Origin of the sequence: Diaphorobacter sp. J5-51, from assembly GCF_001023515.1 — a bacterium.
In the GTDB taxonomy this organism is placed as follows: Bacteria; Pseudomonadota; Gammaproteobacteria; order Burkholderiales; family Burkholderiaceae_C; genus Diaphorobacter; species Diaphorobacter nitroreducens.
On the sequence record NZ_JSYI01000121.1, the window covers coordinates 1 to 57,671 of the forward strand.

Here is a 57,671-nt window from a genome sequence, read left to right on the forward strand (position 1 = left end):
GCGGCCAACGCGGGCGTCGGCGGGGGATTTTTCAACGGCCTGTTAACGATATCTGCGCCTTTCGTGCCCGCCGTTAGATTGATGCAGCATAATGATGCGACTTCTTAGCCGCATTTCAATATGAATCTGCACCAGTTTCGCTTCGTTCAAGAGGCGGCGCGCCGCAACCTCAACCTCACCGAGGCCGCCAAGGCACTGCACACCTCGCAGCCGGGGGTATCCAAGGCGATCATTGAGCTGGAGGACGAGTTGGGCGTGGACATCTTCGCGCGCCACGGCAAGCGGCTCAAGCGCGTGACCGAGCCCGGCCAGCACGTGCTCAAGAGCATCGAACTCATCATGCGCGAGGTGGGCAACCTCAAACGCATCGGCGAGCAATACAGCGCCCAGGACAGCGGCACCCTCGCCATTGCCACCACCCATACCCAGGCGCGTTATGTGCTGCCCGTACCGGTGGCCAAGCTACGCGAGGCGTATCCCAAGGTCAACATCAGCCTGCACCAGGCCACGCCGCACGAGGTGGCGCGCATGGTGATCGACGAAGTGGCCGAGATCGGCATGGCCACGGAGTCGCTGGCGGAGTATCCCGACCTCGTCACCCTGCCCTGCTACGAGTGGCAGCACGTCCTGGTGCTGCCACCCAGCCATCCGCTGGCGCAAAAGGAGCGCGTGGGGCTGGAGGACATCGCGCACGAGTCGCTCATCACCTACCACCCCTCATTCACCGGGCGCGGCAAGATCGACCAGGCCTTCGCCACCCGCAAGCTGCAGCCGCGCATCGTGCTGGAGGCCATCGACTCCGACGTGATCAAGACCTACGTGCGCCTGGGGCTGGGCATCGGCATCGTGGCGGAGATGGCGATGCGCGACGACCCGCTGGGCGACCTCGTCGTGCGCCCCGTCGGCCATCTGTTCGGTCAGAGCGTGGCGCGCGTGGCTTTCAAGCGCGGCGCCTACCTGCGCAACTTCGTCTACAAGTTCGCCGAGCTGCTGAGCGACCGCCTGAGCCGCGACCTGATCGCCCGCGCCATGACCGGGCACGTCAACGACTATGAGTTGTGATGCGCCCTGAGCCGCTTTAAGGCTTCCCGCATGGGGACGACGCCAGCGGCCTGGGCAAGCCCGCCCCAAGACCCGTGTTCGCAAGGCATGCGGCCGTCGGAACGCCACGCGTTGCGCCAGTTTTGAATGAGTGACACCCAATGACCACGCCCCACTTTCCCAGCCGCCTGCCCAACGTGGGCACCACTATCTTCACCGTGATGTCCGCGCTGGCGGCCGAACACCAGGCCGTGAACCTCGGCCAGGGCTTTCCTGACTTCCACTGCGACCCGCAGCTGGTCGACGCCGTCACGCGCGCCATGCAGGCCGGCCACAACCAGTACCCGCCCATGGCCGGCGTGCCCGCGCTGCGGCAGGCCGTTGCTTCAAAAATTGAAGCACTCCACGCTCGCCCGTATTGCCCCAACGCCGAAATCACCATCACAGCCGGGGCGACCCAAGCCATTCTCACCGCCATCCTCGCCTGCGTGCAGCCGGGCGACGAGGTGATCGTGCTGGAGCCCTGCTACGACAGTTACGTGCCCAACATCGCGCTGGCCGGCGGCGTCGTGGTCCGGGTGCCGCTCACGCCGGGCAGCTTCCGCCCTGACTTTGCCAAGATCGCGGCGGCCATCACGCCGCGCACGCGTCTGTTGATCATCAACACGCCGCACAACCCCAGCGCCACCGTGTGGACGGCCCACGACATGCGCACGCTGGAGGAACTGCTGGCCCCCACGGACGTGCTCCTGATCAGCGACGAGGTGTACGAGCACATGGTCTTCGACGGCGCCGAGCACCAGAGCGCCGCGCGCTTCGCGGGCCTCGCGGAACGCGCCTTCATCGTCTCCAGCTTCGGCAAGACCTTCCACGTCACGGGTTGGAAGGTGGGCACCGTGGCTGCCCCCGCCGCCATGACGGCGGAGTTCCGCAAGGTGCACCAGTTCAATGTGTTCACCGTGAACACACCCATGCAGTACGGCCTCGCGGACTATCTGCAGAACCCCGCGCCTTACCTGCAGCTGCCGGCCTTCTACCAGGCCAAGCGCGACCTGTTCCGCCAGGGGCTGGAGGGCTCGCGACTCAAGCTGCTGCCCAGCACCGGCAGCTACTTCCAGTGCGTGGACATCTCGGCCGTGAGCGACCTGAACGAAGCGGACTTCTGCCAGTGGCTCACGCGCGAGATCGGCGTGGCCGCCATTCCCCTGTCGGCCTTCTATGGCGACGGCTTCGACCAGCGCGTCGTGCGTTTTTGCTTCGCCAAGAAGGACGAAACGCTGCGTGCGGCCATCGAACGCCTGCGCACGCTTTAAGCCAAAACAGGCCCCCGCGCTTATCCAGCAAGCGCTAGCAGCTCATCATTCAATAGCACCCAGGAGCGTTGCCTCCTGGCGCACGCAATCGACGGCGAGCGACGTAGCGCATGGCGCGGGCCTGCATCTGTGACACCCCATGTGGCACACAGGTGCCGCGGAAAGTCGCGCCACTGCGCCGCGCAGCCCCGAGCAAGCCGTGGGGCAGTACGGCGGATGCCACCATTGCCCGCCCGCCAACGCCGGAAGACCTGAGGCGCACGAGAGGGGCCCGCATTCACCACGACCTTTCCGCCGTCGACCGGCACGGGCGATAGCCGCGGCGCACCCTGGCTCACGACGTTGGTATGTTTTTGATAGCTGCCAGCGCCCGTCCCACAAGCGCTAGAGGCCAATTTGACCTCAACTCACAACAGCACGATGTCGTACTGCGCCTGGCCCATGGCGCTTTCGGCCTGCAGGGAGATCGGCTTGCCAATGAAGTCCGACAGGCCCGCCAGGTGCTGGCTCTCCTCGTCCAGGAACAGCTCCACCACGCGCGGGGACGCCACCACGCGGAACTCGCGTGGATTGAACTGGCGCGCCTCGCGCAGCACCTCGCGCAGGATGTCGTAACACACACTGCGCGCGGTCTTCACCTGGCCCGCGCCCTGGCACGTGGGGCACGGCTCGCACAGCATGTGCGCCAGCGATTCGCGCGTGCGCTTGCGCGTCATCTCCACCAGGCCCAGTTGCGAAAAACCGCCCACCATGGTCTTGACCCGGTCGCGCGCGAGCTGCTTGCGGAACTCCGCCAACACCGCGGCCTGGTGGTCCTCGCGCAGCATGTCGATGAAGTCGGCAATGACGATGCCGCCCAGGTTGCGCAGGCGCAACTGCCGCGCGATGGCGCCCGCGGCCTCCAGGTTGGTCTTGAAGATGGTGTCGTCGAAGTTGCGCGCGCCCACGTAGCCGCCGGTGTTCACGTCGATGGTGGTCAGCGCCTCGGTCTGGTCCACGATGAGGTAGCCGCCCGACTTGAGCTGCACGCGCCGGCCCAGCGCCAGGGCGATCTCCTCGTCGATGGAATACAGATCGAATATGGGGCGCTCGCCCTTGTACAGCTGCAGCTTGGCGGCGGCCGCAGGCATGAATTCATTGCCGAACGCCTTCAGCGCCACGAACTGCTCGCGCGAATCGATGCGGATGCTCTGCGTTTGCTCGCCCGCCAGGTCGCGCAGCACACGCTGCAGCAGGCTCAGGTCCTGGTACAGCAGCGAGGTGGGCGGATGCGTCAGCGCTGCCTGCCGGATGCCTGCCCAGGTCTTGCGCAGGTAGGCGATGTCTTCGGCCAGCTCTTCGTCGCTGGCGTCCTCACCATTGGTGCGCAAAATGAAGCCGCCACCGTTGCCCGATGCCTGGTCATCCACCAGCTTCTGCAACCGCGTGCGCAAGGCGTCGCGCTCGGCCTGGGGAATCTTCTGCGACACGCCCACATGGTCGTCCTGCGGCAGGAAGACCAGCAGCCGCCCGGCGATGCTGATCTGCGTGGACAGGCGTGCGCCCTTGCTGCCGATGGGGTCCTTGATGACCTGCACCATGAGCGCCTGGCCCTCGAAGACCTGCTTCTCGATGGGCACGGGCGGTTCGTTCTTGCGCGCGAACATCGGCGCCTCGCCGCCTTCCTGGCGGTGCCACACGTCCGCCACGTGCAGAAAGGCCGCACGCTCCAGCCCGATGTCGATGAAGGCCGATTGCATGCCCGGCAGCACGCGCGAGACCTTGCCCAGGTACACGTTGCCGACCAGGCCCCGCTCCAGCGTGCGCTCCACGTGCAGTTCCTGCACGGCGCCGTTTTCGACCACGGCCACGCGCGTTTCCTGCGGCGACCAGTTGATGAGGATGTCTTGTTGCATGGGCTTTTGCCAGATGAGGCGCCCATGATGCCTCAGAACCAGCGCTACCCGCCGCCCTACCGGCGCCCGGCGCCCGTCACACCATCGTCGCCAGCATGCCCTGCATGAGTTGCGGCTGCAGCGCCACCACGTCGCCCACGATGATGAGCGCCGGCGGACGCACGCGGTGCTGCTGCGCCAGCGCGGGCAGGTCCTGCAGCGTGCCGGTGATGCAGCGCTGCCCGGGCAGAGAGGCTTGCTCCACCAGCGCTGCGGGCGTGCTGTCCGGCAGGCCGTGGCGCACCAGTTCGCGGCAGATGATCGGCAGCGTGCCCATTCCCATGTAGATCACCACGGTCTGGCGCGGGCGCGCCAGCGCCTCCCAGTCCAGCGCCACTTCGTTGTCGCCGCGCAGGTGGCCGGTGGCAAACACCAGGGTCGCGGAGTGGTCACGGTGCGTGAGCGGGATGCCGGCGCAGGCGCCCGCCCCCTGCGCGGCCGTGATGCCCGGCACCACGTCGAACGCGATACCGGCCTCGGCCAGCGCCTGCACCTCTTCGCCGCCACGGCCGAAGATGAAGCCATCGCCGCCCTTCAGGCGCACCAGGCTGCGCCCGCTGCGCGCCAGGCGCACCATGAGGTCGATGATCGATTCCTGCGGCAGCGTATGGTGCGAGGACTGCTTGCCCACGTAGATCAGGTCGGCATCCTCGGCCACGTAGCGCAGCACCTCCTTGCCGACCAGGTGGTCGTAGAGCACCAGGCGCGCGCCGCGCAGGGCCTTGACGGCGCGCAGCGTGAGCAACTCAGGGTCGCCCGGGCCTGCGCCCACCAGCGTCACGTGTCCAGGCTTCGGGGGCTGTCCGGACTCTCCTGCTGCGGGTGCCACGGTGAACCAGCGCGCATCTTCAATGAAGCTCATATGGGCCTCTCCTTTGCGGATCATGGGGTGGCTCCATTGTTCAAAGGCTGCACCGTTTGCGTCCTTGAACCAGTTCAAGGACAGCGGCAACACCCGCTGCGACGATGCTCCCACTCGCATGAAGAGGGGATGGACAGCGACCTCGCGAGAGTGGCCGTGGCAGCCGCCAGGGCCCACCCAAGCGCTGATCCGTGACGCAGAGGACCCACAATGACAGCAAAGAGGATTGCCAGGCTGGTCGCATTAGCGGCCGCCACCCTGGTGTCTGCCACCGCTATGGCGCAGGACGCCAAGCCAGTCTCGGAGGCCGAGAAAAACTACCAGGCAGGCGGATCGCCGCTGGCGGAAGTGCCCATGTACCAGAGCACGAACCCCAAGGCACCCAAGATGACGCAGGCCGAGTTCGACCGCGCGCGCCAGATTTACTTCGAGCGTTGCGCGGGCTGCCACGGCGTGCTGCGCAAGGGCGCCACCGGCAAGCCGCTCACCCCGGACATCACGCTGGGCAAGGGCACGGACTACCTGAAGGTCTTCATCGCCTACGGCTCGCCCGCCGGCATGCCCAACTGGCAGACGTCCGGCGAATTCGACGAGGCGACCGTGGACCTGATGGCCCGGTACATCCAGCAGGACCCTCCCACACCGCCCGAGTGGAGCCTGGCCGACGCCAAGAACACCTGGAAGGTCATCGTGCCGCCAGACCAGCGTCCCAAGAAGAAGATGAACAAGTACAACTTGGACAACATCTTCTCCACCACGCTGCGCGACACGGGCGAAGTGGCGCTGATCGACGGCGACACCAAGCAGATCATCAACATCGTCAAGACCGGCTACGCGGTGCACATCTCGCGCATGTCGGCTTCGGGGCGTTATCTGTTCGTGATCGGCCGCGATGCCAAGATCAACATGATCGACCTGTGGATGGAAAAGCCCGACAACGTGGCTGAAATCCGCGTGGGCCTGGAAGCACGCTCGGTGGACACCTCCAAGTTCAAGGGCTATGAGGACAAGCTGGCGATCGCCGGTGCATACTGGCCTCCCCAGTACACCATCATGGACGGCAACACCCTGGAGCCCCTGAAGATCGTGTCCACCCGCGGCATGGTCGTCGGCACGCAGGAATACCACCCCGAGCCGCGCGTGGCTTCCATCGTGGCATCGCACTACAAGCCCGAGTTCCTGGTGAACGTGAAGGAAACCGGCAAGACGATGATGGTGGACTACTCCAACCTGAATGCGCTGAAGACCACCGAGATCGGCTCGGCTCCCTTCCTGCATGACGGTGGCTGGGATGCATCCAAGCGCTACTTCATGGTGGCTGCCAACAACAGCAACAAGATTGCTGCGATCGACGCCAAGGACGGCAAGCTGGCCGGTCTGACCGAAGTGGGCAAGATCCCCCACCCCGGCCGCGGCGCCAACTTCACGCACCCCAAGTACGGTCCGGTGTGGGCCACGGGTCACCTGGGCGACGAGACCATCTCGCTGATCGGCACCGACCCGCAGAAGAACAAGCAATACGCCTTCAAGGAAGTGGCCAAGCTCAAGGGCCCGGGCGGCGGAGCGCTGTTCATCAAGACCCATCCCAAGTCCAAGCACCTGTGGTCCGACGCACCGCTGAATCCTGATCCCAAGGTTTCGCAAGCCGTGGTGGTGTTCGACATCAACAACCTGGACAAGGGCTACGTCACGCTGCCGATCGCCGAATGGGCAGGTCTGCCCGATGACGGCGGCGCCAAGCGCGTGACCCAGCCTGAATACAACAAGGCAGGTGACGAAGTGTGGTTCGCCGTGTGGTCGGCCAAGGACAAGCAAAGTGCGCTGGTCGTCGTGGACGACAAGACGCTCAAGCTGAAGTCCGTGATCAAGGACCCGCGCCTGATCACGCCGACCGGCCACTTCAACGTGTACAACACCCAGCACGACGTCTATTGACGCACTTCGAAGGCCAGCCATGTCACGCACCGCGTTCCTGTCCCTGGCCCTGGCATTGGCCGCTTCGGCGGCCGGCGCACAGGGCACGCCCGACCCTGACCGAGCCGCCCAGCTCGTGCGCATGGTGCGGCAGGACTGCGGTTCGTGCCATGGCATGCGCCTGACGGGCGGCCTGGGTCCCGCGCTCACCCGCGAGGCCCTGGCCGGCAAGCCGCCCGAGTATTTGGCTGCCGTCATCACCCACGGCATCCCCGGAACACCCATGCCGCCCTGGAGCGCCATGCTGCAGGGAAGCGAGGCCCTGTGGATCGCCGAACAGCTGGCCAATGGGTTCCCCGAAGAAAACAGGAGGTCCGCCCCATGAAACGGCGTGCCCTGCTCTCCCTTACCGCCAGTGCACCCCTGATTGCCACGGGCTGTGCGGCTCCCTCTTCCACCACCTCCACCTCCGCCGCTCCTGCAGCCACGCTGCAGGGCACGGGCGATCTGGGCGTGGTCATCGAGCGCGCCAAGGGCGCACTCACCCTGATCAACACCAGCCGGCGCGAAGCCGTGGGCCGCGTTACCGGCCTGGGCGACCTGTCGCACGCCTCGGTGGTGTTCTCGCGTGACGAGCGCTTTGCCTACGTCTTCGGCCGCGACGGCGGCCTGACCCAGGTAGACCTGCTCACCCAGCGCATCACGGGCCGTGTAATGCAGGCCGGCAACTCCATCGGTGGCGCCATCAGCGCCGACGGCAGCCTGGTCGTGGCGCAGAACTACACGCCCGGCGGCGTCAAGGTCTTCGACGCCGCCACCCTGGAGTTGCTGGCCGACCTTCCCGCCCACACGGCCAGTGGCGAACGCTCGCGCGTCGTCGGCCTGGCCGACCTGCCGCAGCGCCGGTTCATCTACAGCCTGTTCGACGCGAACGCCATCTGCATCGCCGACTGCTCCAACCCCCGAAAGCCGCAGGTCACCACCATCCCCAACATCGGCCGCCAGCCCTACGACGCGCTGGTCTCGCCCAACGGACGCCACTACATCGCCGGCCTGTTCGGTGAAGACGGCCTGGCCATGGTGGACCTCTGGGACAACCCGCCGCGCGTGCGCCGCATCCTCGCAGGCTACGGCCGCGGCCAGCAACCGCTGCCGGTGTACAAAATGCCCCATCTGCGCGGCTGGGCCATCGCGGGAGGCCATGCCTATCTGCCGGCCATTGGCCGCCATGAGGTGCTGGTGGTCGACACCGCCACCTGGGCCGAGGTCGGCCGCATTCCGGTCGCGGGCCAGCCGGTGTTCGTGATGGCGCGGCCCGACGGACGTCAGGTGTGGGTCAACTTCTCTGTGCCAGACTACAACCGCGTGCAGGTCATCGACACTCCGAGCCAGCGCGTGGTGCAGACGCTGGAGCCCGGCAAGGCCGTGCTGCACATGGAATTCACGCCGCGCGGCGAATCGGTCTGGATCAGCTGCCGTGACGACAACCGCGTTCAGGTCTACGACACGCACACCTTGCAGTCCCAAGCCAGGCTGGACGTGGACGCCCCCAGCGGCATCTTCTTCACTGCCCGCGCACAGCGCATGGGGTTCTAAGCCATGCCGAGCAGCCAGAACGCAACCCACCTCGCGCTGCTCAACCACTGGCAGCGCGGCTTCCCCCTGTGCGCCGAACCCTTCGCGGCCATCGGCCACAGCCTGGGGATGGATGCCGAGGCCGTGCTCAGCGGCTACGCACGGTTGTGGCAGGCGGGCGCGCTCAGCCGCATCGGCGCGGTGTTCGCGCCGGGCGCGGGGGGCGCCTCCCTGCTGGCGGCCATGGCCGTGCCGCCCGAACGGCTCGACGACGTGGCCGCCACGGTGTCGGCCCACCCTGGCGTCAACCACAACTACGAGCGCGAGCACACCACCAACCTCTGGTTCGTGGCCACCGGCCATGACGCGGACCAGGTGGAGCGCCTGCTCCAGTCCATCGAGCACACCACCGGCCTGCCCGTGCAGCGCCTGCCCATGCTGCGCCCCTACCGCATCGACACCGCCTTCGACCTGGAGAGGACGTCCGCAGGCGTGGGGGACGGCGTCGGCACCACGGGCCCCACGGGCCGCGCACGCACCCCCCTGGCACCCGAAGACTGGCCCCTGGCCGCGCTGGCCGAGCAGGGCCTGCCGCTGACCGAGCGGCCCTATGACGTATGGGCCGACCAGCTTCACAGCAGCACGCCCGCCGTGCTGGCCACCATTGCCCGCTGGCAGGACGAAGGGCTGCTCAGCCGCTTCGGCGTGGTGGTGCGTCACCATGAACTGGGCTACACAGCGAATGCCATGGCCGTGTTCGACGTGCCGGACGACCACGTGGACACCCACGGCATGGCCCTGGCCCATGCGCACGGCGTAACGCTGGCGTACCGCCGTGCGCGCACGCCGGACTGGCGCTACAACCTGTACTGCATGGTGCATGGGCGCGACCGCGCAGCGGTGCATACCCAGCTGGCGCAGGCCGTGACCCAGGCGGGCCTGGCCACTTGCCCCAGCGCCGTGCTGTTTTCGTTACGGCGCTTCAAACAGACGGGTGCGCGGCGGTTTGCCCACCATGCGCCCCATGCCATTCCCGAACCCATGCAGGAGGCCGTCGATGCTCTCCCCTGAAGACGCTCGGCTGATCGACCACCTGCACGGCGGCTTTCCGCTGGTGGACCACCCTTTCGCCGCCGTCGCCGCCGACATCGGCTGGACCGAAGAGCAGGTCATCGAACGCCTGCACCGCCTGCTCGCCCAGGGGGTGCTCACGCGCTTCGGCCCGCTCTTCCAGATCGAACGCGCAGGCGGCCAATTCGTCCTCGCGGCCATGGCTGTGCCCGAGGATCGTTTTGACGCCGTGTGCGCTGCCGTCAATGCCTTCACCGAGGTGGCGCACAACTACCGCCGCGAGCATGCGCTGAACATGTGGTTCGTGGTGGCGGCCGAGTCCCCCGCGCTGGCGCGCGAGACCCTGGCACGCATCGAAGCCGCGACTGGCCTGCCGGTCTACGCCTTTCCCAAGGAAGAAGAGTATTTCGTGGAGTTGCGCCTGCCGCCCCTGCCGGCGCAGTCCACCGGAGAACGCCATGGCGCTTGATGCCTTCGACCGTGCGCTCATCGCCGCCACGCAGGGCGGGCTGCCGCTGGTGGCGCGCCCCTACGAAGCCGTGGGCGCCATGCTGGGCGTGCCCGGTGAGCAGGTGCGCGAGCGCCTGGCCCGAATGATCGACGAGGGCCTGGTGCGCCGCATCGGCGCGGTGCCCAACCATTACCGCCTGGGCTACACGGCCAACGGCATGAGCGTGTGGGACGTGGACGATACCCAGGTCGCCGCGCTGGGCCGCCAAGTCGCCGCGCTGCCGGGCGTGAGCCACTGCTACCGCCGCCCGCGCCACCTGCCCCACTGGCCCTACAACCTGTTTGCCATGCTGCATGGCCCCAGCCGCGCGCATGTCGAGCAACAGGCCGAGCAGATTGCCGGCCTGCTGGGCGATGCCTGCCGCGCCCACGACATCCTGTACTCCACGGCCATCCTCAAGAAGACCGGCCTGCGCCTCAAGGAAGACTGACCATGTTTCGCATCAGCCAGTACCTGCGTGAACTCGCCCAGGCCCAAGCCATCGGAACCTACCCCACTTCGCGCGAACGGCACGCGCGCGGCCCCGTGGTCATCTGGAACCTGATCCGGCGCTGCAACCTCACCTGCAAGCACTGCTACGCGCTCTCGGCCGACCACGACTACGCTGGAGAGCTGTCGTTGCAAGAGGTATACACCGTCATGGACGACCTCAAGGCCTTCGGCGTGCCTGCGCTCATCCTCTCGGGCGGCGAGCCACTGCTGCGCCCCGACCTCTTCGAGATCGCGGCGCGCGCGCGTGACCTGGGCTTCTATACCGGCCTTTCGACCAACGGCACGCTGATCGACGCGCCCATGGCCGCGCGCATCGCGGGCGCAGGCTTCGACTACGTGGGCATCAGCCTGGATGGCCTGAAGCCCACGCACGACAAGTTCCGCCGTCTGGACGGTGCGTTCGACCGCAGCCTGGCCGCCATCCGCCACCTGGCCACGCACAACGTCAAGGTGGGCCTGCGCTTCACCATGACAGCGCTGAATGCACACGATCTGCCCGCGCTGCTGCAGCTCATGAAGGACGAGGGCGCCAACAAGTTCTACTTCTCGCACCTGAACTACGCGGGGCGGGGCAACATCCACCGCGACAAGGACGCGCACCACCAGGCCACACGCCAGGCCATGGACCTGCTGTTCAACCACGCATGGGCCGATGCCCAGGCCGGCAGCCTGGACGACTACGTGAGCGGCAACAACGATGCTGACGGTCCCTATTTGCTGCAATGGGCGCGCGAGCACCTGCCGCAATGGGAAGACGCCTTGCGCCAGCGCCTGGTGGCCTGGGGCGGCAATGCCAGCGGCCAGATGGTGGCCAATATCGACAACCTGGGCCATGTGCACCCCGACACCATGTGGTGGCACCACGACCTGGGCAGCGTGCGCGAACGGCCCTTTTCGCAGATCTGGAACGACACCAGCGACCCGCTCATGGCGGGGCTCAAGCAGCACCCGCGCCCTGTCCAGGGCCGCTGCGCCAGTTGCCAGTACCTCACGATCTGCAATGGCAACACCCGCGTGCGCGCACAGCAGCTCACTGGCAACCCCTGGTTCGAGGACCCCGGCTGCTACCTCACCGATGCCGAAGTGGGCGCCTCCAGCACGCCCTTCGAGTCCCCCGCCAAGCATGAGCGCCGTCGCACGATCGAGATTGCCCATGCGTAAACTAGAAACACCTTTCCCTGAGCGGCTACGCCGCTTCCCCCTTCTCTGCGCTATCGCGAAAAAGGTGGATACCGCCGCGGCGAAGCGGCCCTTGCGCGGCAGCCGCTGGTCTGGACCGAGCCGTTATCTGGCGGCCTTGGGTCTGTTCTGGCTCACGGGCCTGCACGCCCAAACCACCGAAGCCCTCCAGCCCAACGCCCCCGCTCTGTACCAGCAGCACTGCGCTGTATGCCACGGCGCGCAGCGCACCGGCATCATGGGCCCCGCACTGCTGCCCGAGAGCCTGGAGCGTGTGCGCCCCGCCGAGGTGTTGCGCGTCATCCAGCAAGGGCGCCCCGCCACCCAGATGCCCGGGTTCTCCGAGCAGTTGGGCGACGCGGAGATTCGCGCCCTGGCCGCGTGGGTACGTACCCCCGTGGTGCCCGCGCCGCGCTGGGGCGAGGACGATATCCGGGCGTCGCGCACGTTCACGCCCGTGCCCGACGATGAGCCCGCCAAGCCGAAGTGGAACGCAGACCCGATGAACCTCTTCCTCGTCGTGGAAGGAGGCGACCACCATGTCTCGCTGCTCGACGGCGACCGCTTCGAGGTCATCACGCGCTTTGCCAGCCGCTATGCGCTGCATGGCGGCCCCAAGTTCACGCCGGACGGGCGCTACGTGTTCTTCGGTTCGCGCGACGGCTGGATCACCAAATACGACCTGTGGCGCCTGCGCGTGGTGGCCGAGGTACGCGCTGGCCTGAACATGCGCAACGTGGCCGTGAGCGGCGACGGGCGCTGGGTGATGGCCGCCAACTACCTGCCCCACACGCTGGCGCTGTTCGATGCCGATCTGAACCTCGTGCAGACATACGCCGCAGCCACGCTCGACGGCAAGGCGAGTTCACGCGTTTCGGCCGTGTACGACGCCACGCCGCGCAAGAGCTTTGTGGTGGCGCTCAAGGACATCCCCGAGCTCTGGGAAATCTCGTACGACCGGAACGCGGCCCCCATCTACGATGGTCTGGTGCACGACTACAAGATGGGAGAGGCCATCGCCAAGCCCGGCTACCTGGGCGTGCGGCGCACCCCCCTGAGCGAGCCGCTGGACGACTTCTTCTTCGACCAGTCCTACCGCCACGTACTCGGCGCCACGCGCCCGCGCAGTGGCGCCGACGAACGCGCAAGCGCGCAGGTCGTAAACCTGGACATCCGGCGCAAGGTGGCCGATCTGCCCATCGCCGGCATGCCGCACCTGGGCTCGGGCATCACCTTCGCCTGGGGCGACACCACTGTGCTGGCCAGCCCCAATCTGGGCGGCGGGGCCGTGGACGTCATCGACATGCAGACCTGGAAGACGGTACGCACCATCGCCACGCCCGGCCCGGGTTTCTTCATGCGCAGCCATGAGGACACGCCCTACGCCTGGACCGACTCCATGATGAGCCCCACGGCCAAGGACACTCTGACCATCATCGACAAGCGCACGCTGCAGCCGGTGGCCCAGGTGCGCGAGCCCGGCAAGACGCTGGCGCACATCGAGTTCACCCGCGATGGCCGCTACGCCCTCGCCAGTGTCTGGGAAATGGACGGCGCACTGGTGGTCTACGACGCCGCCAGCTTCAAGGAAGTCAAGCGCCTGCCCATGAAAAAGCCCGTGGGGAAATACAACGTCTGGAACAAGATCACCCGCAGTGAGGGCACATCGCACTGAACGATTGGAGATAGATCAAGTCAAAACCTAGGGATCTCCCCTGTAATGCGCACATGGACATCGCGCACTTCGACATACCGCGCTACCTTGCGGCGCTGCCCCTGTTCCAGGAAATGGCACCCCAGGAACTGGAACGCCTGGGCACGGGCTGCCGGCTACGCCGCTATGCGCGCGGCGAGATGGTGTTCAGCGTTGGCATGCCCTGCGAGGAATTCCACGTCACCGTAATGGGGCAGGTGAAGCTGTTTGCACTGTCGCCAGCGGGGCAGGAGAAGGTGATCGAGCTTGCCGGCCCCGGCATCAGCTTCGCCGAGGCGCTGATGTTTACCGATCGTCCCTACATCGTGAACGCCCAGGCCCTGACCGATACCCTGCTGCTCTCCGTAGGCTAGGCGGCCGTGGTGCGCGAGATCGAGAACGAGCCGCGCTTTGCCATGCGCATGCTCGCCGGCATCTCGCGCCGCCTGCACGGCCTGGTGCATGACGTGCAGACCTATACGCTGCACAACGGCGCGCAGCGCGTGATCGGCTACCTGCTGCACGCCCTGCCCGAGGACGCGCCTCATCCCCCTACCGCGCCTGTGCCTCCGCAATGCCCGGCCCGCGCGGCACTGCAGTCCGTTGCTCCCGCACCGCCAGCCAGCGCGCGCAGCATCTCGCTGCCGGTGAGCAAGGCCACCATCGCTTCGCGGCTGTCGATCACGCCCGAGTATTTCTCTCGCGTACTGCACGACCTGGAGGCCGCCGGCCTGATCCACATCGACAAGCGCGACATCCACATCCCGGATACGGCGCGCCTGGCGAAATACCCGATGTAACCAGGCTCCGGGCCTGACAGGCTGCGCCTAGACGGCCAGCACGCCCGCCGCGCGCAACAGGCGCGCCGTCTCATACATGGGCAGGCCCATGATGCCGGAGTAACTGCCCGACAGGTGCTCCACATAGGCGGCGGCGCGCCCCTGGATCGCATAGGCGCCCGCCTTGCCCAGCGGCTCGCCCGTCGCCACGTAGTCCTCGATCTGCGCCGGCGACATGGGCGCAAAGCGCACGCGCGAGACTGACAGCGCCGTGAGGCGTCGGGGACCCACCTGCAGCGCGACGGCCGTCAATACGCGGTGTTCATGCCCCGCCAACTCCCCCAACATACGCACCGCGTCGTGCGCATCCTCGGGCTTGCCGTAGATGGTGCGGCCCAGGGCCACGGTGGTGTCGGAGCACAGAATGGGCGCTGGCGACAGCCCGCGCCGCGCATGGCGCGCCACGGCAGCGTCCAGCTTGAGCCCCGTCACCCGCTCGACATAGGTCGTGGGCGCCTCACCAGGCAGCACGGCTTCGATGGCCTCGGCATCCTCGGCCTCGTCCCCCGCCGCGTTGGGCAACAGCAGCTCATGGCGCACCCCCAACTGCTCCAGCAACTGGCGGCGCCGCGGGCTCTGGGAGGCCAGGTAGATGAAGCGGTGTTCTTGAGTCAAATGGGCCTCCAGCGCCCGACCAGAAAGCGCGAGCAGCTATCAAATCTGAAGTTATTCGCGATGGTAGGGGTGCCCGGCATTCACCGACCAGGCACGGTAGAGCTGCTCGATAAGCAACACGCGCACCATGGCATGCGGCAGGGTCAGGTCGGACAGGCGGATGCGCTCGTGCGCCGCCTGGCGGAAGGCCGGGTCTAGGCCGTCGGGGCCGCCGATGACCAGGGCCACGTCGTCCCCCCCGAGCTGCCAGTCCTTCAGCCGCTGGGCCAGGGCCTTGGTGGTGAGGCCCGTGCCGCGCTCGTCCAGCACCACCACACGGGTGCCACGCGGGATGGCCGCTTCGATACGCTCGCGCTCGGCAGCATAGAGCGTCTCCAGCGTCTTGGAGCCGCGCGGCTCGGTCTTGACGGCCTTGAGCTCGACCTTCAGCTCGGGCGGGAATCGCTTGGCATAGTCGTCATAGGCCGTCTGCGCCCAGTCGGGAACCCGCTGGCCCACGGCCACGATCAGCAGCTTCATGGGTCAGCGCAAGGCTCAGGCCTTCTTGCGTGCGGGGGCCTTCTTCGCGACAGCCTTGCCAGTGGATTTGGCGACCGGCTTGCGTGCCGTGGTGGTAGCGGCGGCCTTGGCGGGCGCCTTCTTGGCCACAGGCTTGTTCACCACGACGGTCTTCACCGCGTTCTTGATGGCTGGCTTCTTCTCCGCCACGGGCTTTGCCGTGCTCTTCTTCGCTGCGGGTTGGGATGCGGCCTTGACCGGTGCCTTCTGTGCCTTGCTCGCGAGCTTGCCAGCGGGCTTGGATGCGGTCTTCACTGCGGATTTCGCTGCCGGCTTGGCCGCTGCGGGAGCTGCCGCCTTGGCCGGCTTCTGGCCAGCTGCGGACTTCGTGGCGGGCTTGGCTGCTGCCTTCTTGGCAGCCGGCTTGCGCGCGGGCGCCTCGTCGTCGCCTTCCGAGGCCATGATCTTGCGCGGCTTGGCAGCGCCCAGCTTCAGGCGCACGGGCTTCTCGCCCCAGATCTCCTCCAGCCGGTAGTACTGGCGGATGGCGGGCTGCATGACATGCACCACGGCCTGGCCGCAGTCCACGATGATCCATTCTCCGTTGTCCTCGCCCTCGCTGCGCGGCTTGGGGAACCCGGCCTTGCGCACGGCGTCGCGCACGCTGGCGGCCAGCGCCTTGGTCTGGCGGTTGGAGCTGCCGGTGGCGACGACCACACGCTCGAACAGCGGCGAGAGATGCTCGGTGTTGAAGACCTGGATGTCTTGCGCCTTAACGTCTTCCAGGCCATCGACGATGGCGCGCTGGAGCTTGGTGACGTCTTTCTTGGCGGCGGTTTCCGATTTGCTGGAAGTGGTCATCAGGTGGTCTTCAGTGAAGGAATGGAATCAATATAGCCTGCAAGCACCGCCACGGCCAAGGGGGGCGCGGAGCGGTTGTCAGGGCATGTTTCAGATATCAAAAACGGGTCTGGCGCTTGATGGTCAAGCGCAGGCAGCTATTGAAATTATAGTTACCCGCGCTCACACACTCAGATCCAGTCGCGGCGCTGCAGAAAGCGCTCGGTCAACAGCGCCTCGGGCGAGCCCGGCTGCGGCTCGCGCTGGTAGGACCAGGCCGCCAGCGGCGGCATGGACAGCAGGATGGATTCCGTGCGCCCACCCGACTGCAGGCCGAAGTGCGTGCCGCGGTCCCACACCAGGTTGAACTCCACATAGCGGCCACGCCGGTAGAGCTGGAACTCGCGTTCGCGCTCGCCATGGTCCATGTGCATGCGCCGCTGCACGATGGGCAGGTAAGCGCCCAGGAAGGCATCGCCCACGCTCTGCGTCATGGCCAGGCTCTGCTCGAAGCCCAGCTCCGCGAAGTCGTCAAAGAAGATGCCGCCCACGCCGCGCTGCTCATTGCGGTGCTTAAGGTAGAAGTACTCGTCGCACCAGGTCTTGAAGCGCGGGTACAGGCCTTCGCCGAAGGGTGCGAGCGCATCGCGGCAGGCACGGTGAAAGTGCACCGCATCCTCGTCGAAACCGTAGTACGGCGTGAGGTCCATGCCGCCGCCGAACCAGCAGATGGGACCCTGGCCTGCCTGACCTGCCGCACCTGTGCCAGCCGCACCTGTGCCCGCCGCACCTGTGCCGGCTGCGATCATGCGCACGTTCATGTGCACCGTGGGCACATAGGGGTTGCGCGGGTGAAACACCAGCGACACGCCCATGGCCTCGAACGGCGCACCCGCCAGCTCCGGCCGGTGCTGCGTGGCCGAGGGCGGCAGGCGCGGCCCGCTCACGTGCGAGAAGCCGCAGCCCGCGCGCTCGAACACGCGCCCACCTTCCAGGATGCGCGTGATGCCGTCGCCCTGCAGTGCAGAGCCGCTTTCGCGCCGCCAGGCATCGGACCGAAAGCGCGCCCCGCCCTGGCTTTGCGGCCCCTCGATGTCCTCCAGCGCGCTGGTGATGCGCGCCTGCAGGCCCTCCAGATAGCCGCGCACGCGGGCCACGGTGTCCGCCGTGTTGAAGGTGGGTTTTTGTGTGGTCATCCGTTGGCCTTCACCGCGCGGTGGCCAATGTCGTGGCGGTACTGCGCGCCGTCGAAGTGAATGCCGCGCGCCACGTCATACACACGCTGCTGTGCCTGCTTGACGCTGTCGGCCAGCGCCGTCACGCACAGCACGCGCCCGCCACTGGTCCGCACCACGCCGTCCACGAGCTGTGTGCCGGCGTGGAAGACCATGGCGTCGTCCGCGTCCTGCGGCAGGCCGGTGATGGCGTCGCCCTTGCGCGGGTTCTCGGGGTAGCCCTGGGCAGCCATCACCACGCCCAGCGCCGTGCGGCGATCCCACTGCAGTTCCACCTGGTCGAGCTTGCCGTCCACGGCCGCCCCCAGCACCTCCACCAGGTCGCTCTTGAGGCGCATGAGGATGGGCTGTGTCTCGGGGTCGCCCATGCGGCAGTTGAACTCCAGCGTTTTGGGATGGCCCGTCGCGTCGATCATCAGGCCGGCATACAGAAAGCCCGTGTAGGGGATGCCGTCTTTTTCCATGCCACGGATGGTGGGCAGGATCACCTGGCGCATGGCGCGCGCATGCACGTCGGCCGTGACCACCGGCGCAGGCGAATACGCGCCCATGCCACCGGTGTTGGGGCCTTGGTCGCCATCCTTCAGGCGCTTGTGGTCCTGGCTGGTGGCCAGCGCCAGGACGTTCTTGCCGTCGCACAGCACGATGAACGAGGCTTCCTCACCTTCGAGGAACTGCTCGATCACCACGCGGGCGCCGCCTTCGTTGTGGGCCACGCCGTACTTGTTGTCCACCAGCATGAAGTCCACGGCGTCGTGGGCCTCCTGCAGCGTCATGGCTACCACTACGCCCTTGCCCGCCGCCAGGCCGTCGGCCTTGATGACGATGGGTGCGCCCAGACGGTCCACGTAGGCATGCGCGGCCTGCGGATCGGTGAAGGTCTCGTACTCGGCCGTGGGGATGCCGTGGCGCTTCATGAAAGCCTTGGAGAAGGCCTTGGAGCTTTCCAGTTGCGCGGCAGCCTGCGTGGGGCCGAAGATGCGCAGGCCGTGGGTACGGAACTCGTCCACCACGCCAGCGGCCAGCGGTGCCTCGGGGCCGACCACGGTGAGCGCGATCTTCTGCGCCTGCGCCCACTCGCGCAGGGCCGTCACGTCGCTGATGGGCACGTTCTCATACTTTGGCGACAGCGCCGTGCCGCCGTTGCCGGGCGCCACGTACACCTTGGAGGTCTTGGGGGACTGGCTCAGCTTCCAGGCCAGTGCGTGTTCCCGGCCGCCGCCGCCAATGACTAGGATTTTCATAGGGTGTCGGTGCTCAAGTTCCTAGAGCTCTGCGTTGTGGTAGACCTCTTGCACATCGTCGAGGTCTTCGATCATGTCCAGGAGCTTTTGCATGCGCGCGACATCGTCGCCCTCCAGGGCGATGGTGTTCTCGGGGCGCATGGTGACCTCGGCCACCTCCGGCTGGAGGCCCGCAGCCCCCAGCGCATCGCGCACCGCCTCGAAATCGCCGGGCGCGGTCAACACCTCGATGGCACCCTCATCATCGGTGATCACGTCCTCGGCGCCCGCCTCCAGGGCCACTTCCATGACCTTGTCCTCGCTGGTGCCGGGGGCGAAGATGATCTGGCCCACGTTCTTGAACTGAAAGGCCACGGAGCCTTCCGTGCCCATGTTGCCGCCGTACTTGCTGAAGGCGTGGCGCACTTCGGCCACGGTGCGCACGCGGTTGTCGGTCATGGTGTCCACGATGATCGCGGCGCCGCCGATGCCGTAGCCCTCGTAGCGGATTTCCTCGTAACTCACGCCTTCCAGCGTGCCCGAGGCCTTGTCGATGTTGTACTTGATGCGGTCGGCCGGCATGTTGGCGGCCTTGGCCTTGTCGATGGCCAGGCGCAGACGCGGGTTGGCCGAGGGGTCGCCGCCACCCGTGCGCGCCGCGACGGTGATTTCACGAATGATGCGGGTCCAGATCTTTCCGCGCTTTTCATCCTGGCGCCCCTTGCGGTGCTGGATGTTGGCCCATTTACTGTGTCCTGCCACTGCAGCGTCCTTTGATTGATTTAATCTTGCGGCCGCGATTTTACTTTTGACTCACCCCATCACTACCGCCATGTCCGAACCTCTCCTGATTGCACAGCGTGATTCCACGCAATGCCACCTGCTGCCGGGCCTGGCCAACCGGCACGGCCTGATCACCGGCGCCACCGGCACCGGCAAGACCGTGACGCTGCAGACGCTGGCCGAGCAGTTCTCGCGCATCGGCGTGCCGGTGTTCATGGCCGACGTGAAGGGCGATCTCACCGGCATCAGCCAAAAGGGCACCATTGGCGAGAAGCTGGGCAAGACGCTGGCCGACCGCGGCTTGGCCGCGCCCGAGCCCACGGCCTGCCCCACCACGCTGTGGGATGTTTTCGGCACGCAGGGCCACCCCGTGCGCGCGACCATCTCGGACATGGGGCCGCTCTTGCTGGGGCGCATGCTGAACCTGAACGAAACCCAGCTGGGCGTGCTCAACCTGGTGTTCAAGATCGCGGACGACAACGGCCTGCTGCTGCTGGACCTGAAGGACCTACGCGCCATGCTCACCTACGTGGGCGACAACGCCAAGGAGTTCACCACCGAGTACGGCAACATCTCCACGGCCAGCGTGGGCGCCATCCAGCGCGGGCTGCTGCAGATCGAGACGCAGGGCGGCGAGCAGTTCTTTGGCGAGCCCATGCTCAACATCCAGGACTTCATGCAGACCGTGGACGGGCGCGGCGTGGTCAACATCCTGGCGGCCGACAAGCTCATGAATTCGCCGCGCCTGTACGCCACGTTCCTCCTGTGGATGCTGTCGGAGCTGTTCGAACAACTGCCCGAGATCGGCGACCCCGAAAAGCCCAAGCTGGTGTTCTTCTTCGATGAGGCCCACCTGCTGTTCAACGAGGCGCCCAAGGTGCTCGTGGAGCGTATCGAACTGGTGGTGCGCCTGGTGCGTTCCAAAGGGGTCGGCGTGTATTTCGTCACCCAGAACCCGCTGGACATCCCCGACAGCGTGCTGGCCCAACTGGGCAACCGCGTGCAGCACGCGCTGCGCGCCTTCACCCCGCGCGACCAGAAGGCCGTGAAGGCCACGGCCACCACCATGCGCCCCAAGGCGGGCCTGGACATCGAGGCCGCCATCACCGAGCTGGCCGTGGGCGAGGCGCTGGTGAGCTTCCTCGACGCCAAGGGCCGCCCCAGCGAAACCGAGCGCGTGTACGTGCTGCCGCCCGGCAGCCAGATCGGCCCCATCACCGACGTGCAGCGCCGCGCACTCATCGGCGGATCGCTCGTCGCGGGCACCTACGAGCAGGCCGTGGACCGCGAATCTGCCTACGAGAAGCTGCGCGGCCGCGCCGAGCAGGCTGCCAGCAATGCCCCCAGTGCCCCCGGCAACGGCACGGCGCAGGGCGACAGCGGCCTCATGGGCGGCCTGAACGACGTGCTGTTCGGCAGCACCGGGCCGCGCGGCGGCAAGCGCGACGGCCTGGTGCAGACCATGGCCAAGTCGGCCGTACGCACCATGGGCACCAGCCTGGGCAAGGAAATCCTGCGCGGCGTGCTGGGCGGCATCTTCGGCGGCAGGAAGCGCTGAGGCGTTCCAAGCCAAATTCAGCTCCAGCGTCCGTCTATCAAGCGCTAACAGCTATTATTTAAGGAGCACTCAATGATCGACCTGTATTACTGGACCACGCCCAACGGCCACAAGATCACCCTCTTCCTGGAAGAAAGCGGCCTGCCCTACCGCGTGCACCCGGTACACATCGGCCGGGGCGAGCAGTTCGCGCCGGACTTCCTGCGCATCGCGCCCAACAACCGCATCCCCGCCATCGTGGACCAGGCGCCCGCGGATGGCGGCGCGCCGCTGTCGGTGTTCGAGTCGGGCGCCATCCTGCTGTACCTGGCCGACAAGACCGGCCGGTTCATCCCGCAGGACCTGCGCGGGCGCAACGAGGCGCTGCAGTGGCTGTTCTGGCAGATGGGCGGCCTGGGGCCCATGGCCGGGCAGAACCACCACTTCACGCAGTACGCGCCCGAGCCGGTGCCCTACGCCATCGACCGCTACGTGAAGGAAACCGCGCGCCTGTACGGTGTGCTGGACAAGCACCTGGCCGACGGGCGCGACTACATCGCAGGGGACTATTCCATTGCCGACATGGCCTGCTATCCCTGGATCGTGCCGCACGAAAGGCAGCGCCAGGACCTGGCAGATTTCCCGCACCTGCGGGCCTGGTTCGAGCGCATCCAGGCACGGCCCGCCACCGGCCGCGCCTACGCGCTGGCACAGACCATCAATACCGCGCCCACGGTGGACGAGGCGGCCAAGAAGATCCTCTTCGGCCAGGACGCCGGCACCGTGCGCCGCTAACCAAGTACCGAGGCGCCCATGAAAAAAGCCGCTGTTCAGCGGCTTTTTCGTGGGTGGACGGGGGCCTTGGCGGCACGGTGCATGGCGCGCATCAGTCCACGAGCCCCACGAACACGTTCTGCACGTCGTCGTTGTTCTCGATGCCCGCCAGGAAGGCCTGCACTTCCTCCTGCGCCTCGGGCGAAAGGCTGGCCATGCTCACCGGGTTCTTGGCCTTGTAGCCCAGCTTGACCGACAGCACCTTGAAGCCGAAGCCCGGCAATGCCTTGGCCACCGCGTCCAGATCCGAAGGGTCGGTCAGGAACAGGGTCTGGCCCTCTTCCTCGCCGGGCTCGAAGTCCTGGGCACCGGCCTCGATGGCGGCCAACTCCGCGTCGGCGCCGGCTTGCTCGGGCTCGCCCTCGATCATGCCCACGTGGTCGAAGTCCCAGGCCACGGCGCTCATCTGCCCCTTGCGAAAGCACACGCGCATCTCGGGCGCCGTGCGGTTCACGTTGTCGGTCAGGCACTCCACCATCACCGGCACCTGGTGCGGGGCAAAGCCCTCGTAGATCACGCGCTCGTAGTTCACCGCGTCACCCCCCACGCCCGAACCCTTCTTGATGGCACGCTCCAGCGTGTCCTTGGGCATGGACGCCTTGCGCGCCGCCTCGATGGCCAGGCGCAGGCGCGAATTGCCGGCCGGGTCGGCCCCCGCGCGCGCGGCGACGATGATTTCCTTGACCAGCTTTCCAAAAAGCCTGCCCTTGGCATCGGCGACCAGCGCCTTGCCCTTTGCCTTCCATTGCGCGCCCATGGCTGCGATTCCTTTGCTTGGAGCCAACAAAAAATGCGGCCTGCGCCGCAGCGGCAAAGTGTATACCTCGCCGCCAGACCGACTGGACCGCGACAAAGGGGCGCCTGCCGGTGGCGCCGCGGGAGATGGCGCTTCTTTGCTATGCATCAAATAGCTGCCTGCGCTTGCCCTACAAGCGCTGCAGGCCGATTTCGCTCTGCACCCGATGACCGCCGCACCGTCGCGCAAGCGACGCCCCGGCCCGCCGGCCACTCCTACAGTCGCGCCATGAACACCCTCACCTGCTTCACCCTCACCGTCACCGACCACGTGGCCCACCTGGTGCTGAACCGCCCCGAGGCCATGAACACCATGCACCCGCAGTTCTGGCGCGAGCTGGACGCCGTGCTGGCCGACCTGCACCGCGGCGGCGAGGCGCGCGCGCTGGTCATCAGCAGCACGGGCAAGCACTTCAGCGCGGGCATGGCGCTGGAGACCTTCGGCGGCGCGATCACGCTGGACGACCGCAGCCCCGAGGGGCGCGCCGCCGTGTTCGACCTGCTGACGGACATGCAGGCCACCTTCACGCGCATCGAAGAGCTGCGCATCCCCGTGATCGCGGCCATCCACGGCGGCTGCATCGGTGGCGCACTGGACATGGTGGCGGCCGCCTGCATCCGCTATGCCACGCGCGATGCCTTCTTCTGCATCCAGGAGATCAACATCGGCATGGTGGCCGACGTGGGCAGCCTGCAGCGCCTGCCCAAGCTCATGCCGCTGGGCCTGCTGAACGAGCTGGCCTACACCGGCCGCCGCCTGCCGGCCGAGCGCGCGCTGGAATGCGGACTGGTCACGCAGCTGTTCGACTCGCACGAAACGCTGGTGGCCGGCGCCCTGGCCTGCGCGAACGAGATTGCCACCAAGCCGCCGGTGGCCGTCTGGGGCACCAAGCAGGCCGTGCGCTATGCGCGCGACCACGGCGTGCACGACAGCCTGCGCCAGATGGGCTGGCTGCAGGGCGCCATCTGGAGCAACCGCCACGTGGGCGAGGCCGTCTCCGCCATGCAGGCCAAGCGCGCGGGCGACTTCCCGGCGCTGGCGCCGCTCAAGCGCTTCAGCGAACTCGGCTGACGCACGCGCCGCGCGGCCCCGGTTTCAAAGTTGATAGCTGGGCGCGCTTGCTGCAAGGGCGTTGCAGGCCAATCGGGGCATATACCGCCGGGTGTCGGGCTATGATGCGGCAACCCGCCTGCGGCGCGGCACCGCGCCGCGTTTCCATTCACCAGCGTTCGCCCACAGCCATGCACCTGCCGCGCCCTCCGCTGCCCACCTACGACGACGTTGCCGAAGCGGCCCATCGCCTCAAGGGCATGGCACACCGCACGCCGGTGCTGAGTTCCAGCACGTTGGATGCGCTGCTCGGCGCGCAGGTGTTCTTCAAGTGCGAGAACCTGCAGCGCATGGGCGCGTTCAAGTTCCGCGGCGCGTTCAACGCACTGGTGCAGTTCAGCGAGGCGCAGCGCCAGCGCGGCGTGATCGCGTTCTCGTCGGGCAACCATGCGCAGGCCATCGCGCTGTCGGCGCGGCTGCTGGAGATTCCCGCAGTCATCGTCATGCCGGAGGATGCGCCGCTTGCAAAGATAGCCGCCACGCGCGGCTACGGCGCCGAGGTGGTCACCTACAACCGCTTCACCGAAGACCGCGAGGCCATCAGCCGCCGCCTGGCCACCGAGCGCGGCATGACGCTGATTCCGCCCTTCGACCACGCCCACGTGATCGCCGGCCAGGGCACGGTGGCCAAGGAGCTGTTCGAGGACGTGCCGCACCTGGACTACCTGTTCGTGCCGCTGGGCGGCGGCGGCCTGCTGTCGGGCTGCCTGCTGGCAGCGCGCGAACTGGCGCCGCAGTGCAAGGTGGTCGGCGTGGAGCCCGAGACCGGCAACGACGGACAGCAGTCCCTCAACGCAGGCCACGTGGTGCGCATCGACACACCGCAGACGATTGCCGACGGTGCGCAGACGCAGGCACTGGGCGCGCTCACCTTCCCCCTCATCCACGCCGGCGTTTCTGACATCGTGACCGCCACCGATGCGCAGCTCATGAGCGCGATGCACTTCTTTGCCGAACGCATGAAGATCGTGGTCGAGCCCACGGGCGCGCTGGGACTGGCGGGCGCGTGCCATGGCGGCGTGCGGCTGCGGGGCAAGCGCGTGGGCGTCGTCATCAGCGGCGGCAACGTGGACATGACCCGCTACGCACAGCTGCTGACCGCGGCGTCGGCAGATTGACCTGAGGCGGATGGGCCCCTGGCCGGCGGTGCGTCGGCGCTGCCCGCGCGCAGGGGCTTGGCGCCAGAGTGCAAAATTCCGGCTCCGATCTTTTTTTCTATCCCAATAAGAGGCACCAGCCCATGAGCAACGTCCACGTCATCGACCACCCCCTGGTACAGCACAAGCTGACCCTGATGCGCAAGAAGGACGCCAGCACCAACAGCTTCCGCCGCCTGCTGGGCGAGCTGTCCACCCTGATGGCCTACGAAGTCACGCGCGACATGCCGCTGCAGGACATCCAGATCGAAACTCCCCTGGAGACCATGACCGGCAAGGTCATCGACGGCAAGAAGCTCGTGCTCGTGTCCATCCTGCGCGCGGGCAACGGCTTCCTGGACGGCATGCTCAACGTGGTGCCGGGCGCGCGCATCGGCCACATCGGCCTGTACCGCGACCCGGACACGCTGCAGCCGGTCGAGTACTACTTCAAGATGCCCTCCGAGATGGCCGAGCGCGACATCATCGTCGTGGACCCGATGCTGGCCACCGGCAACTCCGCCGCCGCGGCCGTCGCGCGCCTCAAGCAACTGCAGCCGCGCTCGATCAAATTCGTGTGCCTGCTGGCTGCACCCGAGGGCGTGGCCACGCTGCAAAAGGCCCACCCCGACGTGCCCATCTACACCGCCGCCATCGACCGCGAACTCAACGACCACGGCTACATCCTGCCCGGCCTGGGCGATGCGGGCGACCGCATCTTCGGCACCAAGTAACGCGCTGGCGACAGGCGCTGCCCCGGCCCTGGCCGCGCCGGTCGCTGCTACTTCAGACCATTTCGGACGATTTCGGACAACGTCGGCTACTGCGGCACCACCTGACCCACCGTGGCCGATGGCGCGGACTGGCCCGCGGGTAGCGCCGGGCCGCCCGCGGCCTGGGCGTCGCGCCAGCCGGCCATGAGGTCATTGGCCATGGCCTGCAGCAACCGCTTTTCCCGCTCATCGAACGCGCGCGGCGCGGTGTCCATCAGGCACAGCGTGCCCAGCGCATGGCCCGCCGCGTCGCGCAGCGGAACGCCCGCGTAAAAGCGCAGGCCCTGCTCGCGCAGCGCCGGATTGCCGGCAAAGCGCGCATCCCGCGCAATGTCGGGCACCACCAGCGACCGCTGCCGCGCCACCACATGCCCGCACAGCGACAGGCCGCGCGGCAGGCCCTGACCCGCCGAGCAGGCCTGCCCTCCGCCGGCCGATAACGGGCCGTGCGCACACAGCGTAACCTGCCGCTCGCGATCCACCAGCGACACCATCGCCAACGGTACGTCGAAGATGTCGGCCGCGCGCTGGGCCGTGTGCTGGCACAGCTGCTGCAGCGCGGGGCCGTCCAGCACGCCGCTGGCCTGCAGGGCGCGCAGGCGCGCCTCGTCGTCCGCGGGAATGGGCGCGGGGGTGTAGGCGCCTTCCACGCTGGCACCCTGCAGCTGCGCCACCTGGGCCAGGGTTTCCTCCAGCGACAGGGCCAGCGCGTCGGCGCCCAGTTGGGCACTCAGCTCGTCCTGCGGCTGGGACTGCACCCCACCCCACAGCGCCAGCACGATGTGCACATGCGGCCAGCGGCGCTTGAGCCTGCGGCACAGGTGCCGCGCGGCGGCGGTGGGCTCGGGCGCGAGCCACACCACGCAGACCACGCGCACGGCGTCCAGGTCCAGTCCATCCAGATGTTCGGCGCTCATGGCGCCCTCCACGCGCGCCAGCGCCGGGCAATGCTGCAGCGACAGCGCATGCGCCAGCATGCGCGCCGCGAACAGATCCACCTCCCACTTGCCGCCCAGGCACACCACCGGCTCTTGCGCAGCGGTGTCGGGCACCGGGTACTGCTCCTCCAGCTCGTCCAGCAGCGCGTCCATGCCTTCGACCAGGCGCAGGCGGTGCTCGGGCGTGGCCACCTGCGCATGGTCGCCCACGGCCATGCGCAGCACGGGCACGCCCACCTGGCCGTAGAAAGCGGGCACGGCGCCCTTCAGGGCCTCGATGCGGGTGGTGCTCAGCTCGATGGCCTCCGCAGCGTCGCCTGCCAGCAGGCGCTGGTAGATGCGCGTGGGCTCGTCCAGCACCGGCCGGCTGCCCAGCAGCACCTCCAGGAAGGCCAGCTGCGGCAGATACCGGCCGATCACCAGCAGGCACACGGTGAGCGGCGTGGACATGATGAGCCCCACCGGCCCCCACAGCGCCGCCCAGAAGGTGGCCGCCACGATGAGCGACAGCGCCGACAGCCCGGTGCTGGACCCATACAGCCAGGGCTCGATGACGTTGTTGCTCACCAGTTCCAGCAGCACGATGAGGCCGAGCGTCCACAGCACCAGGTCCCAGCCCGGGTCCACCGCGAAAGCGAGGGTGAGCGGAAACGCCGCGGCAATGAACGGCCCCAGGTAGGGCACGAAGCGCATCACCGCGGCCAGCGACCCCCACAGCACGGCACCGGGCACGCCGATGAGCCACAGGCCCGCCGCCATGGGAATGCCGTAGGTCACGTTCACCAGCAACTGCATGGTCAGGTAGCGCGTGATGCGGTCGCCCGCCTCGTCCATGGCATCGGTGGCGCGGTGCAGATTGCCCCCCCACAGGCGCAGCAGGCGGTCGCGCAGGTCTACACGGTCCAGCAGGATGAAGATCACGAACACCAGCACCAGGCCCGCCTGGGTGAGCGGCCCACTGACCGCCGAGAGCGCGGCCATGAGCTGGTTGGCGGGCGACAGCACGGGCGGCTGCACCTGCACCTTTTGCACGGCCGGCGCGCGCGTGGCACCCGACAAGGCGGGAGCGGCCGCCTCCACCTCGCGCTGCACGATGTCGAAGGTGCGCTTGGCGCCGTCGAACATGCCGGGCGCGCGCAACTCCTGGCGCAGGCTGCGCAGCTTCTTGCGGATGGTGCTCTGGTAGGAGGGCAGCTGCGCGCTCAGCTCGCGCGCCTCGTTACCGACGAACAGCGCCCCCACGCCCAGCACCATCAGCATGGCCATCACCACCACGATGACCGAGGGCAGGCGCGGCAGGCCCATGCGCTTGAGCTGCGCCACCAGCGGCTCCAGCACGAAGCTCAGCAGGAACGCCAATGCCAGCGGCACCAGCAGCGTACGGCCGAAATACAGGCCCGCGACCACCAGCGCCGCGATCACCAGGCCGATCATGAACCGCAGGCTGGGCACCGTGGCGTCCAAGGCCGTGGCGGTGTGCACGGTGCGCTGCGGCGGATAGCCCGAAGCGGTGGCGCCGCGCGCCGCCCCCGCATCCCTGGCCGGCCTGGAATCGGTCGGCTCCTGCGGCCCGCTGTTGCCCATGGCGTTGTCCCCTTGCATCGCTTCTCGAAGTCGTGTCCGGCGCGTATTGTCTGCTGGGCGGCCCCGCGCCCCTGTAGGCGGCAGCCGCCACAGACTGCACGCGGGCGGACGACTGACAGCGCACGCCGTGCACCGCGCCGCCCGCAGGGCGCTCCACCCTACCCGTCAATGACCTAAAATAGCCCAAGCGCGCTTGTAGCAAGCGCGAGCAGCTATCAAAATAAAAGCACCTCTGCCGCACCGCCCCGTCGGCACGCACCTACCGGTCCACCCCTCAACAAAGCCCCCGCGCCGCCGCCTTGACCGCCACCGCCACTCCCCTGATTGCCGCCGGCACCCTGCTGGGCGGCATCGGCCTGTTCCTGCTGGGCATGACCATGCTGACCGACGGGCTCAAGCTGGCGGCCGGGCGCGCGCTGGAGCGCATCCTGGCCGCCTGGACGCGCACGCCGCTGCACGGGCTGGTGACCGGGGTGGCGCTCACGGCGCTGGTGCAATCGTCCACCGCCATGACGGTGGCGGCCATCGGTTTCGTCAACGCGGGGTTGCTGGGCTTCAGCTCCGCGCTGTGGGTGGTGTTCGGCTCCAATCTGGGTTCATCGGTCACCGGCTGGCTCGTGGCGTGGCTAGGCTTTGCGGTGAAGGCCGATGCCTTCGCCCTTCCGTTCATCGGCATCGGCATGGCGCTGCAAATCACCGGCAGCGGCACGCGGCGCGGGGCGCTGGGCCAGGCGGTGGCGGGGTTCGGCGTGCTGTTCCTGGGCATCGAACTGCTGCGCCAGGGCTTCACCGGGCTGGGTCCGCAGGCGCTGCCACCGCTGTCCAGCGACCTGCCGGGCCTGGCGCTGGCAGTGCTCATCGGCCTGGGCATGACGGTGGTGCTGCAGGCCTCGTCGGCCACGCTGGCGGTGGTGCTCACGGCCGTGGCGGGCGGCTCGCTGGCGGTGGAAGTGGGCGCGGGCGTGGTCATCGGCGCCAACGTGGGCACCACGCTCACGGGCATCCTGGCCGCCATCCACGCCACTTCCAACGCGCGGCGCCTGGCGGCGGCACACGTGCTGTTCAACGTGGTGACGGCCGCGGCGGCCCTGGCGCTGCTGTCGCCCCTGCTCGCGGCCATCCACCACCTGGGCGTATGGCTCACGGGTGAGGGAGACGCAGTGACGCAGCTCGTGATCTTCCACACCGCGTTCAACCTGCTGGGCGTGCTGCTCATGTGGCCGCTGTCGGGGCCGCTCGCGCGCTTTCTGCTGGCACGCTTTCGCTCGGCCGACGAGGACGTGGCCCGTGCGCAGTTCCTGGACCACAACGTGGCCGCCGTGCCCGCGCTGGCCCTGCAGGCGCTGCGCCGCGAGATGGCGCGCGTAGGCCACCTGGCACTGCAGCTGGCGTCGGATGCCACCCGCATGGCGCCCGTCGCCCTGCCCTGGCAACCGGCCGGCGCACAGGCCACGAGCCAGCTCACGCGCCAGTTGCAGGCGCTGGAGCAGCTGCAGCAGCAGGTGGGCGCGTTTGTGAGCGACGTGAGCCGCCAGCCGCTGTCGCGCGACGTGGCCGACCAGATGCCCGAGCTGCTGCGCATTGCGGGCTACTACGACACGCTGGCGCGTGTCATGCACCAGGTGGGCCAGCAGGCGCTACGCGTCACGCACCCCGCAACGGTGCCGCCCACCACGCCCGAAGGCCACCCCCTGGCCGCGCTGCCCCTGGCCTTCACCGCGGCGCTGGATTTTTTTGCCGCCGCTGATCCCAAGGCCCACGACCTGGACCAGGTGAACACCGCTCACGCCGTCTTCGACGCGGCGTACGAAGCCGCCAAGGCCGCCGTGCTGCGCGCGGGTGCCCAGGGCTTGCTGGAAGTGACGGCCGCGCACGAGTGGACGGGCCTGCTGGGCGACCTGCGCCGCGCCGTGGAGCAGGCCCACAAGGCCGCGCAGCATCTGGCAGCCCTGCCGCGTCTCAAGCCCACCCCGCCCGCCAACGGCCCGGCAAGCGTTACGCCCGGTGCCGAGTGACCCGCAGCGGCGATTCAGGCAAAAAGTGCCTGCAACGCCCTTGAATACAGCGCGAGAAGCTATGTAAAACATAGCACCCTGAGCCCTTCAGCACGACTGCACCTTCAACGGGTGTTCCGTCATGGGCCGGCGCACTGTTGCGTTATGGCACACGGCTGCGCCGCTGCGGCACAGCCGCGGCACGCCCCACCGCCCCTCCCCTCTGCAGCCGTTCTGGCACGGCGCTTGCACTGAGGCACTGCCGCCGCCGCATCGGCGGCATTCCTTCACAAGCACTCAGGAGACACCACATGAACATGGCCGAAATCGCCAGCCTTGGCATCGCCAACCCCTACAAGCAGCAGTACGGCAACTACATCGGCGGGCAGTGGGTGGCGCCCGTGGACGGGCAGTACTTCGAGAACATCTCGCCCATCAACGGCCAGAAGTTCACGGCCGTGCCACGCTCCAACAGCAAGGACATCGACGCCGCACTGGACGCTGCGCACAAAGCCAAGGCCGCGTGGGGCCGCACCTCGACCACCGAGCGCGCCAACATCCTGAACCGGATCGCCGACCGCATGGAGGCCAACCTGCTGCAGATCGCCGTGGCCGAGACCATCGACAACGGCAAGCCGCTGCGCGAGACCATGGCGGCCGACATTCCGCTGGCCATCGACCACTTCCGCTACTTCGCCGGCGCCGTGCGCGCGCAGGAAGGCGGCATCAGCGAGATCGACGCCGACACCATCGCCTACCACTTCCATGAGCCGCTGGGCGTGGTCGGGCAGATCATTCCGTGGAACTTCCCCATCCTGATGGCGGTGTGGAAGCTCGCCCCCGCGCTAGCTGCGGGCAACTGCGTGGTGCTGAAACCCGCGGAGCAGACGCCCGCCTCCATCCTGGTACTGATGGAGATCATTGGCGACCTGCTGCCGCCGGGCGTGGTCAATGTGGTCAACGGCTTTGGCCTGGAGGCCGGCAAGCCACTGGCCTCCAGCAACCGGATCGCAAAAATAGCCTTCACCGGCGAGACCACCACGGGCCGGCTCATCATGCAGTACGCCAGCCAGAACATCATTCCCGTGACGCTGGAGCTGGGCGGCAAGAGCCCCAACATCTTCTTCGAGGACGTGATGTCCGCCGACGACGGCTTCTTCGACAAGGCGCTGGAAGGCTTTGCGATGTTCGCGCTGAACCAGGGCGAGGTCTGCACCTGCCCCAGCCGCGCGTTGATCCAGGAATCGATCTACGAGCGCTTCATGGAGCGCGCGCTCAAGCGCGTGGCCGCCATCCAGCAAGGCCACCCGCTGGACAAGAACACCATGATCGGCGCCCAGGCCTCGCAGGAGCAACTGGAAAAGATTCTTTCTTACCTGGACCTGGGCAAGCAGGAAGGCGCCCAGTGCCTCATCGGCGGCGCGCGCAACACCGCCCTGGGCGGCGACCTGGCCGGCGGCTACTACGTGCAGCCCACGGTGTTCAAGGGCCACAACAAGATGCGCATTTTCCAGGAAGAGATCTTCGGGCCCGTGGTCTCGGTGACCACCTTCAAGACCGAGGAAGAAGCGCTGGAGATCGCCAACGACACGCTCTACGGCCTGGGCGCGGGCGTGTGGAGCCGTGATGGCGCGCGCGCCTTCCGCATGGGCAAGGGCATCCAGGCCGGGCGCGTGTGGACCAACTGCTACCACCACTACCCCGCGCACGCGGCATTTGGCGGCTACAAGCAGTCGGGCATCGGTCGTGAGAACCACAAGATGATGCTGGACCACTACCAGCAGACCAAGAACCTGCTGGTGAGCTACACCCAGCAGCCGCTGGGCTTCTTCTAAGCCCATACAGCGCCCCCACTGGCCGTCCCAGCGGGGGCGGCTGGTGCACGGGGGCTCCCCTTGCGTTCATTTGCACAGAGAAGGAGGTTTATCCCATGCCAGCCAAGACAATGAAAGCCGCCGTGGTCCGCGAGTTCGGCAAGCCGCTGACGATCGAAGAGGTGCCCGTGCCCACCCCCGCCGCCGACCAGATCCTGGTGAAGATCGAGGCCTCGGGCGTGTGCCACACCGACCTGCACGCCGCCGAGGGCGACTGGCCCGTCAAGCCCAATCCGCCCTTCATCCCGGGGCATGAGGGCGTGGGCTTCGTCGCCGCCGTGGGCGCCAACGTCAAGCATGTGAAGGAAGGCGACCGCGTGGGCGTGCCCTGGCTGCACTCGGCCTGCGGCTGTTGCACGCACTGCCTGGGCGGTTGGGAGACGCTGTGCGAGTCGCAGAGCAACACGGGGTATTCGGTCAACGGCGGTTTTGCCGACTACGCGCTGGCCGACCCCAACTACGTGGGCCACCTGCCGAAAGACGTGGGCTTCGTGGACATCGCCCCCGTGCTGTGCGCCGGCGTGACCGTGTACAAAGGCCTGAAGGTGACCGACACCAAGCCCGGCGACTGGGTGGCGATTTCCGGCATTGGCGGCCTGGGCCACATGGCCGTGCAGTACGCCCGCGCCATGGGGCTGAACGTGGCTGCGGTGGACGTGGACGACGACAAGCTCGCGCTGGCCCGCCAGCTGGGCGCCAGCGTGACGGTGAACGCGCGCGACACCGACCCGGCCGCCTTCCTGCAAAAGGAGATCGGCGGCGCGCACGGTGCGCTGGTCACGGCCGTGTCGCCCAAGGCCTTCGAGCAGGCGCTGGGCATGGTGCGGCGTGGCGGCACGGTGTCGCTCAACGGGTTGCCGCCGGGCAACTTCCCTCTGCCCATCTTCGACATGGTGCTGCGCGGCGTGACCGTGCGCGGCTCCATCGTCGGCACGCGTCTGGACCTGCAGGAGTCGCTGGACTTCGCCGCGCGCGGCCAGGTGAAGGCCACGGTGCGCACCGAGAAGCTGGAGAACATCAACGACGTGTTCGCGCGCATGCACAAGGGCCAGATCCAGGGCCGCGTGGTGCTGGACATGGCGGCCTGACGCCGCGGCACAGGCAACGCCATGACCACGCCAGCGCCGCCCGCCACCCGCGTGTCGGCCACGCCCGAGGCCACGGCGCTCATCAAGCGCCTGGTGGCCCAGCACGGGCCGCTGATGTTCCACCAGTCGGGCGGCTGCTGCGACGGCAGCGCGCCCATGTGCTTTGCCCGCGGGGAGTTCCTGCTGGGCGATGCCGACGTGCTGCTGGGCGAGATCGCCGGGCAGCCGTTCTACATGAGCCGCTCGCAGTTCGCGTACTGGGAGCACACGCACCTCCTCATCGATGCGGTACCGGGCGGCGGGGGCATGTTCTCGCTCGAAGGGCCCACGGGCATGCGCTTTCTCACGCGCTCACGGCTGTACACCGACGAGGAATGGGCCGCCATCGAAGCGCTGGGGCCGCCGCCAACGGGCGGCCAGTGACGCTGTTCTAGAGTTGCTCTTTATTTAATAGCTACTCGCGCTGTATCGGCGGCGTTTTTCAGGTCAATTTCGACTAAATCGCCCGCCCAACCAGCGCAAAGCGCTCCTTTTTCAGGAGCGACACGACTGCGCGCGCAGGTAGCGGTACACCGTGTTGCGCGACACGCCCAGCGCGCGCGCGGCGGCGGAGACATTGCCCGCGTGCGCATCCAGTGCCTGCTGCAGCGCATGGGCCGCCACATCGCCCAGCGGCCGCACGCTGGCCGGGGCCGGAGCCGGGGCCGCGGCGCGCGCGCCGTCCGCTAGCGGCACCGCTGGCTGAGAGAACGCCTGCGCCACCACGCGGCCCTGCTGCGCCAGCGCCTCGCATTCCTCCAGGAAGTCCTCCGGCAGGTGCGCGCACGTGATCGCGTCCGCGCCCTCGGCCAACAGCGCCGCCGTGCGCAGCACGTTGGACAGCTGGCGCAGGTTGCCCGGCCAGGCGTGGGCGGCGAACAGCGCCATCACCTCGGGCGCCACCGGTATGGGGCTGTCTGCGGCGGGAGAGTCATGCTGGGCGCGCAGCAACCGCTGCACGATCACCGCCAGGTCCGTGCGCTCGCGCAGCGCAGGCAGTCGCACTACCAGGCCGTTCAGCCGGTAGTACAGGTCGTCACGAAACTGGCCGTCGGCCATCATGGCGCGCAGGTTGCGGTGCGTGGCGCAGACCACGTTCACGTCCACCTCGATCTGCCGCGTGCTGCCCAGAGGCGCCACGCTGCGCTCCTGCAGCACGCGCAGCAGCCGCGCCTGCATGGCGAGCGGCATGTCGCCAATCTCGTCCAGGAACAGCGTGCCGCCGTGCGCCTGCACGATCTTGCCCACGCTGCCCTTGCGCCGCGCGCCGGTGAAGGCGCCCTCTTCGTAGCCGAACAGCTCGGCCTCGATCAGCGACTCGGGAATGGACGCGCAGTTCACCGCCACGAAGGGCCCTCGCGCGCGCGGGCCGTCGTTATGGATGGCACGCGCCAGCAGCTCCTTGCCGGTGCCCGTCTCACCCAGGATCATCGTGGGCACGCCACGCCCCAGCAGCCGCGTGACGCGCTCGATCACCTGCGCCAGCTGGGCATCGCCCGTGTCCAGGTAGCGCAGGCTGGACAGGCCGGGGGTCGCAGCAGGCCGCGCGCGCGGCGGCGGGGCCGCGGCCGGGCCGTCCGGGCACACCGGCAGCGTGACGCCGCCGCGTGGCGCAAACTCCACCTGTGCGTGCACCGACACGCCTGCCGGCAGTTGCAGCGCCAGCAGCGTGGGCACCGAGCGGCGCGCATGCTCCAGCAGCGCGCCCATCGACAGGCCGAACAGCGAGGTGAAGGTGTGTGCCGCCAGCGCCGGTCCCGACAACCCCAGCTGGAACTGCGCGCTGCGGTTGGCTGCCAGAAAGCGCCCCTGCGGGGTGAACGCCGCCAGCCCTTCCATGAGCGTGCCCAGGAACTCCGCGCGCGCATGAAAGCGCAGGCGCACGGCATCCTCGTACACCTTGCCGAAGAGGTGGTTCTCCACCATCGCGGCGGACATGCGCACCAGCGCCAGCGTGTGGGCGCTGTGGCCGCGGCGGTCGCCGCTCACGTCCAGCGCGCCGAGGATCTGCCCCTGCGGGTCCAGGATGGGAGCGCATGAACAGGTGAGGAACTGGTTGGCTTCCAGGTAATGCTGGCGCCCGTTGATCTGCACCGCATCGCCCAGGGCCAACGCCGTACCAATGGCGTTGGTGCCCTTGCTGCGCTCCGACCAGCCCGCACCGGGCTGCAGGGCCACGCGGCCGGCGCGGTCCAGGAAGGCATCATCGCCCTCGGCATGCAGGATCACCCCCTGCGCGTCGGTCAGCATCACCATGCTCTGCGTGCCGCGCAGCTGCTGCGCCAGGGTTTCCATGACGGGCCGCGCATGGGCGCACAGGGCCTCGTTGCGTGCCACGGTCCAGGCCAGGGTTTGGCGGTCCAGCAGGTGCAGGTCGGCCTGCTCATGGGGCTGCAGCCCGAACGACTGCGAGCGGGCGTGGGCCTGGGCGACGACGCCTGCCGTGGTCAGCGCCAGCGCGGCACCCGCGGAAGGATGCGCGCCGGGCGTTGCGATGCGGTGCATGGTGTCTCCTATGCAAGCTGTGCGCTGCACGGCACGCGGCCAGGCGGCGCTTTGGGACCGCACGATAGCATCAACGGCCGCTGATGAGCCCAGCAACCGCGGCGGGCACGCAGGCATGGGGCTGCGCCCACCCGTGGGCCAACGCCTGCAGGGCAGTGCCTGCGTCCTGCTCCAGCTTGAGCGCCAGCAGCCCGTCGGCCCGTGTACGCCCCTGGTTGACCGCTGCCACCGGCAGGCCCGCATCGACCGCCGCCTGCACGAACCGGAAGCCCGAATACACCATGAGCGACGAGCCCACGACGAGCACCGCGTGCGAGCGTGCCAGCGCCGCGCGCGCGGCCTCCACACGCTCGCGCGGCACGCTCTCGCCAAAGAACACCACGTCGGGCTTGAGCAGGCCGTTGCCGCAGTGCGCGCAGGAAGGCACATCGAAGCCGCCGAAGTCCCGTCCGTCCAGATCGGCGTCCCCATCGGGCGCGGCGCCGGCCTGCAGCGCCACCCATCCAGGGTTGCGCCGCTCCAGTTCGTGTTGCAACGCGGCACGCGGCGCACGCATGCCGCAGTCCATGCACAGCACGGTGTCGATGCGCCCGTGCAGGTCCAGCGTGCGCTGGCTGCCCGCTGCGCTGTGCAGGCCGTCCACGTTCTGGGTCAACAGCAGTTCGATACGGCCCGCCGCTTCCAGCGCAGCCAGCGCACGGTGCGCAGAACCGGGCTGGGCGCGGCCCATCACCCGCCAGCCTAGCAGGCTGCGCGCCCAGTAGCGCCGGCGCGTGGCTTCATCGCCCATGAAAGCCTGGAAGGTGACGGGCTGGGGGCGCTTCCATTCACCGTTCTGGTCGCGGTAGTCGGGAATGCCCACCTCCGTACTGCAGCCCGCGCCCGTGATGACGAACAACCGCGGATGGCGGCGCACGAAGTCAAGCAGCGCATCAACGTTGGCGGCAGCTTGCATCACAGCCCTCAGTCCATGCCGGGCGCGATGCTCTCGGCGTAGTCGTACACCGCGCCAAGGATGGCCTCGGTGCGTTCGTCATCGGCCTCGGCGCCCAGCGTGTCCAGGCGCTCGAACAGCGCGTCGAACGTCAGCCCGCCGCCCTCGCCCTCCACCAGCATGGCGACGCGGTGCGCCTCCCAGCGCTCCTGCTCCTCGGGCGAGAGCGTGTGCGGGAAGTTGCGCGCACGGTAGCGCCAGACCAGCTCGGCCAGGCGCGCGTCGTCAAAACCCAGGCGCTCGTGCGCCAACTCTTCGCCGGGCAATGCGCGCAGACGGTTCAGGCGGCGGCGGTCCTCATTGCCCACGAAGCCCCCGTACAGGTCCTGGTCCACATCCAGCGGCCCCTCCGCAGGGCGCTGGAACACCTGGGCCCACACGGCTGTCAGGTCGGGCAACGCGCGCGCCGCGGCGGCATGCAGCGCGGCCTGTGGCAGGTCGATGCCCCAGCGCTGCGCCATGTCCGGCGTGAGCGTATTGAGGTTACCCACCACCATCGGCGACTTGTTCAGATGCACGCTCTTGAGCGGCAGGCGTGTCACGCCCTCGGGCAGGTCGGCCGCGCGCGTGAACAGGCGCGTGCGGATCTCGTCAGCGGACAGCCGGGCCAGCTCGGAAGGGTCTTGCGCCAGATCCCAGGCCAGCAGCTCATTCTTGTTGGTCGGGTGGCTGGCCAGCGGCCACATCACGGCCAGGCAGCCGCGTTCGGCAGGGAACATGCCCGAGACGTGCAGGAACGGCCGTGCCTCCTGCGCCGTGGTGGGCAGGCGCAGCTCGGCCGCCACGCGGTCCTTCTTGTGCAGGGACAGCGCGAAGTCGAACAGCCGGGGGTTGTGTGAACGGATGAGCCGCGCCAGCGCGATGGTCGCACGCACGTCCGACAGCGCGTCGTGCGCGGCCTCGTGCGCCAGGCCGTTGGCTTTGGACAGATGCTCCAGGCGGAAGCTGGGCTTGCCGTCCACCTCGGGCCACGCGATGCCCTCGGGACGCAGCGCGTAGGTCAGGCGCACCACATCCAGCAGGTCCCAGCGGCCGCACTGGTTCTGCCACTCGCGCGCATACGGGTCCATGAGATTGCGCCAGAACATGAAGCGCGTGATCTCGTCGTCGAAACGGATGGTGTTGTAGCCCACGCCAATGGTGCCGGGCAGCGCCATCTCGGCCTCGATGCGGGCGGCGAATTCGCGCTCGGGCAAACCCTTTTCCAGGCACAGCTGGGGCGTGATGCCGGTGATCAGGCACGACTGCGGATCCGGCAGATAGTCGTTGGCCGGGCGGCAGTAGATCATCAGCGGCTCGCCGATCTCGTTGAGCTCGGCATCGGTGCGGACGGCGGCAAACTGTGCGGGGCGGTCGCGGCGCGTGTTGGCGCCAAAGGTTTCGTAGTCGTGCCAGAGAAAAGTGTGCATGAGGAAGAAGTTGCAGCCGGAAACAGTGCCAGGGCGAAGTATGCATGGCAGGCCGGCACAATGGCCGCATGCGTTTTCTCTTCATGCCCGACATCCTCGCCCGGCGCCGCGCCGCCGCCTCCGCACTGGGCCTGGCAGCACTGGCGGGGTGCGCCTCCGCTCCGCCCGCTACCCCCGCCNGTAGCGGCTCCATGCGCTGCACCCAGCGCCCCGGCGCCCGCGCCGGTCATCCCCCAACTGCCCTCGCCCGCAGCGCCCACCACCCCGGCGCCTGCCCCGGCAGCATCCACCGTGGAACCTGCGAGCACGCCGGTCGCGCCGGCGGCGCCCGACACCACCGCAACCACGCTGGCCGGCTTCCACGCCTGGGTGAGCGCCTTTGCACGCGATGCGCTGGCCGCCGGCATCCGCCCGCAGACCGTGGCCGCCACCCTGGGCCAGGCGCAGTGGCAACCGCGCGTGGTGGAACTGGACCGCGCCCAGCCCGAATTCACCCGCCCGCCCTGGGCCTACCTGGACAGCGCCGTGTCACCCCAGCGTATTGCGCAGGGACGCGAGCAGCGCCGCCAGTACGCCGACGCGCTGGACGCGGCAGCGCAGCGCTACGGCGTGCCCGCCAGCGTGGTCACGGCCATCTGGGGCATGGAGAGCAACTATGGCCGCAACTTCGGCAGCTTCCGCACCGTGGATGCGCTGGCCACCCTCGCCTACGACGGGCGCCGCAGCGCCTGGGCCCAGCGGGAGCTGCTGGCCGCGTTGCGCATCGTGGACCAGGGCGACATCGCGGCCGACGCGCTCATCGGCTCCTGGGCCGGGGCCATGGGGCACACGCAGTTTCTGCCCTCGGTGTTCCTTGCCCATGCGGTGGATGCCGACGGGGACGGGCGGCGCGACATCTGGGGCAGCGTGCCCGACGTGGTGGCGTCCACGGCCAACTTCCTGTCCCATTCGGGCTGGAAGAGCGGTGAGCCGTGGGGCGCCGAAGTGCTGCTGCCGCCCGGCTTCGACTACGCACGCGCCGAACTGAGCGTGCGCCAGGCCAGCAGCGACTGGGCCGCTGAAGGGGTGCGCGGGGTGGATGGCGCAGAACTGCCGCCGCTGCAGGACGCCTCCGTCCTTACCCCGGCAGGCGCGCGTGGTCCCGCCATCCTGGTCGGGCCCAACTTCCGCGCGCTGCTGCGCTACAACAACTCGGTGAACTACGCCCTGGCCGTGGGCCTGCTGGCACGGCAGATCGACGGCGGCGCGGGCCTGGCATCCGCCTGGCCGCGCGAACTGCAGCCTCTGTCGCGCAGCGAAGTACGCGCGCTGCAGGAGGCGCTGAACGCGCGCGGCCTGGACACCGGCACGCCCGACGGCGTGGCAGGGCCCGCCACGCGCGCTGGGGTGCGCCGCTACCAGCAAAGTGTGGGCTTGCCCGCCGACGGCTATGCCACGCGCGAACTATTGCAGCGACTGCTGACGCCCTGAGCCGGCGTCACCGCGTTGTTTTACTCCTTTTTTGATAGCTACTAGCGCTTTCTGCATGGGCGCTAGAGCCTGATTTCATCAATATCGCCGCTTCACTCGAAGCCGCGACCCTCGCCCGCCTCCTCGTGGGTCACGCCGTCGCGTATGTGGTAGATGCGCTTGAAGGTGGGGATGATCTTCTCGTCGTGCGTGACGACGATGATGGCCGTCTCCAGGCGCCGCGCCATGTCGTTCAGGATGCGGATCACCGCCATGGCACGTTGCGAATCCAGCGGCGCCGTGGGCTCGTCGGCCAGGATCACCGGCGGGCGGTTGACCAAGCCGCGGGCGATGGCCACACGCTGCTGCTCCCCGCCCGACAGTTGCGATGGCATGGCCGTGGCGCGGTGCTGCACGTCCAGGGCCGTGAGCAACTCCAGTGCGCGGCGGCGCGCCTCGTCGTTGGGCACGCCGGCCAGCATGGGCAGCAGCGCCACGTTGTCGGTGGCATCCAGAAACTGGATCAGGTACGGCGCCTGGAACACGAAGCCGATCTGGTCGCGGCGCAGCGCGCGCAGGTCGGGTACTTGCCAGCCGTCGTCATAGATCACCGTATCGCCCAGCGTCATGCGGCCCGACGTGGGGTCGATCACCGCGCCCAGGCACTTGAGCAGCGTGCTCTTGCCCGAGCCGGACGGGCCGATCAGGCCCACCACCTCACCCGGTGCCACGTGCATGTTCACGTCCTTGAGGGCGAGGAACGCCGTGTCGCCGGAGCCGTAGCGCTTGGTCAGGCGCTCGATGTGGATCCCTTTCCTGCTCATTGCTGCGTCCTCACCCTATCGCCTCGGCCGGATCGACCCGCAGCGCCATGCGGATGGCCACCACGCTGGAGAGCACGCAGATCGCCAGCACCGCGATGAAACCCGCCACCGTATCGAACGGCACCAGCAGCACGTATTTGGGAAACAGCGGCGCGGCAAAGGTGGCCGTGATCTTGCCAACGACGAAGCCGATCACGCCCAGCACCAGCGCCTGCTGCAGGATCATCCAGGCGATGGTGCGGTTGCGCGTGCCGATGAGCTTGAGCACGGCAATCTCGCGGATCTTGTCCATCGTCAGTGTGTAGATGAGAAAAGCCACGATGGCCGCACTGACCAGCGCCAGGATCACCAGGAACATGCCGATCTGCTTGGCCGATGTGGCGATGAGCTTGCCCACGAGGATGCCTTCCATCTGCGCCCGGTCATACACCGTGAGCCGCTTCCAGCGGCGGATGGGCTCGGCCACCTCCTGGGATGTGAAGCCCGGCTGCATGCGCACCAGCACGGCATTCACATAGCTGTTGCTGGTTTGCGAGGCCACCACCGCGTCCAGCAGGTCGGGAACGCCGGGGCGGTTGAAGGCCGGGTTGGCCTCGGTGCGCCGGCGCTGCATGAGGATGGCGTCGTTGTCCTTGAGGAACTGCGCCTCCTGCGCATCTTTCAACGGTATGAACACCATCGGGTCGCCGCTGGACGAGACCATGCGCCGCGTGAGGCCCACCACCGTGTAGTGGTTGCGCCGAATCTTCAGCACATCGCCCAGACGCACGCCGGCTGCCACGTCGGCGACGGCCTCGTAATGGCCGCGCGTGATCTGGCGCCCCGCCACCAACTGCGGTGGCCAGCCGGGCGCGCCTGGGCCGCTCGCGGTGATGCCCACCACCATGGAGCGCACATCCTTGTCGCCGTGGCCCACCTGCATGGTCAGGTAGGTGATGTTGGCGGCCTGCGCCACGCCCGGCATGGCGCGGATGCCGCGCCACAGGTCGTCGGGCACGCTGGAGGATTCCGCGTAGGGGCCCAGCGTGTCTTTCTGCACCACCCACAGGTCGGCGCCGCTGTTGTCCAGCAGCACCTTGCCGTCGTCCACCATGCCGCGGTAGACGCCCGCCATGGTCAGCGTCACGCCGATCAGCAGGCCCAGGCCGATGCCGGTGAAGACGAACTTCCCCCAGGCATGCAGAATGTCGCGCCCTGCCAGGCTGATCAAGGCGCCACCCCGGCAATGCGCTCGACCACGTGCACGCGGCTGCGCGCCGTGAGCGCCCTCTCGCTGTACACCACGATGGAGTCGCCCACGGCCAGCCCGTCCAGCACCTGCACATGGCCGTCGAGGTCCGCACGGCCCAGGCGTACCTGCGCAAACTGCGGCTTGCCACCGACCAGCTTCCACACGCCGCGCTGCCCGTCCACGAAGCGGATGGCCGCATTGGGGATGGTGGGCGCTTCGGGCAGTGCCGGCAGGCGCACGGTGACCTCGGCCAGTTCACCGACGGGGGGCAGCGGTGTAACCGGTGCATCGAAGACGATCTTGGCCAGCGTCTCCTCTGTCACCGCGTCCGCCAGGGGCTCGACGCGCAGCACGCTGCCGACCAGGTTGTCCCCGCGGCGCGAGCGCAGCACCACCTCGGCCGGCAGCCGGGCCGCCAATCCTTGGGCGGTGATCTGGTCAAAGCGCGTGTCGATCCACAGGCTGGCCGGGTCGATGAGCTTCACCACCGCCTGCCCCGCCACCACGGTCGTGCCAGGGTCGGCATCGCGCGCAGCCACCATCCCGGGCACGGGCGCCACCAGCCGCAGGTTGCCACGCTGCGCGCGCAATGCCTGCAAGTCAGCGCGCAGACGGCTCGCATCCTCGCGGGCAGCGGCCAGCGCGGCGTCCGCCACGGCCAGTTCCTGCTGCTTGGTGGCGTAGCTTTCCTCGCTGGTGCCGCGCACGGCCACCAGTTTCCCGTAGCGCTGGTGCTGGGTCTGCGCATAGCTCTGCCTGGCCTCTGCCTGGCGCAGCGCGGCTTCGGCGCTCTTGATGGCCGCCTGCTGTGCGCGCAGGCGGTCGTCCAGGTCCACCGGGTCCATTTCGCCCAGCACCTGCCCCGCCTGAACCCTGTCGCCCACCTGCACGTCCAGGCGCTGCACGCGCCCGGCGAAGGTGGGGCCGATCTTGTACAGATACCGCGCCTGCACCGTGCCGATGCCCGAGAGTGCCGGGGCAATGGCGCGCGATTGCACGCTGCCCAGCGTGACCGCCACGGGCGCCAGCGGCCCCGAACGCAGGGCGACATAGACGAACAGCGCCACCAGCGGCGCAATGACGGCGATCAGCGCCAGCGTGCGGCGCTGCAGACGGGGAAACTTCATAGCGCTCTTCCGATGCCGCGGCGGTAAATGGCAAACACGCCCTGCGCATCGCGGCGCATGCGCTGCACGTCACCCGCGAGCAGCGACTGCATCACCAGCCCCTGCACGGTGCCGATGAACAGCACGGCAGCGGCCTGCGCATCCAGTTGCGGGTCCAGCTCGCCCGCAGCCTTGCCGGTCTCCAGCAGCCCGCGCAGGCGCTCGCCGTAGGCCGTGATCAGGGTCTGCACCATCTGCTTGGGCAGGGTTTGGCCGGGGCGTTGGAGCTCCCCAAAGATGAGGCGTGGCACACCGGGCCGCTCGCACACGAAATGGATGTGCGCCATGAACACCGCCTCCAGCGCCGCCAGGGGAGAGGCTGCCCCATCCGCGGCCGCGTCCACGCGCGCCATGAGACGCTGCGCCACCCACGACATCACCGCCTGCAGGATGGCGTCCTTGGACGCGAAATGCCGAAACAGTGCCCCCTGCGTCACGCCCATATGCTGGGCAATGGCGGTGGTGGTGATGTCGCTGGGGTTCTGCTGGGCCGCCAGATCGACCACGGCCTCCACCGTGGCGATGCGCCGTTCGTCGGCGGGCAGGTACTTGGGCAGTTCACTCATGCAGCCACCTAAAGAAAGTAACTTATTACTATCTTATCGACAAACACACTGTGCGCAAGGCACGAATGCCCTTCTGGAGCATCCCGGGTTCTCATTCGCACGACCACCCCCTGCAATTCGCTCTCTTATCGATAGCTGCTCTCGCTTGGTGGATGGGCGTCAGAGCCGCTTTTGCTCATAAGCATGGCGAGCACCCATAAAAAAACCCGCAGCGCGGGCTGCGGGTTTGTTGAAACGCGGCGGTGCCGGAATCAGTCGGCGGTGGCTTCTTCGGGTTCGGCCGGTTCGGACTTGGCTCCGCGCTCCTTCTTGGGCACCGGCTGGATGTCCAGCAGCACCTCGGAAGTCTCCACGCCCTTGTCGTCCGTCTTGAGCTCAATGTCCACCGTCAGACGCCCGCCTTCGGTCAGACGACCGAAGAGCAGCTCATCCGCCAGCGCCTTGCGGATAGTGTCCTGGATCAAGCGCTGCATGGGGCGCGCGCCCATGAGCGGATCAAAGCCCTTCTTGGCCAAGTGCTTGCGCAGCGCGTCGGTAAAGGTAACTTCCACCTTCTTCTCGGCGAGTTGCTGCTCGAGCTGCAGCAGGAACTTGTCCACCACGCGCAGGATGATCTGCTCATCCAGCGGCTTGAAGCTCACGATGGCATCCAGGCGGTTGCGGAACTCGGGCGTGAACAGGCGCTTGATGTCGCCCATCTCGTCGCCCGCCTGGCGCGGATTCGTGAAGCCGATAGCGGCCTTGTTCATGGTCTCGGCGCCCGCGTTCGTCGTCATGATGATGATGACGTTGCGGAAGTCGGCCTTGCGCCCGTTGTTGTCCGTCAGCGTGCCATGGTCCATGACCTGCAGCAGCACGTTGAAGATGTCGGGGTGCGCTTTCTCAATTTCGTCGAGGAGCAGCACCGCGTGCGGCTTCTTGGTGATGGCCTCGGTCAGCAACCCCCCCTGGTCGAAGCCCACGTAGCCCGGAGGCGCACCGATCAGACGGCTCACGGCGTGGCGCTCCATGTACTCCGACATGTCGAAGCGGATCAGGTCCACACCCATGATGTAGGCGAGCTGCTTGGCGGCCTCGGTTTTGCCCACGCCTGTGGGGCCCGAGAACAGGAAGGAGCCGATCGGCTTGTCCGCCTTACCCAGTCCCGAGCGTGCCATCTTGACGGCGGCGGCGAGCACCTCCAGCGCTTTGTCCTGGCCGAAAACCACGCTCTTGAGGTCGCGCTCAAGCGTCTGCAGCTTGCCGCGGTCGTCATTGGACACGTTGGCAGGCGGGATGCGGGCGATCTTTGCCACGATCTCTTCGATCTCGGCCTTGCCGATGGTCTTCTTGCGCTTGGACGGCGTGAGGATGCGCTGCGCTGCGCCAGCCTCGTCGATCACGTCGATGGCCTTGTCGGGCAGGTGGCGGTCATTGATGTACTTGGCACTCAGCTCGGCCGCGGCCTGCAAGGCGGCGGCGGCGTACTTCACGCTGTGGTGCTCCTCGAAGCGGCTCTTGAGTCCCTTGAGGATGTCGATGGTCTCCTGTACCGTTGGCTCGACTACGTCCACCTTCTGGAAGCGCCGCGACAGCGCCGCGTCCTTTTCGAAAATGCCGCGGTATTCGGTGAAGGTAGTCGCGCCGATGCACTTGAGCTGCCCGCTGGACAGCGCAGGCTTCAGCAGGTTGGACGCATCCAGTGTCCCGCCCGACGCCGCGCCCGCACCGATCAGCGTGTGGATCTCGTCGATGAACAGGATGGCGTTGGGCTTGTCTTTCAGGCTCTTCAAGACGCCCTTGAGGCGCTGCTCGAAGTCGCCGCGGTATTTGGTGCCCGCCAGCAGCGCGCCCATGTCCAGCGAATACACCGTGGCCTCGGCCAGGATCTCGGGCACGTCATTCTGCGTGATGCGCCATGCCAGGCCCTCGGCAATGGCCGTCTTGCCCACGCCGGCCTCGCCCACCAGCAGCGGGTTGTTCTTGCGCCGGCGGCACAGGATCTGGATCGTGCGCTCGACCTCGTAGTTGCGGCCGATCAGCGGGTCGATCTTGCCGTCCTTGGCGGCCTGGTTCAGGTTGAGGGTGTACTGCTCCAGCGGAGAGGCCTTCTCGCTACGCTCGCTCTGCCCGCCCTCTTCTGCTTCCGCCTGGCCATCGGGCTTGGCGGGCTCGGGCGGCTCGCCCTTCTTGATGCCGTGGGCGATGTAGTTCACCACGTCCAGGCGCGTCACACCCTGCTGGTGCAGGTAGTAGACGGCGTGCGAATCCTTTTCGCCGAAGATGGCGACGAGCACGTTGGCGCCCGTGACTTCCTTCTTGCCGTTGCCGGTGGACTGCACATGCATGATGGCGCGCTGGATCACGCGCTGGAAGCCCAGCGTGGGCTGGGTATCCACCTCGTCCGTGCCGGCGACCTGCGGCGTGTTGTCCTTGATGAAATTCGTCAGCGAGGCGCGCAGATCATCGATATTGGCTGCACATGCGCGCAGCACTTCGGCTGCGCTGGGGTTATCGAGCAGTGCAAGCAGCAGGTGTTCCACGGTGATGAATTCGTGGCGCTGTTGACGGGCCTCGACGAAGGCCATGTGCAAGCTGACTTCCAGTTCCTGGGCAATCATGTGAGAACTCCTTTGTTGCTTGCGTGTTGGGGATAACTGTAGATCGGGGGCAAAAGCCTTTTATTCAACAGGCTCACTGAGGCATTGCAGCGGATGGCCCGCCTTGTGCGCCGCATCCAGTACCTGTTCGACCTTGGTGGCGGCCACATCGCGGGTGTAGACCCCGCACACGCCTTTGCCATCCAAGTGGATCTTCAGCATGATCTGCGTGGCGGCCTCGCGGTCCTTATTGAAGAACTCCTGCAGGATGACGACGACAAACTCCATGGGGGTGTAGTCGTCATTGAGCATGACCACCTGGTACATCTGGGGCGGCTGGGTCTTCTGTGTACGCCGCTCCAGCACGACCGAACCACCCTCGTCCCAGGACGGAGGGGTGGGAGCCGGCACCGGCGCGGGGATTGGGGGGGTGGTTGCCATGAATTTCATTCTAGCGAGGCCGATGCGGCACCTGAGCAGACCTCACATGGTGCCGCGCGGGCTTTTTTCAAGCGCTGATCACAGCCCTATTCATAGACCACATTCACAGCACCGCTGCCCGCCTGAGCGCTCCACGCGGCCAGCGCGGCATCGCTGGGAAAGAACCGGCTGGCCTCTCCCAACTGCACCTCGGCCGTGGCCGCGCCAGCCGCCGCTGTGCAGCGCAACTGCATGCGCACGCGCAGGCCATGGGCAAGCACCTCGCCGTGTTCGGTCTCCTCCCGTTGCGGAGGATAGTCACGCACCAGCGCCCCGATGTCTGGCAACTGCTGCCCCAGGCACACCTGCAGATAGCGCCCATAGCGTGCCCGCGCACCCGCCAAATCCCAGACCTGCTGCACCTTCATGCGCAGGCCTCCGCTGAAGTGGTCCAACTGCAGCCGACCACTCACCACTACGAATTCATCGTCCTTGAGCAGGCCGGCGTTCGCGTTGATCAGCCCTTCGTCGGCGGAAGCCTCGATGACGCCCGACTTGTCGTCCAGCTTGAACAACGCCAGCCTGCCGCGCTGCCCGTTGATGACGCGGTAGTCGCTCACGATGCCGGCGACCACCTGCGTCTCGCGGCTGTCCACCAGTTCGTCGATAGCGGTGCGCACGAAGCGGCGCACTTCCTGGTGCACTTCGTCGAACAAGTGGCCCGAGAGGTAGAAGCCCACCGCGGTCTTCTCCTGCATCAGCCGTTCCTTGATGCCCCAGGGCATCACATCCACCAGATCAGGCTCCTGCGTGCTGGAGCCGATGGCGTCATCGCCCATCATGTCGAACAGCCCGCCTTGGTTGGCGTTGGCGATCTGCGCATTGGCAAACTCGAACGCCCGATCGAGGGAAGCCACGAGCGCGGCACGGTTGAGCTGCAGGGCATCGAAGGCGCCCGCCTTGATGAGCGCCTCCACCGTGCGCTTGTTGACGCGCGTGCGGTCCACGCGTACGCAAAAGTCAAACAAGCTCTTGAAAGGCCCCCGGGTTGCGCCCTGTGGGCCCACGCCCTGCCCTTCGCGTGCGGCGATGATGGCCTCGATCGCCTGCTGTCCCGTGCCCTTGACGGCGCCCAGGCCATAGCGGATGACCTTGTCCGTCACCGGCTCGAAGCGGTAATTGCCCCGGTTGATGTCCGGCGGCTCGAAGGTCATGCCGAAATGTTTGACCGCGTCTTCATAGAGCACCTTGAGCTTGTCGGTGTCGTCCATTTCCACGGTCATATTGGCGCAGTAAAACTCCGCCGTGTAGTGCACCTTGAGCCACCCGGTGTGGTAGGCCAGCAGCGAATAGGCGGCGGCGTGAGACTTGTTGAAGCCGTAACCCGCAAACTTTTCCATCAGGTCGAAGACCTCGTCGGCCTTGTCCTGACTGATACCCTTTTCGGCTGCACCCTTGCGGAAGATGGCACGGTGCTCGGCCATTTCCTCGGCCTTTTTCTTGCCCATGGCGCGGCGCAGCATGTCGGCGCCGCCGAGCGAGTACCCACCCAGCACCTGCGCCGTCTGCATCACCTGCTCCTGGTAGACCATGATGCCGTAGGTCTCGGCCAGCACGGGCTCCACCAGCGGATGCGGGTACTCCACCACCTCCTTGCCGTGCTTGCGGTTCACGAAGCTGGGAATAAGGTCCATGGGGCCGGGCCGGTACAGGGCATTCAAGGCGATCAGGTCTTCCAGCCTGCTTGGGCGCGCTTCCTTGAGCATGCCTTGCATGCCCCGGCTTTCAAACTGGAACACGGCTTCTGTCTTGCCGTCCGAGAACAGTTTGTAGGTCGCAGCATCGTCCAGGGGAATGTTCTCGAACGCGAAGTTTTCCTGCCCTTTGTGGCGCTGCATGATGAACTCACGCGCGATTTCCAGGATGGTCAGCGTCGCCAAGCCCAGGAAGTCGAATTTCACCAGGCCGATGGCCTCCACGTCGTCCTTGTCGTACTGGCTCACCGCCGATTCGCTGCCTGGCTGCTGGTACAGCGGGCAGAAATCGGTCAGCTTGCCCGGCGCGATCAGCACGCCGCCGGCGTGCATGCCAATATTGCGCGTCATCCCTTCGAGCTTTTGCGCCATCTCGATGATGGTGCGCACGTCCTCCTCCTTGCGCACGCGCTCGTACAGGATGGGTTCCAACTCCAGGGCGTAGTTGTTCTTGTCCCCTTCCTTCTTGGGCTCTGGCGGGTAGGCCAGCGTATAGGTCTGGCCGGGTTTGCCGGGCACCAGCTTCGAGATACCGTCACAGAACGTGTAGCTCATGTCCATCACCCGCCCCACGTCGCGGATGGCTGCCTTGGCCGCCATCGTGCCGAAGGTGGCGATCTGGCTCACGGCCTCCTTGCCGTACTTGTCCTTCACATAGTCGATCACCCGGTCGCGGTTGGCCTGGCAAAAATCGATGTCGAAGTCGGGCATGGACACCCGTTCGGGGTTCAGGAAGCGCTCGAACAGCAGGTTGTATTGCAGCGGATCCAGATCCGTGATCTTGAGCGCATAGGCCACGAGCGAGCCCGCACCCGAGCCGCGCCCGGGGCCCACTGGGCAGCCGTTCTTCTTGGCCCACTGGATGAAGTCACCCACGATGAGGAAGTAGCCTGGAAAGCCCATCTTCAGGATGGTGCCCAGTTCAAACTCCAGCCGCTCCTGGTAGCGGGGGCGCTGGCGGTCGCGCTCGGCGGAGTCCGGATACAGGTGCAGCAGCCGCTCCTCCAGGCCCTCGTGGGACGCGTGGCGGAAGTACTGCTCCATCGTCATCCCACCCGGAATGGGGAAGTTCGGCAGTTGCGGCTTGCCCAGCACCAGCGACACATTACAGCGCTTGGCCACCTCAACGGTGTTGGCGAGGGCGCTGGGTACGTCGGCGAACAGCGCTTCCATCTCGGCACTGCTCTTGAAATACTGCTCGCGCGTGAAACGGCGCACGCGCCGCGGATTCGCCAAGATCTCGCCCTCGGCAATGCACACGCGCGCCTCGTGCGCCTCGTAATCGTCCGGCGTTGCGAACTGCACCGGGTGGGTGGCTACCACCGGCAGGGCCAGGCGCGCGGCAAGCTGCACCGCGGCGGTGACATGGGCTTCGTCGTCAGTGCGTCCGGCGCGCTGAACCTCCAGGTAGAAGCGGTGCGGGAAGATGCCCGCCAGACGCAGCGCCAGCTGCGCAGCTCCGGCGTCATCGCCCTTCATGAGCGCCTGCCCCACGGGACCGGCCTGCGCTCCAGCGAGGGCAATCAGGCCGTCGCCCAATTCCTGCAGCCACTGCCAGGTGCACAGCGCCTGGTTCTTGACGATGTTGCGCGTCCACGCGCGGGTCAGCAGTTCGGAGAGGTTCAGATACCCGGTGCGGTTCTGCACCAGCAGCACCATGCGCGAGGGTGCGCCTGCCGCTTCGCCCTCCAGGTAGATTTCGGCGCCCAGGATGGGCTTGACGCCCTTGCCCCGGCCTTCCTTGTAGAACTTGATCGCGCCGAACAGGTTGTTCAGGTCAGTGATCGCCAGGGCGGGCTGGCCGTCTTTCGCCGCCGCCTTGACGACCTCGTCGATACGGGTGGTTCCGTCCACGACGGAAAATTCAGTGTGCAAGCGCAAGTGGACAAACATGCGGCATTGTAGGAACGCGGGCATGTCCCATGCTTGCTCAGGGCCCCGCGCGCAGCATCCTTACAATGGCGCCATGCGGCCGCTCCATGGAGGTGCCGCCGCCGTCGCACACCCTTAGTACAAGAGCTGCCGCCATGCCGCGTTTTCCCCTGCCTTTGATTTCTGCCCTGCTCGCCGCCGGCCTGCTGGCTGCCTGCTCCAGCACGCCTGAAGACAAGACCGCTGGCTGGAGTACCGACAAGATTTATTCGGAAGCACGCGACGAGCTCAATGGCGGCTCTTACGACAAAGCCGTGCCGCTGCTGGAAAAGCTGGAAGGACGCGCCGCCGGCACGCCGTTGGCACAACAGGCCCAGTTGGAAAAGGCCTACGCGCAATACAAGGGCGGCGAGAAGGCGCAGGCTATTGCCACGCTGGACCGCTTCATGAAACTGCACCCCGCCAGTCCCGCGTACGACTATGCGCTGTACCTCAAAGGCTTGGTGAATTTCAACGACAACCTGGGCCTGTTCTCGTGGCTCTCGCGCCAGGATCTGTCGGAGCGCGACCAGAAGGCCGCCAAGGACTCGTTCGAGTCCTTCCGCGAACTGGTGACCCGCTTCCCCGAGTCGCGCTACACGCCCGACGCCCGCCAGCGCATGACCTACATCGTCAACTCGCTGGCGCAGTACGAGGTACACGTGGCGCGCTACTACTATGAACGCGGCGCATATGTGGCCGCCGTGAGCCGCGCGCAGAGTGCGGTTGCCGACTACAAGGACGTTCCAGCGACGGAAGAGGCTCTGTACATCCTGGTTCGGTCGTACGACGCGCTGGGACTCACGCAACTGCGTGACGACACCCGCCGCGTGATGGATGCTTCCTATCCTCAGAGCAGCCTGCCGCAGACGGGATTCAAGGCGAAGGCGAACCCCTGGTGGAAGTTCTGGTAAGGGCATCCAGTGCCGCGCCGAACTCTTCCTGCGTATGCAGCCTCCGCATGGGGGGCAATGCCCGCAGCAGAGGCTTGCCATAGCCCTTGTGCAACAGACGTGTGTCGGCGATGACCAGTATGCCGTGGTCGTTCTCGTTGCGGATCAGCCGGCCGGCCCCCTGCTTGAGCGCCACTGCCGCCGATGGCAGGGCGTGTCTGCGGAACACGTTGCCACCCTGGTCCGCCAGCCGCCGTGCCTGCGCCTGCTCCCACGGGTCACCCGGAGCGGGGAATGGCAGCTTGTCGATCACCACCATCTGCAGGGCCTCGCCTGGCACGTCGATCCCCTCCCAGAACGACGCCGCCCCCACGAGCACATGGCCCGCCGGCCGGCCGCTCGCGTCAAGCTGGGCACGAAAGCGCTCCACCATGCGCGACCGTGAGGCATGTCCCTGCACCAGCACCTCGATGCCGCCGCCGGGCGCGAAACGGCGGCATAGCTCATCCGCGATCACCGCAAGCGCCCGCAGACTGGTGGTCAACACCAGCGTATGCCCGCCAAGCCTTGCTACGGCATCACCCACCCAGCGCGCAAGCTGAACGCTGTGCCCCGCGTCGGAAGGCAGCGGGAGTGCGGGCGGCACATACAGCGCCGCCTGCCGCGCGTAGTCGAAGGGGCTAGGCACCTGCAGGGTACGAGCGCCCTCCAATCCACAGGCATCGGTGAACCAGCGCAGGTCCTTGCCATCGCCCAGCGTGGCGGAGGTATAGATCCACGAACGCGGTGCGGACGCGGCAGGCGGTTCGTCGCTCTCGTCCCAGGCGCCCTGCGTGGGGGGCTTTCCCTTCCACAGCGTGCGCAGGGCGCCGGCCACATCCAGGGGTGTTTCCACCATGCGCAACGCGCCTGCAGATTCAATCCAGCGCACCGTGCCAGCGTCCGCGTCGGAACAGAAATGCAGTACACGCTCCAGCAACGCGACCGTCCGGCTGTGCAGGTGGGCCAGATCGGGAGCGTGCTGCGCCACGCCGTCCAGTGCGGCCAGCACCGCGCGGAGTGCCGCCACCGCCCCCTCCAGCGCACCGTCCCAGGCAGACGGATCCAAGGCCTCGGGTGTGATGCCCGTCCAGGCGATGCGGGAGCCGGCTGCATCGGCATCTTCGCCCGGAGCGACCGCCAGGCGCAGCGCGTGCGCGCACTGGCGCAGGTGCTGGAGCAACCCCTGCCAATCCGCAGCGCCGCGCGCATGCCGCGCCCCAGCCGCCACCACATCCTGCCCAAGTTGCAGCAGCTGGCTGGTGCTGACATGTGTGCCCAGGAACTGGGCCGCGGTCTCGGCCAACCGGTGGGCTTCATCGAACACCACGACCCGGGTGTCCGGTAGCAGTTGCGCGGCCCCCGCCCCCTGCGCACCGAGGTCCGCAAAGAACAGGTGGTGGTTGATGATGAGCACATCTGCCGCCTGCGCGTCGTGCCGTGCGCGGTAGACATGGCATTGGCGCAACCGCGGGCATCCGGAACCCAGGCAGTTGTCCACCGTCGAAGTGACCTGCCTCCAGGCGGCTGAGTATTCATCCAGACCGGGGACCTCCGCCAGGTCTCCGCTGCGCGTGGACTGGGCCCATCGCTCGACACACGCCAGATCGTGGGCGACTGCTTCGTCATGCCCCTCCCCGTTGCGACGCGCCTGCTCCAGTCGGTAAAGGCAAAGGTAATTGGCCCGGCCTTTGAGGGCCACTACGCGTAGCGGGAGCGCCAGCGCCTGCTGCAGCAGCGGCAGGTCGCGCGTCAACAGTTGGTCCTGCAGTGTCTTGGTGGCCGTGGAAATGAGCACACGCTCGCCGCTCAGCAGTGCGGGAACCAAATAGGCAAAGGTCTTGCCAATCCCGGTTCCCGCTTCCACCACCAGTGACTCCCGGGCGTTGATGGCCTGCGCCACAGCGAGGGCCATGGCCGCCTGCCCCGGGCGGGAACGCAGATCAGGCCGCACACGCGCCAGGGGTCCGTCGGGCGCAAACACCGGGAGGACGAGATCGCTCAAGGACATGCGCCGCGGGCCAAAAGAAGTGTCAGAAAGGAATGGCCTTGCACCAGCCGTGATGCTCTAAAAACACAAGCAGACGCACCAGCGATGACAAGGCCCGGGAGTTGATCATAATAGGCGGCTCCCCCGCTTTCGCGACTGCGAGGCGGCCTTTCGTCCTCCGCTCCAATCCCATGACCAAAGCGTTCCGCCTCATTGCGTCGACCGGCATCCACAAGGGTGACCGCGAGTACCAGCAAGACCAGGTCGCCCTGCTGTCGCACCCGCGTTTCAATGGATGCGTACTGGGCGTGGTGGCCGATGGCATGGGTGGCCGCAGCGGAGGGCGCAAGGCGTCCGACCAGGTGATGCTCACCGCGCGCCAGTTGTTTGAACGCTATTCGCCAGAAACGGACGACGCCGCCGCCCTGCTCAAGCACATCGTGGAGGAGGCGCACATCGTGATCCGCCTCACCGCGATTTCCGCGGAACAGGAGCCACACAGCACCATCGCGGCATTCGTGATCAACCCACGCGGCGATTGCCACTGGGCCCACGCAGGGGACTCGCGCATCTACCACTTCCAGGGGGGGCGGCTGGTGTTCCGCACCAGCGACCACTCCTATGTGCAGGCGCTCGTGGACCGTGGCGAGATCACGGAAGCCGAGGCCAACACCCACCCCCACTCCAACATCCTCGTCGGCTGTCTGGGCACCGAGAGCGACCCTCCCATCACCACCCACCTGATTCCGCAGATGCAGCCGGGCGACGTGCTGCTGGCCTGCAGCGACGGCGTGTGGCACTACTTTTCACCTGCGGAACTGGCGTCGGTCCTGGATTCGCTGACGCCGCGCGAGGCCACCGAGTTCCTCATCGACAAGGCGCGCTCGCGCGCACGCGGGGGCGGCGACAACCTGTCGCTCGCCATCGTGAAGATCGAAACGCTGGTAGAGGAAAAGAAGCCTCCACGCTTGGCGCAACTCACACCCGCCACCTAAAACGCGCGTGGAAGACGGCCCCGCATGGGCCGTGGCGTCCACCGGGCCCTAAAGGGCACTCAACGGTCGCTGCCCGCGGCCGGGGCCGGCGGCGCCAATGCCGGCGACGGCTTGCGGCCGGCCGCCTCGGCTTGCTGGCGCTCAAGGCGTTCGCGGCGCTCACGTGCTTTCTGCTGCTTGGCCTCGTAGCGGGCGCGGGAATCCTGGATGCGCTGGGGCTGCGTTTGCTCACGGCGTTGCACATCGGCCGAATGCTCGGCTGCGCGGCGGCTCTGCTGCTGCGCACGGTCGCGCGCCTCCTGCTCGCGGGGCTTCTGCGGCGCGTTGCGAGGCGCCACCCGCATCGGGGCGGGACGCTCCCCGGCTTCCAGTTTCTGGCGTTGCTCCTGCTTGCGCTCCTCGATTGCTTGCAGGCGTTGCCCCGCCTTCTCCCGGCGCTCCGCATCGTTGATCTGCACTTCCTGGCGGTGCAGCACGTTGTCGGCCTCACGTGCCTGTATACGCACCCTGCGCAGGCAATCCTCCACGGCAAATTGCTGGTAGCAAGCCGCCTCGCCGCGCTCACGCTGCGCCTCGATCTCCCGGCGCTGCGCCTGGATGTGCTCACGCTGGGTCTGGCGCTGCCGCTGCGCCTGCGCTGCATCGGTCACAGGAGCGTCGGCAGCCCACGCCGCCAGGGGAGGCAGCGCTGCCCCACCCATGCACAGGAGGGCTGCGGCAAGAAAGCGGGAAGGCAGTGCAGGCATCAGGTCAGTCCGGTATCGACGACGCGCCGCTCAAGCGCCAGGAATTCCTTGGATTGCATCTCATTGAGGCGCGAAATGGTGCGTGGAAACTCATGCGCCAGGGGGCCTTCCGTATAGAGCTGCTCGGGCGGCACGGCGGCGGAGACGACGAGTTTCACCCGCCTATCGTAGAGCACGTCCACCAGCCAGGTAAACCGGCGCGCGGGCGACGCCATGCTGACAGGCATGTAGGGCACGTTGGACAGCAGCACCGTGTGGAACTGCGAGGCGATTTCCAGATAGTCGTTCTGCGACCGGGGGCCCATGCACAGCTCGCGGAAGTCGAACCACACCACGCCGCCCGCACGGCGGATGGCCTTGATCTCGCGCGCCTCTATGTGCAGCACCGGGTCTTCGTCACGCACTTCGGCCAGCTGCTCGAAGGCGTGCTGCATGGCCGCGTCCGCCGCGGGGCCCAGGGGCGTGTGGTAGAGCTCGACCAGCTCCAGCGCACGGCGCCGATAGTCCGTGCCGTTGTCCACGTTCACCACTTCCATGCGCTCGTTGAGCAGGTCGATGGCGGGCAGGATGCGGTCGCGGTGCAGGCCGCCGGGGTACAGTTCGTCGGGCTTGAAGTTGGAAGTGGTGACAAAGCCCACGTCGTTGTCGAACAGCGCCGCCAGCAGGCGGTGCAGGATCATCGCGTCAGTGATGTCCGCGACGTGGAACTCGTCAAAACAAATCAGCTTATAGCGCTTGGCGATGCGCGCACCCAGCACATCCAGGGGGTTCTGCGTCCCCTGCAGGCCAGCCAGTTCACGGTGCACTTCGCGCATGAATTCGTGAAAGTGCAGACGCACCTTGCGCTTGATGGGTACGGCGTTGAAGAAGCAGTCCATGAGGAAGCTCTTGCCCCGCCCCACACCGCCGTACATGTACACGCCACGCGGCACCTGGGGCCGGTTGATGAGCTTCTTCAGCGTGTTGGAGCGGCGCTGCTTGTACGCTCCCCATTCCTGGGCACAACGCTCCAGCGCGTTCACGGCCCGCAACTGGGCCGGATCGCTCTTGAAGCCCTTGGCGGCCAGCTCGGCCTCGTACGCCTGCCTGACGTTCACCCGCATGTTATCCCTATGCTTCAAAAACAATAGCTGCCAGCGCTTGTCACACAAGCGCTGGCAGCTATTTTTGCCTCAAATTATCAGAAATTGAGGGTGCGCTTGTCCACGGCCAGCGCCGCTTCCTTAGTGGCTTCGGACAGCGAGGGGTGGGCATGGCAGATGCGCGCAATGTCTTCGCTCGATGCCTTGAACTCCATGGCGACCACGGCTTCGGCGATCAGTTCGGAAGCCATCGGACCGACGATGTGCACGCCCAGGATTTCGTCCGTGGCTGCGTCGGCCAGGAACTTCACCATGCCAGTGGTGTCGCCCAGCGCGCGCGCGCGGCCATTGGCCAGGAACGGGAAGGTGCCCGCCTTGTACTTCACGCCGTCGGCCTTGAGCTGCTGCTCGGTGCGTCCGACCCAGGCGATCTCGGGGCTGGTGTAGATGACCCAGGGGATGGTGTTGAAGTTGACATGGCCATGCTGGCCAGCCATGCGCTCGGCCACGGCCACGCCCTCTTCCTCGGCCTTGTGCGCCAGCATGGGGCCGCGCACCACGTCGCCCACCGCCCACACGCCGGGCAGGTTGGTCTTGCACTCGCCATCAACCACAACGGCGCCGCGCTCATCCAGCTTCAGGCCCACCCCTTCGGCGTTCAGGCCGGTGGTGTTGGGCACGCGGCCGATGGAGACGATCAGCTTGTCCACTTCCAACACCTGGGCCTCGCCCTTGGCGGTGGTGTAGGCGATGCTCACGCCCTTCTTGCCAGCCTTGACTTCGCCAATCTTCACGCCCAGCTCGATCTTCAGGCCTTGCTTGTCAAAGGCCTTTTTGGCCTCCTTGGCGATCTGCTCGTCCACCGCGCCCAGGAACGTGGGCTGGCCTTCCAGAATGGTCACGTCGGCACCCAGGCGGCGCCACACGCTGCCCATTTCCAGGCCGATCACGCCGGAGCCGATCACGCCCAGCTTCTTCGGCACGCTGCCGATGGCGAGCGCGCCGTCGTTGGACAGGATCTGCTCTTCGTCGAAGGCCGCACCGGGCAGCGCACGTGCGTTGGATCCGGTGGCCACGATGACCTGCTTGGCGGTCAGCGTTTCTTCGGCCTTGCCGGTGACCTTGATTTCATAGCCGCCGTCCACCGCCTTCACGAAGGAGCCGCGGCCGTGGAAAAAGGTCACCTTGTTCTTCTTGAACAGGTACAGGATGCCGTCGTTGTTCTGCTTCACGACGTTGTCCTTGCGGGCAATCATCTTGGCCACGTCCATCCTCACGCCCGTGGCGGTGATGCCGTGGTCGGCAAAGTGCAGGTTGGCATGTTCGAAATGCTCGGACGACTGCAGCAGCGCCTTGGAGGGAATGCAGCCCACGTTGGTGCAGGTACCGCCGGGTGCGGCGCCGCCAGCGGCGTTCTTCCACTCGTCGATACAGGCCACATTCATGCCCAACTGGGCGGCGCGGATGGCGGCGATGTAGCCGCCAGGGCCTGCGCCGATCACGATGACGTCAAATTGCTTGCTCATGGTTCAAAAACAGTATCTGGTGATGAGAAAAAACCCACCGCTGGACCGGGCCGGGGGTGGGTTTTCGTATGCGTCGAACCCTGTGGGAATTACAGGTCGAACAACAGGCGCGACGGGTCTTCCAGCGCATCCTTCATGGCTACGAGGCCCAGCACGGCTTCGCGGCCGTCGATGATGCGGTGGTCATAAGACATGGCCAGGTAGTTCATCGGACGCACCACGACCTGGCCGTTTTCGACCACGGCGCGGTCCTTGGTGGCGTGCACGCCCA

At 67.3% G+C, this 57,671-nt stretch carries 46 protein-coding genes and 2 pseudogenes (1 of these 48 running past the window's edge); 23 read left to right on the forward strand and 25 right to left on the reverse strand.

What is annotated here, in order from left to right:
* The first annotated feature begins 120 nt into the window (after window positions 1-120).
* Both OX89_RS14710 and OX89_RS14715 read left to right on the forward strand, forming a co-directional pair.
* Window positions 121-1,062, forward strand: coding sequence for a CysB family HTH-type transcriptional regulator (locus tag OX89_RS14710; RefSeq protein WP_047351197.1), 942 nt, complete (start codon window positions 121-123; stop codon window positions 1,060-1,062).
* A gap of 140 nt (window positions 1,063-1,202) precedes the next feature.
* Window positions 1,203-2,354 (forward strand): pyridoxal phosphate-dependent aminotransferase, encoded by a 1,152-nt coding sequence (locus tag OX89_RS14715; protein ID WP_047351198.1) that lies wholly within the window; start codon window positions 1,203-1,205, stop codon window positions 2,352-2,354.
* A gap of 407 nt (window positions 2,355-2,761) precedes the next feature.
* Here the strand turns inward: OX89_RS14715 and rng are convergent, their stop codons facing one another.
* The gene (gene rng / locus OX89_RS14720; RefSeq protein WP_011805165.1) at window positions 2,762-4,249 is read right to left on the reverse strand and encodes a ribonuclease G; all 1,488 of its coding nucleotides are present in this window, start codon (window positions 4,247-4,249) and stop codon (window positions 2,762-2,764) included.
* Between the two features lie 76 nt (window positions 4,250-4,325).
* Window positions 4,326-5,150 (reverse strand): uroporphyrinogen-III C-methyltransferase, encoded by an 825-nt coding sequence (cobA, locus tag OX89_RS14725; protein ID WP_041839006.1) that lies wholly within the window; start codon window positions 5,148-5,150, stop codon window positions 4,326-4,328.
* A gap of 210 nt (window positions 5,151-5,360) precedes the next feature.
* Here cobA and OX89_RS14730 point away from each other — a divergent pair, with 210 nt between their 5' ends.
* The 9 genes and pseudogenes from OX89_RS14730 (at window position 5,361) to OX89_RS14770 (ending at window position 14,385) form a co-directional block, all read left to right on the forward strand.
* Window positions 5,361-7,085 carry a nitrite reductase gene (locus tag OX89_RS14730; RefSeq protein WP_047351199.1) on the forward strand — a complete coding sequence of 575 codons (1,725 nt, stop codon included), beginning with the start codon at window positions 5,361-5,363 and terminating at the stop codon, window positions 7,083-7,085.
* A gap of 19 nt (window positions 7,086-7,104) precedes the next feature.
* Entirely contained in the window at window positions 7,105-7,449 is a 345-nt protein-coding gene (locus tag OX89_RS14735; protein ID WP_015913259.1) for a cytochrome c, read from the forward strand.
* Complete coding sequence (locus OX89_RS14740; RefSeq protein ID WP_011805161.1) at window positions 7,446-8,660, forward strand: cytochrome D1 domain-containing protein; 1,215 nt, start codon at window positions 7,446-7,448, stop codon at window positions 8,658-8,660. The genes OX89_RS14735 and OX89_RS14740 overlap by 4 nt, the downstream gene beginning before the upstream one ends.
* A gap of 3 nt (window positions 8,661-8,663) precedes the next feature.
* A complete protein-coding gene (locus OX89_RS14745; RefSeq protein ID WP_047351200.1) occupies window positions 8,664-9,710 on the forward strand; it encodes an Lrp/AsnC family transcriptional regulator in 1,047 nt (348 codons plus the stop codon).
* Window positions 9,697-10,179, forward strand: a complete 483-nt coding sequence (locus OX89_RS14750) for an Lrp/AsnC family transcriptional regulator (RefSeq protein ID WP_047351201.1) — start codon at window positions 9,697-9,699, stop codon at window positions 10,177-10,179. Before OX89_RS14745 ends, OX89_RS14750 begins: the two co-directional genes overlap by 14 nt.
* Window positions 10,169-10,651 carry an AsnC family transcriptional regulator gene (locus tag OX89_RS14755; protein WP_011805158.1) on the forward strand — a complete coding sequence of 161 codons (483 nt, stop codon included), beginning with the start codon at window positions 10,169-10,171 and terminating at the stop codon, window positions 10,649-10,651. Before OX89_RS14750 ends, OX89_RS14755 begins: the two co-directional genes overlap by 11 nt.
* A 2-nt stretch (window positions 10,652-10,653) precedes the next feature.
* Window positions 10,654-11,874, forward strand: a complete 1,221-nt coding sequence (gene nirJ / locus OX89_RS14760; protein WP_047351202.1) for a heme d1 biosynthesis radical SAM protein NirJ — start codon at window positions 10,654-10,656, stop codon at window positions 11,872-11,874.
* The gene (locus OX89_RS14765) at window positions 11,867-13,567 is read left to right on the forward strand and encodes a cytochrome D1 domain-containing protein (protein WP_231403411.1); all 1,701 of its coding nucleotides are present in this window, start codon (window positions 11,867-11,869) and stop codon (window positions 13,565-13,567) included. Before nirJ ends, OX89_RS14765 begins: the two co-directional genes overlap by 8 nt.
* Window positions 13,568-13,620: 53 nt before the next feature.
* Window positions 13,621-14,385 (forward strand): annotated as a pseudogene (locus OX89_RS14770) (Crp/Fnr family transcriptional regulator).
* 27 nt (window positions 14,386-14,412) lie between these two features.
* Here the strand turns inward: OX89_RS14770 and OX89_RS14775 are convergent.
* The 6 genes from OX89_RS14775 to OX89_RS14800 form a co-directional block, all read right to left on the reverse strand.
* On the reverse strand, window positions 14,413-15,039 hold the full coding sequence (locus OX89_RS14775) for a nucleoside triphosphate pyrophosphatase (RefSeq protein WP_047351204.1): 627 nt from the start codon (window positions 15,037-15,039) through the stop codon (window positions 14,413-14,415).
* Between the two features lie 51 nt (window positions 15,040-15,090).
* On the reverse strand, window positions 15,091-15,558 hold the full coding sequence (gene rlmH / locus OX89_RS14780) for a 23S rRNA (pseudouridine(1915)-N(3))-methyltransferase RlmH (RefSeq protein ID WP_011805153.1): 468 nt from the start codon (window positions 15,556-15,558) through the stop codon (window positions 15,091-15,093).
* A gap of 15 nt (window positions 15,559-15,573) precedes the next feature.
* Window positions 15,574-16,398: a ribosome silencing factor gene (gene rsfS, locus OX89_RS14785; protein WP_047351205.1), complete on the reverse strand. Its 825-nt coding sequence runs from the start codon at window positions 16,396-16,398 to the stop codon at window positions 15,574-15,576.
* A gap of 170 nt (window positions 16,399-16,568) precedes the next feature.
* Complete coding sequence (gene hemF / locus OX89_RS14790; RefSeq protein ID WP_047351206.1) at window positions 16,569-17,573, reverse strand: oxygen-dependent coproporphyrinogen oxidase; 1,005 nt, start codon at window positions 17,571-17,573, stop codon at window positions 16,569-16,571.
* Window positions 17,570-18,856, reverse strand: coding sequence for a phosphoribosylamine--glycine ligase (purD, locus tag OX89_RS14795; RefSeq protein WP_047351207.1), 1,287 nt, complete (start codon window positions 18,854-18,856; stop codon window positions 17,570-17,572). Before purD ends, hemF begins: the two co-directional genes overlap by 4 nt.
* 21 nt (window positions 18,857-18,877) lie before the next feature.
* Complete coding sequence (locus OX89_RS14800; RefSeq protein WP_011805149.1) at window positions 18,878-19,597, reverse strand: YebC/PmpR family DNA-binding transcriptional regulator; 720 nt, start codon at window positions 19,595-19,597, stop codon at window positions 18,878-18,880.
* 70 nt (window positions 19,598-19,667) lie between these two features.
* Between OX89_RS14800 and OX89_RS14805 the strand changes: the two genes are divergently transcribed.
* Both OX89_RS14805 and OX89_RS14810 read left to right on the forward strand, forming a co-directional pair.
* Entirely contained in the window at window positions 19,668-21,176 is a 1,509-nt protein-coding gene (locus OX89_RS14805; protein ID WP_047351208.1) for a helicase HerA-like C-terminal domain-containing protein, read from the forward strand.
* Between the two features lie 72 nt (window positions 21,177-21,248).
* Complete coding sequence (locus OX89_RS14810) at window positions 21,249-21,950, forward strand: glutathione binding-like protein (protein ID WP_047351209.1); 702 nt, start codon at window positions 21,249-21,251, stop codon at window positions 21,948-21,950.
* Window positions 21,951-22,041: 91 nt separating this feature from the next.
* On the opposite strand, the gene OX89_RS14815 is transcribed toward OX89_RS14810, so the two are convergent.
* Window positions 22,042-22,746, reverse strand: a complete 705-nt coding sequence (locus OX89_RS14815) for a YebC/PmpR family DNA-binding transcriptional regulator (protein ID WP_015913245.1) — start codon at window positions 22,744-22,746, stop codon at window positions 22,042-22,044.
* A 267-nt stretch (window positions 22,747-23,013) separates the two neighbouring features.
* On the opposite strand from OX89_RS14815, the gene OX89_RS14820 reads away from it, so the two are divergent.
* From OX89_RS14820 to upp, 3 genes are all read left to right on the forward strand, one after another.
* On the forward strand, window positions 23,014-23,856 hold the full coding sequence (locus OX89_RS14820) for an enoyl-CoA hydratase-related protein (protein ID WP_047351210.1): 843 nt from the start codon (window positions 23,014-23,016) through the stop codon (window positions 23,854-23,856).
* Window positions 23,857-24,026: 170 nt separating this feature from the next.
* A complete protein-coding gene (locus tag OX89_RS14825) occupies window positions 24,027-25,013 on the forward strand; it encodes a threo-3-hydroxy-L-aspartate ammonia-lyase (protein WP_047351211.1) in 987 nt (328 codons plus the stop codon).
* Window positions 25,014-25,135: 122 nt separating this feature from the next.
* Window positions 25,136-25,765, forward strand: coding sequence for a uracil phosphoribosyltransferase (gene upp, locus OX89_RS14830; protein WP_015913242.1), 630 nt, complete (start codon window positions 25,136-25,138; stop codon window positions 25,763-25,765).
* Window positions 25,766-25,851: 86 nt separating this feature from the next.
* Here the strand turns inward: upp and OX89_RS19310 are convergent, their stop codons facing one another.
* Window positions 25,852-28,344, reverse strand: coding sequence for an AI-2E family transporter (locus OX89_RS19310; RefSeq protein WP_199856260.1), 2,493 nt, complete (start codon window positions 28,342-28,344; stop codon window positions 25,852-25,854).
* Between the two features lie 281 nt (window positions 28,345-28,625).
* On the opposite strand from OX89_RS19310, the gene OX89_RS14840 reads away from it, so the two are divergent.
* The 4 genes from OX89_RS14840 to OX89_RS14855 all read left to right on the forward strand — a co-directional run bounded on the left by OX89_RS14840 (window position 28,626) and on the right by OX89_RS14855 (window position 33,705).
* Entirely contained in the window at window positions 28,626-30,341 is a 1,716-nt protein-coding gene (locus OX89_RS14840) for a Na/Pi cotransporter family protein (RefSeq protein ID WP_047351212.1), read from the forward strand.
* A gap of 290 nt (window positions 30,342-30,631) precedes the next feature.
* On the forward strand, window positions 30,632-32,155 hold the full coding sequence (gene adh, locus OX89_RS14845; RefSeq protein WP_011805141.1) for an aldehyde dehydrogenase: 1,524 nt from the start codon (window positions 30,632-30,634) through the stop codon (window positions 32,153-32,155).
* Window positions 32,156-32,250: 95 nt separating this feature from the next.
* Complete coding sequence (gene adhP, locus OX89_RS14850; RefSeq protein ID WP_047351213.1) at window positions 32,251-33,282, forward strand: alcohol dehydrogenase AdhP; 1,032 nt, start codon at window positions 32,251-32,253, stop codon at window positions 33,280-33,282.
* 21 nt (window positions 33,283-33,303) lie between these two features.
* Window positions 33,304-33,705 (forward strand): DUF779 domain-containing protein, encoded by a 402-nt coding sequence (locus OX89_RS14855; protein WP_047351214.1) that lies wholly within the window; start codon window positions 33,304-33,306, stop codon window positions 33,703-33,705.
* A 111-nt stretch (window positions 33,706-33,816) separates the two neighbouring features.
* On the opposite strand, the gene OX89_RS14860 is transcribed toward OX89_RS14855, so the two are convergent.
* The 3 genes from OX89_RS14860 to sbcB form a co-directional block, all read right to left on the reverse strand.
* Window positions 33,817-35,826, reverse strand: a complete 2,010-nt coding sequence (locus OX89_RS14860; RefSeq protein ID WP_047351215.1) for a sigma-54-dependent Fis family transcriptional regulator — start codon at window positions 35,824-35,826, stop codon at window positions 33,817-33,819.
* A 70-nt stretch (window positions 35,827-35,896) separates the two neighbouring features.
* Window positions 35,897-36,781 (reverse strand): NAD-dependent protein deacetylase, encoded by an 885-nt coding sequence (locus OX89_RS14865; RefSeq protein WP_047351216.1) that lies wholly within the window; start codon window positions 36,779-36,781, stop codon window positions 35,897-35,899.
* Window positions 36,782-36,789: 8 nt separating this feature from the next.
* The gene (sbcB, locus tag OX89_RS14870; RefSeq protein WP_047351217.1) at window positions 36,790-38,229 is read right to left on the reverse strand and encodes an exodeoxyribonuclease I; all 1,440 of its coding nucleotides are present in this window, start codon (window positions 38,227-38,229) and stop codon (window positions 36,790-36,792) included.
* A gap of 180 nt (window positions 38,230-38,409) precedes the next feature.
* Here sbcB and OX89_RS14875 point away from each other — a divergent pair.
* A pseudogene (locus OX89_RS14875) lies at window positions 38,410-39,699 on the forward strand (lytic murein transglycosylase); the annotation flags it as partial.
* A gap of 92 nt (window positions 39,700-39,791) precedes the next feature.
* Here the strand turns inward: OX89_RS14875 and OX89_RS14880 are convergent.
* From OX89_RS14880 to dnaE, 7 genes are all read right to left on the reverse strand, one after another.
* Window positions 39,792-40,502 carry an ABC transporter ATP-binding protein gene (locus OX89_RS14880; protein ID WP_015913233.1) on the reverse strand — a complete coding sequence of 237 codons (711 nt, stop codon included), beginning with the start codon at window positions 40,500-40,502 and terminating at the stop codon, window positions 39,792-39,794.
* Between the two features lie 10 nt (window positions 40,503-40,512).
* Window positions 40,513-41,712 (reverse strand): ABC transporter permease, encoded by a 1,200-nt coding sequence (locus OX89_RS14885; protein ID WP_047351218.1) that lies wholly within the window; start codon window positions 41,710-41,712, stop codon window positions 40,513-40,515.
* On the reverse strand, window positions 41,709-42,860 hold the full coding sequence (locus tag OX89_RS14890; protein ID WP_047351219.1) for an efflux RND transporter periplasmic adaptor subunit: 1,152 nt from the start codon (window positions 42,858-42,860) through the stop codon (window positions 41,709-41,711). Before OX89_RS14890 ends, OX89_RS14885 begins: the two co-directional genes overlap by 4 nt.
* Window positions 42,857-43,465, reverse strand: coding sequence for a TetR/AcrR family transcriptional regulator (locus tag OX89_RS14895; protein ID WP_011805096.1), 609 nt, complete (start codon window positions 43,463-43,465; stop codon window positions 42,857-42,859). The genes OX89_RS14890 and OX89_RS14895 overlap by 4 nt, the downstream gene beginning before the upstream one ends.
* A 251-nt stretch (window positions 43,466-43,716) precedes the next feature.
* A complete protein-coding gene (gene clpA / locus OX89_RS14900) occupies window positions 43,717-46,065 on the reverse strand; it encodes an ATP-dependent Clp protease ATP-binding subunit ClpA (RefSeq protein ID WP_047351220.1) in 2,349 nt (782 codons plus the stop codon).
* Window positions 46,066-46,125: 60 nt separating this feature from the next.
* A complete protein-coding gene (gene clpS, locus OX89_RS14905; RefSeq protein WP_047351221.1) occupies window positions 46,126-46,494 on the reverse strand; it encodes an ATP-dependent Clp protease adapter ClpS in 369 nt (122 codons plus the stop codon).
* 77 nt (window positions 46,495-46,571) lie between these two features.
* On the reverse strand, window positions 46,572-50,111 hold the full coding sequence (dnaE, locus tag OX89_RS14910) for a DNA polymerase III subunit alpha (protein ID WP_047351222.1): 3,540 nt from the start codon (window positions 50,109-50,111) through the stop codon (window positions 46,572-46,574).
* A 134-nt stretch (window positions 50,112-50,245) separates the two neighbouring features.
* Between dnaE and OX89_RS14915 the strand changes: the two genes are divergently transcribed.
* Window positions 50,246-51,043, forward strand: a complete 798-nt coding sequence (locus OX89_RS14915; protein ID WP_015913419.1) for an outer membrane protein assembly factor BamD — start codon at window positions 50,246-50,248, stop codon at window positions 51,041-51,043.
* On the opposite strand, the gene OX89_RS14920 is transcribed toward OX89_RS14915, so the two are convergent.
* Window positions 51,006-53,072 carry an ATP-dependent DNA helicase gene (locus tag OX89_RS14920; RefSeq protein ID WP_047351223.1) on the reverse strand — a complete coding sequence of 689 codons (2,067 nt, stop codon included), beginning with the start codon at window positions 53,070-53,072 and terminating at the stop codon, window positions 51,006-51,008. The genes OX89_RS14915 and OX89_RS14920 overlap by 38 nt on opposite strands.
* Window positions 53,073-53,242: 170 nt before the next feature.
* Between OX89_RS14920 and OX89_RS14925 the strand changes: the two genes are divergently transcribed.
* Entirely contained in the window at window positions 53,243-54,046 is an 804-nt protein-coding gene (locus tag OX89_RS14925) for a PP2C family serine/threonine-protein phosphatase (RefSeq protein ID WP_011805090.1), read from the forward strand.
* Between the two features lie 59 nt (window positions 54,047-54,105).
* On the opposite strand, the gene OX89_RS14930 is transcribed toward OX89_RS14925, so the two are convergent.
* The 4 genes from OX89_RS14930 to odhB form a co-directional block, all read right to left on the reverse strand.
* On the reverse strand, window positions 54,106-54,792 hold the full coding sequence (locus OX89_RS14930; protein WP_047351224.1) for a hypothetical protein: 687 nt from the start codon (window positions 54,790-54,792) through the stop codon (window positions 54,106-54,108).
* Entirely contained in the window at window positions 54,792-55,889 is a 1,098-nt protein-coding gene (gene zapE, locus OX89_RS14935) for a cell division protein ZapE (RefSeq protein ID WP_047351234.1), read from the reverse strand. The genes OX89_RS14930 and zapE overlap by 1 nt, the downstream gene beginning before the upstream one ends.
* Window positions 55,890-55,972: 83 nt before the next feature.
* Window positions 55,973-57,400 (reverse strand): dihydrolipoyl dehydrogenase, encoded by a 1,428-nt coding sequence (lpdA, locus tag OX89_RS14940; RefSeq protein ID WP_047351225.1) that lies wholly within the window; start codon window positions 57,398-57,400, stop codon window positions 55,973-55,975.
* A gap of 89 nt (window positions 57,401-57,489) precedes the next feature.
* A protein-coding gene (gene odhB, locus OX89_RS14945; protein WP_047351226.1) for a 2-oxoglutarate dehydrogenase complex dihydrolipoyllysine-residue succinyltransferase crosses the window boundary here: on the reverse strand, window positions 57,490-57,671 show its 3' end. It continues 1,072 nt past the right edge of the window; only the last 182 of its 1,254 coding nucleotides appear in the window; its start codon lies beyond the right edge, outside the window — the gene reads right to left on this strand; it ends in the stop codon at window positions 57,490-57,492.

Coding starts and splice junctions, on each gene's coding strand:
- OX89_RS14710 (WP_047351197.1), top strand. CDS start 121: ATGAATCTGCACCAGTTTCGCTTCGTTCAAGAGGCGGCGCGCCGCAAC.
- OX89_RS14715 (WP_047351198.1), top strand. CDS start 1,203: ATGACCACGCCCCACTTTCCCAGCCGCCTGCCCAACGTGGGCACCACT.
- rng (WP_011805165.1), bottom strand. CDS start 4,249: ATGCAACAAGACATCCTCATCAACTGGTCGCCGCAGGAAACGCGCGTG.
- cobA (WP_041839006.1), bottom strand. CDS start 5,150: ATGAGCTTCATTGAAGATGCGCGCTGGTTCACCGTGGCACCCGCAGCA.
- OX89_RS14730 (WP_047351199.1), top strand. CDS start 5,361: ATGACAGCAAAGAGGATTGCCAGGCTGGTCGCATTAGCGGCCGCCACC.
- OX89_RS14735 (WP_015913259.1), top strand. CDS start 7,105: ATGTCACGCACCGCGTTCCTGTCCCTGGCCCTGGCATTGGCCGCTTCG.
- OX89_RS14740 (WP_011805161.1), top strand. CDS start 7,446: ATGAAACGGCGTGCCCTGCTCTCCCTTACCGCCAGTGCACCCCTGATT.
- OX89_RS14745 (WP_047351200.1), top strand. CDS start 8,664: ATGCCGAGCAGCCAGAACGCAACCCACCTCGCGCTGCTCAACCACTGG.
- OX89_RS14750 (WP_047351201.1), top strand. CDS start 9,697: ATGCTCTCCCCTGAAGACGCTCGGCTGATCGACCACCTGCACGGCGGC.
- OX89_RS14755 (WP_011805158.1), top strand. CDS start 10,169: ATGGCGCTTGATGCCTTCGACCGTGCGCTCATCGCCGCCACGCAGGGC.
- nirJ (WP_047351202.1), top strand. CDS start 10,654: ATGTTTCGCATCAGCCAGTACCTGCGTGAACTCGCCCAGGCCCAAGCC.
- OX89_RS14765 (WP_231403411.1), top strand. CDS start 11,867: ATGCGTAAACTAGAAACACCTTTCCCTGAGCGGCTACGCCGCTTCCCC.
- rlmH (WP_011805153.1), bottom strand. CDS start 15,558: ATGAAGCTGCTGATCGTGGCCGTGGGCCAGCGGGTTCCCGACTGGGCG.
- rsfS (WP_047351205.1), bottom strand. CDS start 16,398: ATGACCACTTCCAGCAAATCGGAAACCGCCGCCAAGAAAGACGTCACC.
- hemF (WP_047351206.1), bottom strand. CDS start 17,573: ATGACCACACAAAAACCCACCTTCAACACGGCGGACACCGTGGCCCGC.
- purD (WP_047351207.1), bottom strand. CDS start 18,856: ATGAAAATCCTAGTCATTGGCGGCGGCGGCCGGGAACACGCACTGGCC.
- OX89_RS14805 (WP_047351208.1), top strand. CDS start 19,668: ATGTCCGAACCTCTCCTGATTGCACAGCGTGATTCCACGCAATGCCAC.
- OX89_RS14810 (WP_047351209.1), top strand. CDS start 21,249: ATGATCGACCTGTATTACTGGACCACGCCCAACGGCCACAAGATCACC.
- OX89_RS14815 (WP_015913245.1), bottom strand. CDS start 22,746: ATGGGCGCGCAATGGAAGGCAAAGGGCAAGGCGCTGGTCGCCGATGCC.
- OX89_RS14820 (WP_047351210.1), top strand. CDS start 23,014: ATGAACACCCTCACCTGCTTCACCCTCACCGTCACCGACCACGTGGCC.
- OX89_RS14825 (WP_047351211.1), top strand. CDS start 24,027: ATGCACCTGCCGCGCCCTCCGCTGCCCACCTACGACGACGTTGCCGAA.
- upp (WP_015913242.1), top strand. CDS start 25,136: ATGAGCAACGTCCACGTCATCGACCACCCCCTGGTACAGCACAAGCTG.
- OX89_RS19310 (WP_199856260.1), bottom strand. CDS start 28,344: ATGCAAGGGGACAACGCCATGGGCAACAGCGGGCCGCAGGAGCCGACC.
- adh (WP_011805141.1), top strand. CDS start 30,632: ATGAACATGGCCGAAATCGCCAGCCTTGGCATCGCCAACCCCTACAAG.
- adhP (WP_047351213.1), top strand. CDS start 32,251: ATGCCAGCCAAGACAATGAAAGCCGCCGTGGTCCGCGAGTTCGGCAAG.
- OX89_RS14855 (WP_047351214.1), top strand. CDS start 33,304: ATGACCACGCCAGCGCCGCCCGCCACCCGCGTGTCGGCCACGCCCGAG.
- OX89_RS14860 (WP_047351215.1), bottom strand. CDS start 35,826: ATGCACCGCATCGCAACGCCCGGCGCGCATCCTTCCGCGGGTGCCGCG.
- OX89_RS14865 (WP_047351216.1), bottom strand. CDS start 36,781: ATGCAAGCTGCCGCCAACGTTGATGCGCTGCTTGACTTCGTGCGCCGC.
- sbcB (WP_047351217.1), bottom strand. CDS start 38,229: ATGCACACTTTTCTCTGGCACGACTACGAAACCTTTGGCGCCAACACG.
- OX89_RS14880 (WP_015913233.1), bottom strand. CDS start 40,502: ATGAGCAGGAAAGGGATCCACATCGAGCGCCTGACCAAGCGCTACGGC.
- OX89_RS14890 (WP_047351219.1), bottom strand. CDS start 42,860: ATGAAGTTTCCCCGTCTGCAGCGCCGCACGCTGGCGCTGATCGCCGTC.
- OX89_RS14895 (WP_011805096.1), bottom strand. CDS start 43,465: ATGAGTGAACTGCCCAAGTACCTGCCCGCCGACGAACGGCGCATCGCC.
- clpA (WP_047351220.1), bottom strand. CDS start 46,065: ATGATTGCCCAGGAACTGGAAGTCAGCTTGCACATGGCCTTCGTCGAG.
- clpS (WP_047351221.1), bottom strand. CDS start 46,494: ATGAAATTCATGGCAACCACCCCCCCAATCCCCGCGCCGGTGCCGGCT.
- dnaE (WP_047351222.1), bottom strand. CDS start 50,111: ATGTTTGTCCACTTGCGCTTGCACACTGAATTTTCCGTCGTGGACGGA.
- OX89_RS14915 (WP_015913419.1), top strand. CDS start 50,246: ATGCCGCGTTTTCCCCTGCCTTTGATTTCTGCCCTGCTCGCCGCCGGC.
- OX89_RS14920 (WP_047351223.1), bottom strand. CDS start 53,072: ATGTCCTTGAGCGATCTCGTCCTCCCGGTGTTTGCGCCCGACGGACCC.
- OX89_RS14925 (WP_011805090.1), top strand. CDS start 53,243: ATGACCAAAGCGTTCCGCCTCATTGCGTCGACCGGCATCCACAAGGGT.
- OX89_RS14930 (WP_047351224.1), bottom strand. CDS start 54,792: ATGCCTGCACTGCCTTCCCGCTTTCTTGCCGCAGCCCTCCTGTGCATG.
- lpdA (WP_047351225.1), bottom strand. CDS start 57,400: ATGAGCAAGCAATTTGACGTCATCGTGATCGGCGCAGGCCCTGGCGGC.